Source organism: Psychrobacter sp. TB67, assembly GCF_000511065.1.
In the GTDB taxonomy this organism is placed as follows: Bacteria; Pseudomonadota; Gammaproteobacteria; order Pseudomonadales; family Moraxellaceae; genus Psychrobacter; species Psychrobacter okhotskensis.
Window position 1 is genome coordinate 1 of the sequence record NZ_AYYA01000060.1, and the last position, 40945, is coordinate 40945.

At 42.1% G+C, this 40945-nt stretch carries 38 protein-coding genes, 3 pseudogenes and 1 other annotated feature; of the genes and pseudogenes, 15 read left to right on the top strand and 26 right to left on the bottom strand.

Annotated features, from left to right (window positions below):
• Nucleotides 1–57: 57 nt before the first annotated feature.
• Both W293_RS0111815 and W293_RS0111820 read left to right on the top strand, forming a co-directional pair.
• Nucleotides 58–1050, top strand: coding sequence for an IS110 family transposase (locus tag W293_RS0111815; RefSeq protein ID WP_025651576.1), 993 nt, complete (start codon nucleotides 58–60; stop codon nucleotides 1048–1050).
• Nucleotides 1051–1057: 7 nt separating this feature from the next.
• A pseudogene (locus tag W293_RS0111820) lies at nucleotides 1058–1761 on the top strand (RNA-guided endonuclease InsQ/TnpB family protein); the annotation flags it as partial.
• A gap of 207 nt (nucleotides 1762–1968) precedes the next feature.
• Here W293_RS0111820 and W293_RS0111825 read toward each other — a convergent pair.
• The 6 genes from W293_RS0111825 to W293_RS0111850 all read right to left on the bottom strand — a co-directional run bounded on the left by W293_RS0111825 (nucleotide 1969) and on the right by W293_RS0111850 (nucleotide 4910).
• Complete coding sequence (locus W293_RS0111825; RefSeq protein ID WP_025652646.1) at nucleotides 1969–2223, bottom strand: Txe/YoeB family addiction module toxin; 255 nt, start codon at nucleotides 2221–2223, stop codon at nucleotides 1969–1971.
• Nucleotides 2220–2510, bottom strand: a complete 291-nt coding sequence (locus W293_RS0111830; protein WP_025652647.1) for a type II toxin-antitoxin system Phd/YefM family antitoxin — start codon at nucleotides 2508–2510, stop codon at nucleotides 2220–2222. Before W293_RS0111830 ends, W293_RS0111825 begins: the two co-directional genes overlap by 4 nt.
• Nucleotides 2511–2602: 92 nt before the next feature.
• Complete coding sequence (locus tag W293_RS0111835; protein WP_025652648.1) at nucleotides 2603–2836, bottom strand: type II toxin-antitoxin system RelB/DinJ family antitoxin; 234 nt, start codon at nucleotides 2834–2836, stop codon at nucleotides 2603–2605.
• A gap of 80 nt (nucleotides 2837–2916) precedes the next feature.
• Nucleotides 2917–3873 (bottom strand): replication initiation protein, encoded by a 957-nt coding sequence (locus W293_RS0111840; RefSeq protein ID WP_025652649.1) that lies wholly within the window; start codon nucleotides 3871–3873, stop codon nucleotides 2917–2919.
• Nucleotides 3874–4199: 326 nt separating this feature from the next.
• The gene (locus W293_RS17265; RefSeq protein WP_156410067.1) at nucleotides 4200–4370 is read right to left on the bottom strand and encodes a hypothetical protein; all 171 of its coding nucleotides are present in this window, start codon (nucleotides 4368–4370) and stop codon (nucleotides 4200–4202) included.
• A 198-nt stretch (nucleotides 4371–4568) separates the two neighbouring features.
• Nucleotides 4569–4910, bottom strand: a complete 342-nt coding sequence (locus W293_RS0111850; RefSeq protein WP_025652650.1) for a hypothetical protein — start codon at nucleotides 4908–4910, stop codon at nucleotides 4569–4571.
• 261 nt (nucleotides 4911–5171) lie between these two features.
• Here W293_RS0111850 and W293_RS0111855 point away from each other — a divergent pair, with 261 nt between their 5' ends.
• Entirely contained in the window at nucleotides 5172–7820 is a 2649-nt protein-coding gene (locus W293_RS0111855; protein ID WP_025652651.1) for a MobA/MobL family protein, read from the top strand.
• Nucleotides 7821–7845: 25 nt separating this feature from the next.
• Nucleotides 7846–8802, top strand: coding sequence for a hypothetical protein (locus W293_RS0111860; protein WP_025652652.1), 957 nt, complete (start codon nucleotides 7846–7848; stop codon nucleotides 8800–8802).
• Nucleotides 8803–8990: 188 nt separating this feature from the next.
• Here the strand turns inward: W293_RS0111860 and W293_RS0111865 are convergent, their stop codons facing one another.
• Nucleotides 8991–9266: a hypothetical protein gene (locus W293_RS0111865; RefSeq protein WP_025652653.1), complete on the bottom strand. Its 276-nt coding sequence runs from the start codon at nucleotides 9264–9266 to the stop codon at nucleotides 8991–8993.
• 156 nt (nucleotides 9267–9422) lie between these two features.
• Nucleotides 9423–9647, bottom strand: a complete 225-nt coding sequence (locus tag W293_RS0111870) for a helix-turn-helix domain-containing protein (RefSeq protein ID WP_025652654.1) — start codon at nucleotides 9645–9647, stop codon at nucleotides 9423–9425.
• 356 nt (nucleotides 9648–10003) lie between these two features.
• On the opposite strand from W293_RS0111870, the gene parA reads away from it, so the two are divergent.
• Together parA and W293_RS0111880 are read left to right on the top strand one after the other, a co-directional pair.
• Nucleotides 10004–10642, top strand: coding sequence for a ParA family partition ATPase (parA, locus tag W293_RS0111875; protein WP_025652655.1), 639 nt, complete (start codon nucleotides 10004–10006; stop codon nucleotides 10640–10642).
• A 3-nt stretch (nucleotides 10643–10645) separates the two neighbouring features.
• The gene (locus W293_RS0111880; RefSeq protein ID WP_025652656.1) at nucleotides 10646–10855 is read left to right on the top strand and encodes a plasmid partition protein ParG; all 210 of its coding nucleotides are present in this window, start codon (nucleotides 10646–10648) and stop codon (nucleotides 10853–10855) included.
• Between the two features lie 199 nt (nucleotides 10856–11054).
• Here the strand turns inward: W293_RS0111880 and W293_RS17380 are convergent.
• The 5 genes and pseudogenes from W293_RS17380 to W293_RS0111905 all read right to left on the bottom strand — a co-directional run.
• Nucleotides 11055–11177 (bottom strand): annotated as a pseudogene (locus W293_RS17380) (cation transporter); the annotation flags it as partial.
• Between the two features lie 86 nt (nucleotides 11178–11263).
• On the bottom strand, nucleotides 11264–14404 hold the full coding sequence (locus W293_RS0111890; protein ID WP_025652657.1) for an efflux RND transporter permease subunit: 3141 nt from the start codon (nucleotides 14402–14404) through the stop codon (nucleotides 11264–11266).
• The gene (locus tag W293_RS0111895) at nucleotides 14394–15623 is read right to left on the bottom strand and encodes an efflux RND transporter periplasmic adaptor subunit (RefSeq protein ID WP_025644120.1); all 1230 of its coding nucleotides are present in this window, start codon (nucleotides 15621–15623) and stop codon (nucleotides 14394–14396) included. Before W293_RS0111895 ends, W293_RS0111890 begins: the two co-directional genes overlap by 11 nt.
• Nucleotide 15624: 1 nt before the next feature.
• Nucleotides 15625–16950, bottom strand: a complete 1326-nt coding sequence (locus W293_RS0111900) for a TolC family protein (RefSeq protein ID WP_025652658.1) — start codon at nucleotides 16948–16950, stop codon at nucleotides 15625–15627.
• Nucleotides 16951–16998: 48 nt separating this feature from the next.
• The gene (locus tag W293_RS0111905; protein WP_227502390.1) at nucleotides 16999–17412 is read right to left on the bottom strand and encodes a cation efflux protein, CzcI-like; all 414 of its coding nucleotides are present in this window, start codon (nucleotides 17410–17412) and stop codon (nucleotides 16999–17001) included.
• A gap of 166 nt (nucleotides 17413–17578) precedes the next feature.
• On the opposite strand from W293_RS0111905, the gene W293_RS17530 reads away from it, so the two are divergent.
• Both W293_RS17530 and W293_RS17040 read left to right on the top strand, forming a co-directional pair.
• On the top strand, nucleotides 17579–17710 hold the full coding sequence (locus W293_RS17530) for a hypothetical protein (protein ID WP_264673014.1): 132 nt from the start codon (nucleotides 17579–17581) through the stop codon (nucleotides 17708–17710).
• 112 nt (nucleotides 17711–17822) lie between these two features.
• Nucleotides 17823–18152 (top strand): four-helix bundle copper-binding protein, encoded by a 330-nt coding sequence (locus tag W293_RS17040; protein ID WP_084212324.1) that lies wholly within the window; start codon nucleotides 17823–17825, stop codon nucleotides 18150–18152.
• Between the two features lie 335 nt (nucleotides 18153–18487).
• Here W293_RS17040 and W293_RS0111920 read toward each other — a convergent pair whose 3' ends face one another.
• On the bottom strand, nucleotides 18488–18952 hold the full coding sequence (locus tag W293_RS0111920) for an NUDIX hydrolase (RefSeq protein ID WP_007115209.1): 465 nt from the start codon (nucleotides 18950–18952) through the stop codon (nucleotides 18488–18490).
• Nucleotides 18953–19183: 231 nt separating this feature from the next.
• On the opposite strand from W293_RS0111920, the gene W293_RS0111925 reads away from it, so the two are divergent.
• Nucleotides 19184–19774 (top strand): recombinase family protein, encoded by a 591-nt coding sequence (locus W293_RS0111925; RefSeq protein WP_025652659.1) that lies wholly within the window; start codon nucleotides 19184–19186, stop codon nucleotides 19772–19774.
• Nucleotides 19775–20463: 689 nt separating this feature from the next.
• Here the strand turns inward: W293_RS0111925 and W293_RS0111930 are convergent.
• The gene (locus W293_RS0111930; protein WP_025652660.1) at nucleotides 20464–20826 is read right to left on the bottom strand and encodes a DUF3817 domain-containing protein; all 363 of its coding nucleotides are present in this window, start codon (nucleotides 20824–20826) and stop codon (nucleotides 20464–20466) included.
• Between the two features lie 349 nt (nucleotides 20827–21175).
• On the opposite strand from W293_RS0111930, the gene W293_RS0111940 reads away from it, so the two are divergent.
• Nucleotides 21176–22395 (top strand): IS3 family transposase gene (locus tag W293_RS0111940; RefSeq protein WP_407074183.1). Its coding sequence is split into 2 segments (ribosomal slippage): nucleotides 21176–21452 and nucleotides 21452–22395, totalling 1221 coding nucleotides; the frame shifts between segments, so codons are not numbered across the junction.
• Nucleotides 21451–21567: a sequence feature (AL1L pseudoknot), on the top strand. Its footprint overlaps the gene before it by 117 nt.
• 77 nt (nucleotides 22396–22472) lie before the next feature.
• Here W293_RS0111940 and lspA read toward each other — a convergent pair.
• The 6 genes from lspA to W293_RS0111970 all read right to left on the bottom strand — a co-directional run bounded on the left by lspA (nucleotide 22473) and on the right by W293_RS0111970 (nucleotide 30198).
• Nucleotides 22473–23180, bottom strand: a complete 708-nt coding sequence (gene lspA / locus W293_RS16395) for a signal peptidase II (protein ID WP_037026031.1) — start codon at nucleotides 23178–23180, stop codon at nucleotides 22473–22475.
• A gap of 141 nt (nucleotides 23181–23321) precedes the next feature.
• Entirely contained in the window at nucleotides 23322–24602 is a 1281-nt protein-coding gene (ccmI, locus tag W293_RS0111950; RefSeq protein ID WP_025652663.1) for a c-type cytochrome biogenesis protein CcmI, read from the bottom strand.
• Nucleotides 24599–25081, bottom strand: coding sequence for a cytochrome c-type biogenesis protein (locus W293_RS0111955; protein ID WP_020443538.1), 483 nt, complete (start codon nucleotides 25079–25081; stop codon nucleotides 24599–24601). The genes ccmI and W293_RS0111955 overlap by 4 nt, the downstream gene beginning before the upstream one ends.
• A gap of 83 nt (nucleotides 25082–25164) precedes the next feature.
• Nucleotides 25165–25827, bottom strand: a complete 663-nt coding sequence (locus tag W293_RS0111960; RefSeq protein ID WP_011513682.1) for a DsbE family thiol:disulfide interchange protein — start codon at nucleotides 25825–25827, stop codon at nucleotides 25165–25167.
• Nucleotides 25828–27876: a heme lyase CcmF/NrfE family subunit gene (locus W293_RS0111965; RefSeq protein WP_025652664.1), complete on the bottom strand. Its 2049-nt coding sequence runs from the start codon at nucleotides 27874–27876 to the stop codon at nucleotides 25828–25830. It lies immediately after the preceding gene.
• A gap of 120 nt (nucleotides 27877–27996) precedes the next feature.
• Nucleotides 27997–30198, bottom strand: coding sequence for a heavy metal translocating P-type ATPase (locus W293_RS0111970; protein WP_025652665.1), 2202 nt, complete (start codon nucleotides 30196–30198; stop codon nucleotides 27997–27999).
• Nucleotides 30199–30340: 142 nt separating this feature from the next.
• Here W293_RS0111970 and cadR point away from each other — a divergent pair, with 142 nt between their 5' ends.
• Nucleotides 30341–30751, top strand: coding sequence for a Cd(II)/Pb(II)-responsive transcriptional regulator (gene cadR, locus W293_RS0111975; protein ID WP_011513679.1), 411 nt, complete (start codon nucleotides 30341–30343; stop codon nucleotides 30749–30751).
• A 148-nt stretch (nucleotides 30752–30899) separates the two neighbouring features.
• Here the strand turns inward: cadR and W293_RS0111980 are convergent, their stop codons facing one another.
• Together W293_RS0111980 and W293_RS0111985 are read right to left on the bottom strand one after the other, a co-directional pair.
• Nucleotides 30900–31622, bottom strand: a complete 723-nt coding sequence (locus W293_RS0111980; RefSeq protein ID WP_011513678.1) for a CHAP domain-containing protein — start codon at nucleotides 31620–31622, stop codon at nucleotides 30900–30902.
• Nucleotides 31623–32421: 799 nt separating this feature from the next.
• Nucleotides 32422–33066 (bottom strand): DUF411 domain-containing protein, encoded by a 645-nt coding sequence (locus W293_RS0111985; RefSeq protein ID WP_025652666.1) that lies wholly within the window; start codon nucleotides 33064–33066, stop codon nucleotides 32422–32424.
• Nucleotides 33067–33305: 239 nt separating this feature from the next.
• On the opposite strand from W293_RS0111985, the gene lnt reads away from it, so the two are divergent.
• Nucleotides 33306–34874, top strand: coding sequence for an apolipoprotein N-acyltransferase (gene lnt, locus W293_RS0111990; RefSeq protein WP_025652667.1), 1569 nt, complete (start codon nucleotides 33306–33308; stop codon nucleotides 34872–34874).
• A gap of 186 nt (nucleotides 34875–35060) precedes the next feature.
• On the opposite strand, the gene W293_RS0111995 is transcribed toward lnt, so the two are convergent.
• Entirely contained in the window at nucleotides 35061–35987 is a 927-nt protein-coding gene (locus W293_RS0111995; protein ID WP_025652668.1) for a cation diffusion facilitator family transporter, read from the bottom strand.
• Between the two features lie 240 nt (nucleotides 35988–36227).
• On the opposite strand from W293_RS0111995, the gene W293_RS0112000 reads away from it, so the two are divergent.
• Nucleotides 36228–36617 carry a DUF6122 family protein gene (locus tag W293_RS0112000; protein WP_025652669.1) on the top strand — a complete coding sequence of 130 codons (390 nt, stop codon included), beginning with the start codon at nucleotides 36228–36230 and terminating at the stop codon, nucleotides 36615–36617.
• 1151 nt (nucleotides 36618–37768) lie between these two features.
• Here W293_RS0112000 and W293_RS16815 read toward each other — a convergent pair.
• Both W293_RS16815 and W293_RS17535 read right to left on the bottom strand, forming a co-directional pair.
• Nucleotides 37769–38737, bottom strand: a complete 969-nt coding sequence (locus W293_RS16815) for a DNA-binding protein (protein ID WP_025652670.1) — start codon at nucleotides 38735–38737, stop codon at nucleotides 37769–37771.
• A gap of 128 nt (nucleotides 38738–38865) precedes the next feature.
• Nucleotides 38866–38994 (bottom strand): BrnA antitoxin family protein, encoded by a 129-nt coding sequence (locus tag W293_RS17535; protein WP_143007432.1) that lies wholly within the window; start codon nucleotides 38992–38994, stop codon nucleotides 38866–38868.
• A 266-nt stretch (nucleotides 38995–39260) separates the two neighbouring features.
• On the opposite strand from W293_RS17535, the pseudogene W293_RS0112015 reads away from it, so the two are divergent.
• A pseudogene (locus tag W293_RS0112015) lies at nucleotides 39261–39704 on the top strand (RNA-guided endonuclease TnpB family protein); the annotation flags it as partial.
• A gap of 222 nt (nucleotides 39705–39926) precedes the next feature.
• The gene (locus tag W293_RS0112020) at nucleotides 39927–40919 is read left to right on the top strand and encodes an IS110 family transposase (protein WP_025651576.1); all 993 of its coding nucleotides are present in this window, start codon (nucleotides 39927–39929) and stop codon (nucleotides 40917–40919) included.
• The last annotated feature ends 26 nt before the right edge of the window (nucleotides 40920–40945 follow it).

A 40945-nucleotide genomic window follows, 5' to 3' on the forward strand; every position in this document is an offset into this window, starting at 1 on the left:
CTCGACATCTTATCAGATGCCATGAGTGACACTGCATAAACAAGGGAAGACAATAAGATGACACATTATATAGGCATAGACGTTAGTAAAAATAAGCTAGATATTGCATGGCTCAAAGACACTGACAAACTAAAATTCAAAACTAAAGTCTTTAAAAATGATCACAGTGACTATGCTGCTCTTATCAACTGGCTAATTGCTAACATTACTGATGACTTAAACAACATCCACATAACCCTTGAAGCTACAGGCGTCTATCACGAGAACATCGCCTACTACCTATTTGATAAAAAGCTTAACGTTAGCATCATCAATCCTGCTTACGTCAAAAGCTATGCTGCTAGTTTAGGAAGTCGCAACAAGACGGATAAGAAAGATAGTATGTTATTAGCCCGCTACACCTATAGTGCTAAGCCTAAATTGTGGACACCGCCGCCAGCAGAGGCGCGTCACCTCAAGTCTTTACTGTCGCGCTTAGACGCGCTACAAGAAGACTTACAACGTGAGCTGAATCGATTGGAAAAAACGGAGGCCACAGACACCGCTCCTATCGTTAAAGCGTCTATTGAGCAGATGATAGTCTCTTTGCAAGCCGCCATTGTTAAGCTCAATGGTGATATTGATGACCATATCGATGGTCATCCCAATTTAAAGCAAGACCAATATCTGCTACAAACTATTAAAGGCGTCGGCCCTGTTGTCTCAAAGCAGATGATGTCGCTGATGCATAATAAGCAGTTTAGTCAAGCGTCGCAAATGGCAGCCTTTTTAGGTCTAGTTCCCAAGCATAGTGAATCAGGGCTATTTAAGGGCAAGTCTCGCTTAGCAAAGAATGGCTCAAGTGCCGTAAGAGCTAAATTGTATATGCCGGCGCTAGTCGCCATTAAGCATAATCCCGACATTAAGGCGCAGTATGAGCGACTGCTTGCTAACGGTAAGTGCAAAATGCAGGCTGTCTGTGCGGCGATGCGTAAGCTTGTGCATATTTGTTTCGGCGTGGTTAAACATCAGCAACCTTACCAAGCAAGAGTTGAGCTAATTAGCACTTGATTTGGCTTTTTTAAGATGGTATCTCTCGCTCTATACCATCAATACTTGTGAGCTGGTACAAGATGCACGAGGTCACTGGTACGCCTGTATCACCGTCAAAGAATTTCCAAAAACAGTTTGTGGTACGGGCCAAGTCGGTATTGATTTAGGCTGTAAAGATGCCGCAGTCAGTAGTGAGGGTGATCAGCTACAAATCAAAGTCACCCATCAATACGCAGAAAAACTGGCCATCGCTCAACGTGCCAAAAACAAAAAACGGGTTAAGGTCATTCATGCCAAGATTAAAAACACCCGCCAAGATCTGATTCATAAATTCACATCAAAGCTTGTCAAAGCCAACAGCTTAATCGTTGTTGGTAAAATCAAATCAAACTCATTCACTTCATCCAAACTGGCCAAATCCGTCTATGATGCTGGTTGGTTTGAGATTAAGCGGCAACTGGATTATAAATGCGCGAACGCAGGTTGCCACTATATCGAAGTCAATGAAGCGTACACCACCCAAACCTGCTCGTGTTGCGGCTCTCGCCAAGACAGTCCGAAAGGTAGAGAAGGTCTTGGTATAAGAGCATGGTTTTGTCGTTCTTGTAAAACGACCCATAACAGAGATGTTAATGGAGCAAAAAACATTCTCGCGGTCGGGCTTGGCCGTCTTTAGTAGGAATCCCCGTTCCTTTAGGTCGGGGAGGAAGTCAATCTGTGGTAACGTGATCAGAGGTATAGTCATTATTAGCAATTATATGGCGTCGTATGACCACATAAGGTTTGTTATCGAATGTTTAGGTCGAAATACTAACCAATATATTTAGACGTCTCTACAGAGCTTTCTCGTTCGTTTTAGGACACATAGCCAGAATGGAAAATAAAAAAGTGCCTGATTCTTAGGATCAAGCACTTTTGTGAACTAACACTGTTTACTTAATAATGATATCGGCACTGAACGATGATAATGGCATCATCTTGAACCTCATAAACCAGTCTATGCTCTTGATCAATGCGACGCGACCAATAGCCTGCCAGATCGTGTTTGAGTGGTTCAGGTTTACCAATACCCTCAAATGGGTCACGTTTGATGGCTTTAATCAGCTTACTTATTTGCTTGACCTTCTCTTTGCTGGTTTTTTGCCAGTATTCGTAGTCCTCCCACGCATCCTGTGTCCAAGATAAGATCAAGCGTCCACCTCATCATCACAAGTCAATAATGCGTCATCCGTATTGATGTCATGCTCGATTAAACGACCCGCCTTAGCATCGGCTATAGAGCGTCTGAGGCGCTTGGCATTAGTGGGGCTTTTTAGCAGATGAAGCGTTTCCTCATATGAATTAAACTCTTCTAAACTCATGAGTACCGCAGGTTTGGCGTTTTGTCTAGTAATCACGATCGGCGATTTGTCGGTATCTACCTTATCGATATATTTGGCTAGGCCCTTTCTAAAATCAGTGTAGTTCACAACATCCATAACGATTACTCCGTGTTTGGTCATCTTTATTTGTATGACTGATATTATATACCATATCTGTACTTATATCTGTACAGATATTTTACACTGATTTATTTATGGCGCTGGCCGCTCAATCCGTAATCACCCGCAGAAGTTTGTGGCGGCGTATTAAGATTAGAGGGTTTTTGATAATCAAAGGATAACGGCACGGTATTGGTTTGCGCCACTTGAGTTAAGAACAATTTGATTGCTTGAGACGGCGTTAATCCATAGCTTTCAAACACGGCAAAGGCGCTATCCTTGAGCTCTTGATCGAGCCTGATATTATAATTGGTTGTCGTCATGGCATTACAAATGGCTTATATATGTACGTACAATATAAACCATTTGTAATGCCAAAACTACTAAGCATGCTTTTTTCATATTATGATTTCTGCTTAGGGAACGTATAGCCTATCGCCAGTAAGTGCTTTTTGTGGGTCTTTAAAAAAGCTTCATCTCTTAATTGAGTGTGTAACCAGCTGATCACTTCTTGGGTACTTTTTCCTGAAGGCGCATAGCTACCAAATGGGGCATAGTTAGCCAATAGAGGCGCAAAACGGTCGATCTGTTTGACGGTTAAGGATGGTATATCTCTATTCTCATTATTCTGATTTAAGTCCTCCAGACTTTTTTTCTTGGTGGGCTTAGCTTTGACATTAAATTTTAGTCCTGTGACGGTACGACCACGTTTAACGTTTTCATAGGTGATTTTAATATCTGACTTTTCTGTTATTTCTTCAACGCTTGGGTTGATGACTCGACTTTTTAGGTTGTTAATACGTTCGTAAGATTTAGAAAGAGCTAGCTCCTCTCTAATTTCTTCAAGTGACATTGTCCACGAGCTCATTGCCTCATGTTTTTTGGCCAGATGGTATATATCTATTGAATATTCACCCTTCAGTTTAAGTACATCTTCTTTTTTATATTTAGTGAATGGATTATTTTCATCAAAAACCTTCAACATCAGTAGCACTTCATCTGTAAAACATAGAGACACATAGCCATCTTCATATATTGATCTGATGACCCACTGTACATTGACACGGCTACCGCGTTCATTTCTATAGCTAAAAAATCGCCTCATCATCGTTTCACTAGCATCTTTTAATTGAGTATAAGCAGAATCCACTTGAATGTTGCAAGCCTCTGCAAATGCTTTCGCGGTTATCTCTATAGTGTCTTTTTCAGTGGCATCTATCAAACGCACTACTGAACTAGCAAGCAACAGCAACCGTTTTTCATCAAGTGTCATTTCATAAAACGCTTGTAGAATACGATTTTGCATAACAACCCAATTTGCAGGGTATTTCTTCTCATATAAACCAACTTGGTTAGTCATATCTACGCCTTAATGCTCAAATCTATCTAATTGTAGCATAATACCTGCTGATTGTAGCTTTTAACCTAGCTGATTGTAGCATTAACCTAGCTGATTGTAGCATTAACCTAGCTGATTGTAGCTTTATAGATCTTGAAGCCCTTAATTGGTAAGGTCTGAGAGCGTCCTAAAAGTCTTTAAAAGTCTTTAAAAGTAAAAAATATGTTTTTATATTAAATAATAGGAAAAAAACCAAAAAACCGACGGATTTAAGATGATAATTTGATCGACCAATCACTTATAAAACTTATCAGTAGCTCAGAATGCAATTGTCCATTTACTTGATGTTAATCCTCGTTCACATAGTTCGGATCAAGCTTGGATCTTTGAAAATCTTCAAAAGCATGGTCAAAGATATTTTGAATATCTTCATCTGTCATTCTGGACAACCCTGTTTTCACATTCTCAATATCAGTCTCATTTTTTGTAGATAGTTTGTCTTCATTTTCAGTAGCCATTATCGACACATCTGTAAACACTTATCAAACCGTTGCTAAAAAGCCTAGAAACCACTCTTATATACGTTTTACGCTCTGTCCGATACGATGGTAGCTAAAGCTATTCTAAAACGCTTAAAACAGCCGATAACCGTCTCCTAACCTTTCGCTAATTAGTAGACGATCCAGCTGTACCTTCAATTAGGCGATTTCGAGTAGCTACTGTGATGATGAATAAATATCAAGCAATGAACCGTGGTCACTGTCCTGACTGTTTTTAGGTGGTGTAAAGCTGCTTGGTACCACCTCAGCTTTACTTTGTATTTTATTGGCAATTGCTTTCAAAAATTCACGGTGCTTTTTCAAACGAGCATATTTTTCATTATCGTGTGCGTCTAAAAAAATAGCTTGCAGTTCATGATTATCATCATCGTCTAATGCGTTGGCCAACCACTCCCCCAATATTTTATGTGCTTCAAGCCTGTCCTGATCAATCTCTTTTTTAAGAGCCTGTAATTGCTTAATCTTATTTGCGAATAAATCATCTGATATTACTGACATTACCTCATCCTTTTTTTAGCCAACTATGATAGAGTTGATCCTAGCAGTACATACATAGGTATGCAAGGTAGTAAAATACACAAGACCACATCGTTTCGTGGGCGCAGTAGTATTTTAACCCTCTGTTAAGAGCGAACTTAGGAGTTTGTGTAAAAAAGACCCACAAGGGGTACTGCTTTTTTACATAAACTCCGTCGTCCGGCAGGGGGCGAACCCCCTACAACCCCCAAGAAAACATTTTTCAATTCCGGATTTTTTGCTATGAATAATAAAGGGTTTCACCTGTCGGTTAGCGCCGTTAGTAAGGCGAAAAATCATAGCGTGGTGGCAAAGTCGGCTTATAATTCTGGCTCAAAACTGGTTGATGAGCAGTCAGGAGTCGTCCACGATTACACCAGTAAAGCTAAAGACAAAATCTTAAATTTAGTGGACAGTGATGGTACTAAATACACGCAAGTTGTTGAGAAAAATGTGGTGCATACGGCGTTGATAACGCCAACTCTTGCTGGGGATCTAGCAGTGACACGTGAGGGTTTTTGGAATGATATCGAACGCATTGAGACTCGTAAAAACGCGCAATTGGGTACTGAGATTGATGTGATGTTTCCTGATGGGATCACCGCGGATCAGCGTATAGTTCTGGCCGAGCGCTACGCTCAAACCTTATCTGATCGCTATAACGTGCTTGTCGATGTGGCCATTCATCGGCCCCACAGTCACGAGAAACATGTGGGGGAGGTTGAAGTGGTTGAGCTGACCAGTCGTAACTTTCATGCCCATATTTTACTCTCAAGCCGTGAGATAGTAGCGGATGTTGAGGGTTATGCTTTATCAGCACGCAAGAATTGGTTGCAGTGGTCAACGGAGGAGCGGTTATCTAAGGGGTTAAACGGACGCGGCGATGAGCTTAAATATCAACGCACCCTTTGGGCGGATATGGCCAATGAGCTACTGCCTAAGAATAAAACCATTAGTGAGAAATCCTACCGTGAGCTGGGCATCAATCGTTTGCCAAAAATGAAACTGGGTAAATCACTATATAAGGATATTCTCAAAGGCAATCGTTCAGTGATTCACGAATACAACGAGACGATTGATGAGATCAATGCTTACATTGAAAAAAATGGTTTAGTAATTGAGTACGACGACAAGGGACGTATTGACCTAGAAAGCAATGAACAAGAGGTTAACGGCGTCACAATACATTATAAAAAGCGTAAACCCTTTGCGCGAATTGAGCTCAGTAATATCCGATTTGTAGATCCTGCCGTTGAACTTGAACCCGCTATCCCTAAAAGTAACAGTCAGACGCATAGTGATGCGGCCAATGATCACGCACTTGATGAGCTTTTAGCAATCTCAGCCGACTTTGTGAGTCAAAAAAAGATGGTACGCAGCGCCTTATTTTCAACCATTGATGCGCTGCATGAAGAGTTAGCGCACCAGTCTAAACAGATTATTACTATTGATAAAAACATTAAGAGTACCCAGCGGTTCACCGAGGAGGTGGGACAGGATTTTAGTGACCCCCGCCAAAAAATGATTGAGCTTGCCAGGCAGATAAGCACAAAAGAGCAAAGTGAGGCACTAAAGGCGGCTTTAGCGTTGGTTGAGGAGTTTAGACAAGATGATACCCTACAAACAGGCCGCGCTGTTAGCCGTCTTGAAGAGCAGCTGTCACAGATTGATAAAACGGTGCTGAACAATAAAACGGTTTTAAAAAAGCTGATCCCGCTTAATAATGAAGTCATTGCGGACTACAAAGGGTTGAAGGCCACGCTAAAACCCTTTGCCGCAAAGCTGAATAAACTGGCGACTGGCTTTAAAGCTCTTGATGAGATTGATATTGAAAAATCCGACTTATCCTTACAGTGGGATCAAGCGTTTGCGGATCTACAAGAGATAGACGTCACCAATAACATGGACACTTATCATAAGTTTGCCGCATTTGCAGATCTGGATGTTGAGCGCTTTAAATATCTTCAAAAAGAGCGTGAGGCGCTCAGTACGTTAAAAGCAGTAGAGGTAGACGCGGATGCTTACACTCGTTTAACGGCATTGACCGCTGATGTTAAAGCGTTTAAGACTGCCAATGATAACGACATCAAACAGTTAAAGCAGCAAATTAATACCAGTCAAAAAACCTATCAGCGCCTGTCGCCGTTTTATGAGCAGCGTATCGCCTTACTGGATCAAAGTGAAGCTGTGATTGTGCAAGATGATGACCTATACGATGAGATTACCCGTACCAAGACCACTCAATTGAACGCAGATCGGCTTGATGACTGGCGCAACCGTACGATGGTGCTTCACCACCAGCTCAATAAAGCACATGAGCAAGCAAAGCTTAAGGAAGAGGCTGAGCGCGCACGAGAGGAGGCTTTAACCAGGCGGCGAGTAGCTTTACAACAGAGACGGCAGCAGGCATCTCTTAAGCGTCAGCGAATCAATGAGACCAAAGCATATCGAGATCGATTTGACAATTTAGTGGTACGGGTGCGTGACCGCGTTGATGCCCTTGATTTTAAGGCCGTTGATGCACCGATCGAAGTGATCAACGCGGCTGAGGCGGTTGCCGCACAAGCATTTATATTCACTACTCTAAAACACACTGACAGCTTTACGACACTACAAAAAAGTTTACGAGACACCGATGCCAAAAAAATTGCAACGCAGGTGCAGAAGGCAGCAACGACGCTATGGCAACAGCTTGAGCGCTTGCCTGACAATCAAGATAAGGTCGAGGTATTAACCCAGATCAATGAGCGCTTTGAGCACGTTCCTGCTATCACCATAGATGGGGCAACGCTCACACAAACTGTGACAGATCACCTGCAAAAAACGAAGAACGCCATCCAAGCGCATGAACAAGCACAAAGACGCCGCTACTCCTCACCACGCCCATTTTAGGCGGCATTATAATAATGAGTACCCCATGAATAAAGACAATAGCAATGAGCAAGACATACACGATCAACTTGTTAACCTAGTGACTTCATTGACTCCGGTCATTGGGGCCTTGCGTGAGCTGATTAAGCGAGCCGATGATGCGGTAGCGAGGCGGCTTGAGCGTTCGCTTAGCGGTATTGATAGCAAGGTGAATGAGGTGTCTTCTGCCATTGAAGAATTAGGTAGTAGCGCAAGCACGACTTCGCAGGCATTGAGCCAGTATCAAGAACTCGTGTTAAAGCAGCTTCAAGCAGCAGTGACGGCTTTCACTGACAATGAGATGCCGCGTCGTTATGATGACAAAATAGCGGGCATCATCACCGATATGAAACAGCAGATTGATACGGCTGTAGAGTCGGTCGTCACTGCTAAAAACGATAGCATAGAGGTACAAATCAGTACCATGCAAGGAGTTGCTGATAAACTTAGCGCAAGCGCTGACAATCTAGCCCTATTCACCAATCAGTACCAAGCTGGTCATAAGCAGATTATTGAAGATATTGAGACCTTTGAGACCACCACCAAAACGCGGATTGAGCAGGTCGAGGGTAGAGCTAGTAAAGACTTGGACAAAATTCATAAGTCCATTGAGACTATGAGTATTAAAAGGATTGCAGCCGCTGTCGCAGCGGGTACGATGGCTGTGATAATAAGTTTGGTGGCTCTGGTATTTTGGTATGTGCCAAGCTTTGATGAGATTGCAGAGATGAAATACCAGCAAGCAGAGCTACAGCGCGGCATCGATGAGCTTGAAACGGGTTGGAAACAGGCCTTTAATAATGCTCAAAGTGCGCAGTTTATTTTGGCTTGTGATGTTAATAAAGAGCAGCCTGATGCAATCAGCTGGTGCGTTAGAGCAGACAGTAAGAGTGTTTTGAGAGATGAGAGAGGCTTTGTTTATTATAAAATAGCTGGGGTGCCGCGTGCAAAGCCGACTGAGTAAAGACGTATGGCAATAGTGAGCTATATTGCCCAAAAGTGCGTCTTCTGAAACATATAAGACTGAAAAAAGGCTTGTTTGATTGTCGTTATCTTTGTCTATATTAAAAAGCCAGATAATGACACTTTATCTGGCTTTAAGGGTTATTGTTTCTTGTTAAACAAGAAGTCTGTAAATATAAGCTAAAGTGACTAGGCTGCTTGGTCAGTGTAAGCTGTGACCAACTCTATAAAAGCAGTTTCAAGGATGCTTAAAGTGTAGTCGTCAACGATAAGACCATCATCCAGCTGTCGTTGCACCCAGACATAAATCGCTTCATCATTATAAAGAATAGCGTCAACACCAAGTAATGATGCCAGTTGTACGCCTTGCTGTACTTGTAAGCTGAATAACAGCTTAGAGGCTAAATTTTTAGTCTGTTCACTAAACCAAGCGCAGCTGTTGAGCCGCGATAGATTGTTATTCATTAGTATTCTCCTGCAGATTATTGTGTATAAATAATGGATAAAATGACTTACTACAGGTCAAATTATACCTATATTTTAATCTATCGCAAGAGAAAATAACCTTCTGTAGGTCTTTTTATACTTTTAAAGGTGATAATGTCTTATGAGCGAAGGTGTTCACTCAGGCGACTCACTGCTGTCCTCATTTATGATTTCATATAAATCACCAACATTGATTCTAAGATACGTGCATAAAGACTCGATGACATCTAGATCAACTCGGGTGGCTTCTTCATGATACATGCGAGTAATGGTGCCACGATTGATGCCAGTATCCCTTGCGACATCGGCAATTTTAAGGCGTCTTTCGCCCATGATGGTCGATAAGTGACACTTCACCATAGTGGTTTCCTCATTAACGATTGGTGGTTTTGATTGGTGAGCAGATTATAACGAATATGAGTGGCTAACGTATTCCTTTTAGTAGCTCAAATTGATATTCAACAGCGGTAATTTACCTGGTAGTAGGCAGTTCGTTATGCTGTCTTTGATACAGGACGTCTATCATGATGGATATACGCTAGTTAGAAAAGGTGATGCTATTTTTACTATGAAGTATTGCTATTAGTAGTAATGTGACGTACATTTTTAGTTATACTTATATACTTATATACTTATATACTTATATACTTATATACTTATATACTTATATACTTATATACTTATATACTCAATACATACTACAGGGATCTGTATTTATGAAGGTAATCGCGGTATTAAATCAAAAGGGTGGCAGCGGTAAGACTACCATCGCAACGCATTTGGCTCGTGGCTTACAGCTAAAAGGCCATAGTGTTTTGTTGGTGGATAGTGACCAGCAGGGCAGTGCGCGTGACTGGAGAGCAGTTGATGAAGACAATCCGGTACCGGTGATTGGGCTCGATAGACCAACACTTGATAAAGATTTAAAAAACGTCTCTGATAAAGATTATGTGGTGATCGATGGATCGCCGCAAGCTACTAGTCTGGCTATTTCTGCTATAAAAGCGGCTGATTTTATATTGATTCCGGTGCAGCCGAGCCCCTATGATATCTGGGCGACCAGCGATTTGGTTGATTTAGTGCAGCAGCGTATTGAGATGATGGATGGCCAACTAAAGGCAGCCTTTGTTGTCTCACGCGCCATTCAAAATACCAATATTGGTAAAGAGGTTGCAACCGCGCTGCTTGATTATAATATTCCGGTATTAGAGACCAGAGTGATGCAGCGAGTTGCTTATCCTAATAGTGCTGCCCTTGGTAAGACAGTATTTGATACCGAATCGCCTAGTAGCAATGCGATACAAGAGATAACCGCATTGGTCAGTGAGATTCAAATATTTTTTGGTGAGGAGTAAGTCATGAGTTTATCAGCAGGTCGTCCTAGTAAGAACGTTAAGGATCAATTGGCTTTATCGGATGTGACGGACAGTCCCAAAAAGACGGTACGCGTGAATTTTAATTTAGATGAAGATAAACACATTGCGCTCAAGCGGTACGCGCTTGAAAGCCGAAAAACGGTGACTGAGTTGTTGACTGAAATGATTGAGGAAAAGTTGGTTGAGCGATAGGTATAAAAAAGGGACTTTCCTAAACTTTGTGTAACTTCTTATACCCTATTAGCAAATAGAAGTTACACAAAATCCAAGATGGGCTCGTGGTCGATGCCAATCCGTAACTGGACGTCTGCTCTGAATCGTTTTATGATTATGTTTGATGACCGTATCAGCAAGCATTTAATCTAAACGGCAGTTACACAGAATTCGGGATGGTCTCAAAAGCAGCGACAACTTCTACTATTAAAAAAGTAGTCGTTAAACCTAAGGCAACCATTAACTTCTTACTATTTTCTTCAGTAACAACCGCATGGCTATGATCATGATGTTCTGACATAAAATATTTTCCTTATTCTATTTATGATGAGCAGAGATATTGGATAACAGCCAATATCTCTGCTGTAAATCGACTAATCTATTGGATTAAGAAACTTTTTTTTCATTTATCCAACGATAAAGCACGGGTAACAGCACCAAAGTTAGTAATGTTGAAGAGATAATCCCGCCAATCACTACGGTTGCCAGTGGCCGTTGAACCTCAGCCCCTGTTCCGGTTGACAGCGCCATTGGTACAAAACCCAGTGAAGCCACACAAGCTGTCATCAACACTGGTCTTAAGCGCAAAATAGCCCCTTGCCACACGGCTTTATGCACTGGATATTTGTCCCTTAATTCATTAATAAAGGTCAGCATTACCAGTCCATTGAGGACTGCAACACCAGATAAGGCAATAAAGCCAATTCCAGCTGACATCGATAATGGAATATCCCTTAGCCAAAGGAACAGCACACCACCGGTCAAGGCAAAGGGTATCCCGGTAAAGACCAATAGACTTTCTTTGACATTGTGAAAGACCGCCATCAGTAAAATAAAGATAGTGATTAAAGTCAGTGGAATCACGATTTGCATCCGTGCTTTGGCTGAAGCCAAATTTTCAAACTGACCGCCATATTCTATCCAATAACCACTTGGCAAAGTGTATGCTTTGAGCTGTGTCTGTACATCAGAAACAAAAGACCCTAAATCACGCCCTTCAACATTCGTTGTAACCACAACTCGGCGTTTACCATTTTCTCGACTGACTTGGTTGATTCCTTCAATGGTCGAGACTTGCGCGACATCCGACAATAAAATACTGCCACCATTTGGAAGCTGAATAGGTAACTGGGAAACAGATGCGACACTACGGTCTTGCTCTCCAAGACGGATAACAAAATCAAAACGACGATCGCCTTCTAAAATCTCTCCCACGCTTTGTCCACCAATACTGGTTGCCACAAGGTCTTGAATTGAACGCACACTCAAACCATATTGTGCAGCCAAAGTTTTATTTACCTCGACATTCAGTAATGGCAAACCTGAGGTCTGCTCAACTTTCACGGCACTGCTACCCGATATTTGCTGAATGATTTTGGAGATTTTAGTCGCCTCAGTATTGAGGACATTCATATCATCACCGAAGATTTTCACACCAACATCACTACGCACACCTGAGATCAATTCATTAAATCGGAGTTCAATCGGTTGTGAAAATTCACTATTATTGCCTGGAATCGTGGCTAAATACGTCACCATACGGCCACGTAATTCATCTAAACTTTCTTTAGGATTTGGCCATTCTGAACGAGGCTTTAACATGATATAGCCATCTGAAATATTGGGTGGCATGACATCTGTTGCAACCTCGGCTGTACCCGTTCTGGCAAATACTGCCTTAATTTCAGGGAAACTCTTTAAAAGAAGTTTTTCAGTATTCTCCTGAATACGTAAAGACTCTTCTAAGCCTGTACTTGGTGAACGTAACTGTTGTATCGCAAAGTCTCCTTCACTGAGCTGTGGTGCAAATTCACTGCCGAGTTTGGTACTGATAAATCCCGTAATCACTAATAAACACAGTGCAAAAGTCAGCACAACTGCTTTGTATTGATACGAAATATCAAGAGTTTGCTGATATTTAGCTTTTAGCCATAACATCCAACGACTTTCTTTTTCTTGAATATCGCCTTTGACCCACAATGCCACAGCAGCAGGCACAAAGGTGATCGATAAAATAATGGCTGCAACAAGGGCGAGTACCACTGCCAATGCCATCGGATGGAACATTTTTGCTTCCACACCACTTAAAGCAAAAATCGGCAAATACACCACCAAAATAATAAGCTGACCAAAAATAAGAGGACGACGTGCTTGGCGGGCAGCCAGAAAAACTTCCTTAAAGCGTTCACTTTGTGTGAGAGGTCGTTTTAACAGTTGCTGTGTATGGGCTAAACGCCGGATACAGTTTTCGACAATCACCACAGCACCATCGACAATGATGCCGAAATCGAGTGCACCTAAACTCATCAGATTGGCACTGATATTTTGCTGTGCCATCCCGGTTAAGGTAAACAGCATAGAGAGTGGAATGACACAGGCAGTAATCAAGGCAGCACGGATATTCCCTAAAAACAGGAACAGAATGATGATGACCAGGATTGCTCCCTCTACCAAGTTTTTCTGAACGGTTTTAATCGCCTTCTCAACCAAGGTAGTACGGTCGTACACCGTTTCAATCACTACCCCTTTAGGCAAACTATTCTGAATATCTTGAAGCTTGGCATCCACAGCTTTAGAAACAGTCTGGCTATTTCCACCCATCGCCATCATGACAATCCCTAAAACGGTTTCTTTGCCGTTATAGGTTGCCCCACCGGTTCTTAAATCATGCCCAATAGAGACTTGCGCAATATCACCAACCCGAATTGGGCTGCCATTTGGGCTACCCAGCATGGTGTTCTCAATATCAGAAAGCCCATTGAATGCACCCGGTACACGTACCGTCAGTTGCTGACCATTGTCTTCAATATAACCTGCACCTCGGTTCTCATTATTTTGCGCTAAAGCCTGTTGCAGTTGTTCTAATGAGATATTCAGTTGCTGCATCCGGTTTAAATCGGGAGAGACCACATAGGTTTTTTCAAAACCACCAATACTGTTGACCTCTGCAACTCCCTTAACACGTTGCAGTTGAGGACGCACAATCCAGTCCTGAATCTCACGCAAATCCATCGGCGTGTATGCAGTTCCATCCGGCTTTTTCGCATTCGGATCTGCCTTCAGTACCCATTGATAAATCTCACCGAGACCCGTAGAAACGGGGGACATCGTCGGTGCGATTTGTGCAGGCAACTCAGATTGCGCCTCCTGTGTCCGTTGGTTAATCTGCTGACGGGCCCAATAAATATCAGTCCCATCTTTAAAGATAATGGTGACTTGAGAGAGTCCATAACGGGATATGGAACGGGTAAGCTCCAGATCCGGAATGCCAGCCATGGCATTTTCAATGGGATAGGTAATCAGCTGTTCGACTTCAAGCGCAGTAAAACCCTTGGCTTGAGTATTAAGCTGGACTTGGGTATTGGTAATATCGGGTACAGCATCAATCGGGAGTTTCTGATAGCTATACACCCCGACCGCAATCCAGGTACAGACAAAGAGCAACACCCAAATCGCATTTTGTATGGAAAACTGAATGATTCGTTCGAATAAACCTTCTGGTTTTGGCAGATCAGAATTAATGTCCATGGCCTGCCTCGTCTTTTTCTAATTCAGATTTCAACAAGAAACTGCCTTGAGCGATATACTTCTGCCCTTCAGTCAGCCCAGAAATCACTTCAAGCCATTGTCCATCACTTGAAGCCTGCCCCAATTGCACTTTCTGTGCTTTTAAGTGGACTTGACCTTTTTGTTCTGAATCTACGATGAAAATACTGTCTTCACCTTCAATACTTTGCAGCGCAGACTTTTGAATCCGAAGGGCTGATTTTGCTGTAGCTTCCGGAATCAACACTCTCACTAACACATTAGAACGCAACTCAGTAGCTTGCGCATCGAGTTTTGCGCGCACCACCAGACGCCCTGTTTGTACATCTGCCTGAGAGGTTAAGCTTTGTACAGTAGCTTTATAGCTTTGATCTGAATCATTCACTTTAAAGTCAATTTTTTGCCCGGCTTGCAGTTGACCTGAGAATTGATTCGGCAAATTAAACTCAAGCCATAAATCTTTCAGCTGTTCAATGACAAAGAGCTGATTAGCCAGTTGCACATTTTCACCGACCACAATATCTTTTTGACTGATCACCCCAGAGATCGGTGCTTTAATCAGAAAACGCCCATTGTTATTGCCACTTGCACCTAATGCATTTAAACGTGCTTGTGAGGACTGGACAGTAATCTGCGCTTGACGGTAGGCATTTTCGGCACGCTGGTAATCCTGTTTGGCAGAAACCCCCTGTGACCAGAGTTGCTGTTCGCGCTGGTAATCTTTACGGGCCAAATCCAGATTCACCTGTGCCATACGCAGATTTGCCTGTTGGTCGATCAGTTCAGGCACGGTTAGTACAGCCAGCGTTTGTCCTTTTTGCACGCTCTGTCCTAAAGCCACATTGATCTGCTCGACATAACCACTAAAATTAGGCGATATATGCGCTTGTTGATCGGTATTCACCACCAATTTACCTGGCAGGGTTGTCAGCTTTTCAACCAATCCTGTGGATGCAACAGCAACTTTTAAACCTTGTTCAACCATTTGTTGGCTGGTCAGTTGTATTTCGCCTTCTTCAGCATGTCCTTCTTCAGAACTATCTTCATCAGAATATTCGGCATTTCCCTCATCATAACCCTGCCCCTCAGATTCAGTTTTTTTTGAACTTAACCAAATAGCCAGACTGACCAAGACCGTAATCAGAATCAAAACTACAATCATGAGAGACTGGGATATTTTTCCGTTTTGCTTGGCGTTCATTTTATCGTGCTCCCCCATTGATTAAATTTTGCGATGCTTCGACTGCCTTTTTATTCAGTTGTGTATAGGCATCCGAACGGCTAATTTCTTCATAACTTGTGCCAATACTGAGTGCCTCAGCTGCTAGGGCAGTTTGCCAAGCTTGACGTAGAGTTTGTAATTGACCCAATCGAAGATTCTGCAGTTGGGTGGTTGCTTGCTGAACGTCGGTAATGGACAGTTTCCCTGCCTGAAACCCTAGTAAAGTACGGCTCTGAACTTTGGTCGCCAAAGTAACTTGTGCTGTTGTGGCATCGAACTGGCTACGTAAACCTTTGAGCTGATGCATGCTGTTGGCAATATCGAGTATTTGTTGCTTCAGCTCACGCTGCTGCTGTTGGTTCAGCAATATTTGCTGTTGCTGGACCATCGGGATCGCATATTGCTGGCGATTGAAAATATTCAGTGGAATAGCCACGCCGATTGCTAAAGTCGTATCGTTGCTTCCATTAGGGGTTTTGCTACGTTTCATGCCTACATTTAAAGTCGGATTGGGACGTGCCTGAATTCTTAAATTTTCAATTTGATGATCCGATTGCTGAATGTTCAAGGCATAGAATTTTTCTAGCCACCCTTCAGCAATATACCGTTGCACAGTTTGGAGACTTTGCTCTGGCCAAGGGATAGCGGTTTTATTCAATTGAAGATGTGAAGATGTTTCTCCCCCCCACAAATTAGACAGCTGACGACCGGCAGCTTGTTTATTCAGCATCGCTTGCTCATAAAGTCGTTGGATTTCTAGCGCTTCAATTTGGGCACGCTCAAAATCAACCAGGGCAATACTGCCTGCCTGATAGCGTTTCTGGGCACTGTCCAGATTGACTTTACTTGTTTTTAACTGTACTGAATAAGCAGACTGCTCAACCTCAGCAAGTGCAAATTGCGACCATGCAAATTTAACAATCAGTTGGCTTTGTGCCTTCCATAATTGCTGTTGCAATTGGATTTGTTGATTCGAGGTATTGGCAATCACCCGGTTCAGCTTACGCTGACCAAATAGATCTAGAGGTTGACTAACGCCAACATTGAATTCCTGTTCTTGACCTGAGCCAAAGCCAGACTGTTCTAAACTTATACTTGGATTCTGCCATAACCGACTTTGCTGAATATTCAATTCAGATATTTGCTGAACTTGTTGCCACGGCTTGTCTTGAGTCTGGTAACTTTGTACTTTTGCTAAAGCGGATTCAAAGCTGGTAACGTTTTCAGCATAGCTATATTGCATAGCCGCTGCACATATACAAGCAACCAAGCTATGACGCAAGAGTATAATTGATTGTGAAGACATGATTTTTCCCACTTATTTAAATAATAAAAGTGGTGGGAATGTTTTAGGCTACCCCACCATGAGCGGGGAAAATTCGGGAGGTAGGCTTTGTTGAAACAGGTCAGGAGCCTGATAGCTGTTTTTCCAATGAAATTGTGGATTCACTTTAACTTCAGAGCTTGGATGAAACACATCTACTTTTTCATTTTGTACAATCAAATGCATCATCGATGGTAGATGATCTTGATGATCTTCACCGATTTCTAAATCGCTACTGAATGTTTTTATGTTTTCTGACTGTCCATTATGATCGTGTTGACGACTATCGCTGGCACACAAGGTATTTTGGTGATGACCAAAATGATAACTCTGCTGTGATTGAGGCTGTTGTTCATGGACACAAAAGGCCGCCGCCACATTCCAAAAGCTTTGGAACATGAACAATCCAACCAAGACTGTAATCCATGTAGTAGAACGCATCATCTGAACCGTACCGGGTTTGTCGGAGACTTTTTATTTAAGTTAGGCCACCTGACCTAACGGGTTAATCTTATCATTGTACATTGCTTCAAACTCAAAAGGCAATTTTCCATGAGAGTTTCCCAAACTTTGTGTAACTGCTTATAATCCACTAACAGGAGAATAAGCAATGACTAACCAATCTGACATCAAGAAACTGGCTGAGCAAATGGCCAGCAGCATGAAAAGCTTCGATGACATCAAAGACTTTCAAAAGCAGCTCATGCAGTCCTTCATCGACACTGCATTTACACTCTCCTAAAACCATTTAACAAAATCTATGACTATTTTACTTTCCCTTACATAATCGTCCTAGTGTATATCTTTTTTTTTGATTAGCATTTTCCTAAATCAATTGACTTTAGGTAAGTATGATGAACGATATCCAATTTTCAGATTGCGCAAAGGCATGTATGAGCTGTTACCTTACCTGTGCCAGTTGTGCAAATGCCTGTCTAAAAGAAGAAAATCTGGAGATGATGCGAGAATGTATTCAGCGTTGTCTAGATTGTGCAGATATTTGTCAGCTCTGTGCTCGTATGCAGCAAACAGAATCTCCTTTTATGAAAGAAATTTGTGAGCTTTGTGCCAAGGCTTGTGAATACTGTGCAGATGAATGTAGCCAACATGAGCATCAATACTGCCAGCAATGTGCTGATGCTTGCCGTGAATGTGCCGTCGAATGTCGAAAAATGGTTGCCTGATAAATAAAAGAATTAGTTGAGTTTAGGATTTACTCAATGAATAGCCAACGTGTTAGTTGTTAGTGGGTCAAACCACTAACAACTCGCAAAAAATGGCTGAATTTGTGGACGTTGTTTTTGCGATTCGATCCAAAGAGAGTACTTTGATTGAACGCGCATGAGTAAATCAGCACTAATACCTAAAGCATCGTGCAAACGTAAGGCTACATCGGCTGTTACTGGGAGGGTGTAAATAATTCTGTGTAAATACAGTTTTATTTACACTCTCAACTGTATTTACACAGAATTATTTACACCCTCCCCCTGGGGTATAGAATATCGAACTTTCTTACTTTTTAGAGTAACTCAGCTGCTTGTAATGCTATTTCTTTAACATCTAAGCTAAGGGCTAAATCTGCATTGATCAAATCTTCAATATCGAAAAATCTAGCTTCTAGGGCGTCATCACCTGCTAGAGGATCACCAGAAACCCAAATACAAAGTACGGCTACAAGAACAAAATGGTGACGCAGCTTACCACTACTATCAAAGTCAAACGCGTCTACAGCGTTAAATGTCTTAAAGGCTTTTGATACAATGCTTGTCTCTTCATAAAGTTCACGAACGGCAGCATCTTTAACAGTTTCCCCACGTTCAATTTTACCACCGGGAAAACCCCATCGACCTGCATCGGGTGGGTTAGCACGGCGTACTAAAAGCACCTTTCCATCTTTAAAAAGTACTCCAATAGTAGCTACTATTGGACGTAGGCTCTGTGGTTCGTATTGTATTATAGGTTCATTACTTAGTATATTAGACATAAAAACTCAATTGAGAATAGGACATAGAGGATAGCTTAATATTCAAGTCCTCACTAGGGTACCGAACCAGTGAAAGCGCCTGACAATCTACCATTAGACTATACCTAAAACATAAAACCTTTAAATGATAACCTATCTATCATTAGACTTTTTTATGTTATTAAATGATAGTAATATCTTGCTATTATCAATGAACATTAATTATTAAGTCTAAATAATAGAGGTGGCGTTATGACTGTTCGTATTTATGTGAGAGCCAGCACTAAGGATCAAGACGCGACCAGAGCATTGTCTGACTTGATTAGCTTTAGCCAAAGCTATGATGATAACCATGTTGAGTACGTAGAGCATTTCAGTGGTACAAAGTTAGATAGACCAGCACTCACTAAGTTACTCAATGATGCTGAGCAAGGCGATATATTGCTTGTTGAGAGTGTAGATAGATTAAGCAGGCTATCTCAAGATGATTTTGCAATCTTAAAGCAGCGCATCAAAGATAAAGGTTTGCGATTGGTGGTAGCTGATCTACCAACTACACATACGGTTAGCGAGGGTATGACAGGCGACATCCTTAGGGTAATTAACAATATGCTGATCGACTTATTAGCAACGATGGCAAAGCTTGATAACGATAAGCGTAGAGAACGTATCAAGCAGGGATTAGCAAACAGTGGATATAAACCTACTGGTAAGAAAGCAAATCTAGCAAAACACAATCGTATTAGAGAATTAGACAGTCAAAATAATATGACAAAAGAGGAAGTAGCTAAGGCAGTTGGTGTTGGGGTAGCTACGGTTTATCGTGTCTTAAAACAGGGTTAATAGCTGAAGTATTTTAAACATTAATTTACGTTTCTATAGACGCGATGCTATCAAATATATAATCATTAAGTTGATAGATTTTAATCATGTATCTTGATTCAAAAAAACCCTGTATTTGAGTATTTGAGTATTTGAGTATTTGAGTATCACTTTGCCTTTTTAGCTATGATAGTAATCAGCTGTATCAACTTTGTACGTACTAGCGTTGCAACTGATTTATTTTATATATCGAATGCAGCGACTTTATGCCCATGCTTTGAGCAAATGCTATAAGCTCATTTTTAGCACATATAAGTGGTTCCATTATAGCAGTCTGTTTTGAGTGGTCTGTTAATAGGGTTTTGGGGCTTTTAAGTCGGTTCCGCTAGGGTATACCCTAGGATAATAGGAAATCCATCGCGGATGACAAAACCTGTTTAGCTTTTAAACAATACGGGTTTGTCGATAGTATGTAAGATAAGTTGGAAAAGTGACTAGAGTGTTAGATTATTCATACTGGGTCTGAATTAAAATTTTATTGTGATTAATTTCTGCTCAATGTTATTCATTTGTCGCCATGATGAGTGATGGCGGCTTGTGATTTAGTTAGGAAAAATAATCTTGAGTAATAAGGTACGTTTGTAGCATTTGTATCATTTGTATCATTTGTATCATTTGTATCATTTGTATCATTTGTAGCAGAGCTTGTTCTAGGCTTCTTTACTTACACTTTTCTGTAAGTTATTTTTTAGTAAATGATCGAATATAAATGGGCCAAAAGGTAAGAGTGAGCCGAGTACGCCCGCAGGTATTGCCCAAAGAGGCATTTTCATTTTGATAGCTGAGCCTATAAGTATTATGATATAGGTAATAAACAATATACCGTGTGCCATACCGATGTATTTCACACCTTCTGGAATGTCCAGCATATATTTTAGTGGCATGGCGATACAGAGCAATAATAAGAAAGAGGTGCCTTCTAGGTAGCCTATAATGGTAAGGCTTTTTAATGCGGCACTTTGTTTTTTTCTAAGATTATGTATTTGTTTGATAGTTAGCTGAGCATGTGACACTATATTATCCTTTTGTTATTTCAATAAATAATTTAGGCGGTATTCAATGTCTTTATAATAATGGCCCTGTCCAGAGCTTTGAAGTACTGGTTTTTGTCATCTACCACTTAGCACGTCACGCCTTCGTCTAGCCACTTCAAAATCATCCTGCGTTCACTCGCATACAATTATGCATTGGGTTTTGGGATATAGAATGAGAGAGTATTTGTATTAATCATATATCACCTTCCAGTTCGCATTTTTATAAACACACTTGAGTATAAAAAGTATCTTTCCGTATAGAGCAGCTATGACGCTAGTGAACCGCCCCGGTATTGTCGGAGACTCAACATTCTGAGAGAATACGACAATGAAAAGACAAACCTACACTCCTGAGATTAAAGAACGCGCTGTTCGCATGCTCATTGAAGCAGCAAACGACTATCCCTCCACATGGTCAGCTATTCAAGCCATTGCCCCTAAGATTGGCTGCACGCCTGAAACCCTGCGCTCATGGCATAAAAAGCACATCGATCAAACCATTCCTGCCTCAGTGCAAGCTCAAAGCCAAGATCAACGTATTAAAGAGCTTGAACGTGAATGCAGAGAACTCAAACAGGCCAATGAGATCATACGTAAGGCAGCGGCTTTTTTCGCCCAGGCGGAGCTCGACCGTCCACCGAAATAATGGTCACATTTATCGATGATCACAAGCAGAAATACGGGATCGAGCCAATCTGTAGAGTACTACCGATTGCCCCATCAACCTACTACCGTACTAAAGACTTGGAGAGTTGCCCTGACAAGCGCTCGTTGCGTCAGCAGCATGACGACTATTATATCAGCGAGATTAAACGCATCTGGCGGGACAGCAAGTGCCGTTACGGTGCGCGCAAAGTCTGGCAGCAGATAAAAGCTGACGGGTTAAAGGTTGCTCGGTGTACCGTAGAGCGTTTAATGAAGCAGTATGGTATGCAAGGCATCTGGCGTGGCAAAAGCAAGATTACCACCAACAGCCGTGATGACCAGAAGCGCGCTGATGACCTAGTCAATCGTAACTTTAATGCCCATCGCCCTAACCAACTATGGGTTGCTGATTTTACCTATATAAAGACACTGAGTGGCTGGGTATATACCGCCTTTATCATTGATGTATTTGCTCGCGCTATCGTTGGCTGGAAAGTTTCTAATCGCATGAATACCGATATGGTAATGGCAGCGCTTAATCAAGCCATTGCAGACAGGAACAACCCCAAAGATGTGATTCATCACAGTGATCGCGGGGTTCAGTACTTATCCATTCGTTATGCTGATAAGATGAAGGACTCTAGCATCATTGCCTCGGTCGGCACGACTGGTGATTCATACGATAACGCACTGGCTGAAACGGTTAACGGGCTGTATAAATCTGAGGTAATTGACTATTTAAAGGAGAACTGGACTGGTATCAATGATGTTGAACTGGCAACCCTTGAATGGGTGGACTGGTTTAATAAAATACGACTGCATAGCACGATTGGTTATGTGTCACCCTTTGAGTTTGAAAAGCGGTATTACGATAATTTAACCCTGTCAGGCATCGCTGCCTGACTCAAGTAAATCACTCTCCGATATAGTCGGGGCGGTTCACTAGTTCTTTTTATTTGTACTGATCAATATTCACTTGTTTATTCATTACGCTTACTTTCCAAAAATATCATATCAATTATAATCAACGCTACACCGACACAGACACCTATATCTGCAACATTGAAAATAGGATAATTCCAGACATCAGCATAATGCACATGGATAAAGTCAACCACTTTGCCAATTCTTAAACGATCGATTAAGTTGCCAATCGCACCGCCAAGCACTAAGGCCAACCCCATAGACAATAGCTTGGCTGTACGTGGCGCTTTGATTAAATAAATCGTTAAAAAGATAGCCATTACAAAAGCTAAGCCTGAGAAAAACCATTTCTGCCAACCGCCAGCGTCGGCTAAAAAGCTAAATGCTGCCCCATAGTTATAAGCGAGTGTCCAGTTGAGAAATGGTTCAATGACCGGTACGGGGTCATTGAACGCTAATTTGGTTTGGGCCAACCACTTAGTCCATTGATCAAGTATTAACACCATTATCGCCAACAAATACCAGATAAAAGCGCGACTGCCATTGGCAACCATTTTTGGCATTTTATCCAACTTACCTTTAGGTGTTATCGAGTTGCCTGAAGTCACGTACATAGCTTTAGGCGTATGATTCATGGTTTTAGAGTCAATCGATTGATGAGTACTACTCACAGCTATAGGTACTTTATTGTCAGCAATATTAGTACTAGCCGATTCAACGCTATTCAATTTAGTACTATCTAATCTGTCGGTAGATTCAGTCATAGTTGTTTTCTTTATCTGTGTTTATACAATGAACAATGTTAAACGTATATGTTTTTGGTATACGACTATTAATCGCGCCACTTTTATAAACGGCTCCACTTACCGCTCTGGTGTTATGAAACTTACGGTAATAATTTTTTATTAGGGAATCTGTTGATTGATTTCAACATTGGCCTGATTTTGATCGGCACTAATGACCACAGGGTTGCCAGACAAGTCGCCTGACTCAGCCGCCGCGGTGCCGCTATGACTGATACGAGCGATCACTGCCAGCTGTACCTTGTCTGCACGCGCCGATTGTAAGGTGCGTTCAGGCATCATCGCATCGAGATCGCTTAGACTGATAGTGGCCTCGCCTTGTTTGATCACGCTGATCGGTAAGCGCTTGGCGGCAAATGGCGGTCCACCGTTGACATCACGTATCGCCACAAAAAGTACATCGTCTGCCTTGACAAGTGGCAACAGGCTGGCGCTGATTCTAATGCTTACCTCTACCCCTTCTGAGGCTTGCTGCTGCTGCGCGCTGACATTGGCGCTGAGCTCATCTAGGCTGGCTAAGGCTTTTGTATGGTCGCCAGGTTTGGCCGCGATACTGCTTCGCAGACGTTTAATCCAGCCTTGTGCCTCCTCAAAGTTATTACTACGCGCCTCGCCCATGGCCATCAGCATTTGCGCGCCTTCGTGGCGTGGGTTTTTGGCCAGCACGTCCTGCAAGACGCGGCGACTGGTGGCGTCTAGTTGGCCTTTATTGGCAAAGAAGCTGATCTGTGCATAGGTCGTCGCAATCTCCTCGTTATCAGGCGATAAGCGATAAGCACGTGACAATGCCTCTAGCGCCGAGTCTGTCGCTTCTAATGACAAAAACAGCTCAGATAAACGCATCCAGCGATTGGGGTCATCAGCATGACGATAGACATTGGTTTGCATGGCGCTAATCAGTTGACGACCATCTTCAAACGCCCATGATGGCGGCTTGTCAATTTTAGCTGTCAATAGGTCGTCAGCCACTTGTCCTACTTTGTCCTCAGCTGTCCACAAATCAAACACGGGCGTACGATTGCCTATTAGTAAATACGCCATTGCAGCCAATATTGGGATCCAAGCTGCGACAATTAAACGGCTTTTGACATCAGGGGTGACCATAGGTGTTATCTGACGCTGCGCATCTAATAGCTGACGCTCCAGTTCCAGCTTTTGATTTTGATAATGGCTATTATTAATAGTACCGCTGTCTTTATCTGTTTGTAGCTCAGCTAAACGTTCGCGAAATACTGCAACATTAATATCTAGCAGTTGATTGTCTATTGGTTTGGACTGCAAACGCGGTGCTCGTAGCCATGGCATAATAGCAATCAGCGCAAATATAAGGGCAATCAGCAAGCTTAGAGTTACAAATAAGCCAAAAGTAGAAAATAGAGTCATTTTTTGTCCTCTAGGCTAGTAATGTCGTGGTCGACACTCTCAGCTTGCGATAATAGACGATCAAGCTCAGCCTTTTCCGTAGAGGTCAAGGCAGCAGTACTGTTCACTGTGACGCCGCTTTGACCACGGGCAACAACTTGGCGACGCTTACTTTGCCAAAACCAACCAATAATTAAGACGAGCAATAATAGTGGTGGAAAAAACCATAGGATCCATGTTGATGGTCGCATAGGCGGCTTGTAGCTAATAAAGTCACCGTAGCGCTCTTGCATATAGACGCGTATTTCAGCATCACTACGTCTATCTTTAATTAAATCATAGACTTTTTGCTTTAGATCCTGTGCAATCGGTGCATCAGAGGCTGCAAGGTTTTGATTTTGGCATTTTGGGCAGCGAAACTCTTCTATTAATCCACGATACTGAGCTTCTTGCTGTGGTGAGTCAAAATCGTATACGTCAATAGCTGCGTTTGCCGTCATGTTAAGCAGACACGCTAGTATTAAGCTTGCTAGTTTTAAAACTATATTGGGTTTTAGTTGAGGAGCTCTTATTCGAGTAACGTTCATTTGCACATCTCCTCAACCTGAATGAGATCAGGACTATCGTTGTTCTTATTAGCCTTATTAAGTACGGTCAGGCACGGCTTAACACGCTGTTGCCAATTGGCTTCATTAATCTCACCAACAATATGCTGACGAATGATGCCATCTCCATCCACAACAAAGGTTTCGGGCGCACCAGTTATGCCTAAGTCTAGAGCAAACTGACCCAATGAATCCTGAATAGACATAGAAAATGGATCACCGCCTCGGTTTAAGTAACTGAGCGCATTACCAATCTCATCCTTATAATTCACACCAACGATATCAACGCCGCGCTCTTCTAGTTGCATTAAAAACGGATGCTCAATAACGCAAGTTGGGCACCATGAGCCCCAAACATTAAGTAAAAACGGCTTATCCGGCAAATTATCATTGGTGATAGTACGGGTAGTATCTGCTAATAACGGCAGCTCAAAGGTAGGAACCGGACGCTCAAGAGCGGTATTGGTCACAATGTCTGTTGGTTTACCTAAGCGCATGTACAATATAACTACCAAACCAAAAAAGAGGATAAGCGGAATTAAGAACCATAGCTTCGTCTGCTTTTTTTTCATTGTCTTTGGGTTACGCTGCTTACTGTTTTGGCTATCTTTTTGCTCAGGAGTATTATTCGACATAGTCATTTATTTCTCCTTTAGTGTCGACATCGTCGATGCTGAGATTGCCTGTTCAATAGCTACCTCATTGACTCCATCAGTAGCCAGATCACCAGTAACTAGCAATGGAGCTTTAACTTTTTTGATGCGGTATCGTTTATCAAGCATGCTAATTAATCCACCTAGAGCCATGATAATTGCCCCTAACCAAATCCAGCGAATTAATGGTTTTACATAAATCCTTAATGCCCATTGGTTACTACCATCGGCAATAGGTTCGCCCAGTGCGACATAAACATCGCGCATTAGGCTAGCATCAATGGCCGCCTCAGTGGTCGGCATAGTGCTAATGATATAAGTACGCTTTTCTGGATTCAGTTTCGCCGCTTCACGACCGTTTTTGGATACCACGACTTGCGCCTGCGTTGCATCAAAGTTACTACCCTTTATTTCAAAAAATTCAGTTACTTCAAAATCGTAACCTTGAACATTGACTGTATCGCCAATACCCATTGCTACGTCACGCTCAATACTCAAGCTACTAGTAAAGGCTATGCCAATGACAGCAACCAATACGCCAATATGAGCAGTCTGTTGACCCCAATAGCTCAGACGCAACTGCCGCAAACCGTTAAAAAAATTAGGCGCATTCTTAGTTTTATCTTTAAAATCAACTGCCATCCATAGCAGTACCCAAAAGCTAACGGCTAAAGTCACACCAATATTAAGCATAGACGATGGATTAACAAAGTAAGTAATAATGGCGGCTAATACTAAGCTACTAACGGCGATGACCATGCCTATACCCAGTAGTGGACGGGTGTCTTTTTTCCAGCGAATATTTGAGCCCATACCCATAGCTATTAATAACAGCCACGTTAAAGGTACAAATAATGCATTAAAATAAGGAGGGCCAACGGACACTTGTCCTAAACCAAAGGCATCAGCGATAATAGGATAGAGGGTGCCGAGCAGCACCACTAAGGTTGCAATCAAAATGATGGCGTTATTGATCACTAAAAAGGACTCACGTGAAATCAGCTGATATTGACTTTCAACGGTTAAACGCCAACCGCGAACGGCAAACATTAATAGACCACTACCGATGATAATGCCAAGAATAGCTAAGATGACCAAACCACGCGTCGGATCAGCGGCAAACGAATGCACTGAGGTAAGGACTCCAGAGCGTACCAGGAACGTGCCAAGCAAGCTTAAGGCAAAGGCGAAAATAGCCAGCATGATGGTCCATGCTTTAAACACCCCGCGCTTTTCAGTGACTGCTAATGAATGCAGCAATGCTAAGCCGACAAGCCAAGGCATAAACGAGGCGTTCTCTACCGGATCCCAAAACCACCAACCGCCCCAGCCAAGCTCGTAGTAGGCCCACCACGAGCCCAGTGCAATACCAATGGTCAAAAATCCCCAAGCCGCGAGCGCCCATGGACGTGACCAGCGTGTCCAAGCAGCATCTAAACGCCCTTCCCACAATGCCGCCATACAAAATGCAAAAGGTACTACCATACCCACATAGCCCATATATAACATGGGCGGATGAATAATCAGACCGAAATCTTGTAGGACAGGATTTAAATCAGCGCCATCGACCGCTAGATTGGGTAAGGTACGCTCAAACGGTGACGAGGTAAATATCAGCATCGTTAGCATCATTAACTGTACACCGGCCAAAATAACTAATACCCGCGCACGCATTGATAACGGCAAGCCGCGACTAAAGTATGATACCAGTGCACACCATGTGGCCATGATGGTCATCCATAGCAGCAAAGAGCCCTCGTGTCCGCCCCATGTCGCCGATAACTTATAGTACCAAGGCAACAGCGTATTAGAATGCTGCGCGACGTAACTGAGGCTAAAATCATTATAATAAAAACCTGCTATCAAAGCGCCAAATGACGTTATCATGGCGGCAAACTGTGCCCAAGCTAGGCTAGGGGCTAGTCGTTGCCAAGCAACTTGGTTACGAATAACACCAATAGTTGGCAGAATTACCTGCAATAACGCCAGTACAAAAGCGGTAAGCAAGGCAAAATAGCCCAATTCTGTAATCAACATACGGTCTAACCTTATTTACTCTAATGCGGTTGCAGTTTACTGTGGCGGTGGAATTTTTATTATTAGAACCCACCCCGAAATCTGCTGCTATCTCTAGTTTTTAATTGATTTCGAAGGGTTTTATTTAACTACTTTAGGCGGATTTACCAGTGGAGGCGCGCCTTTAAAGCGCAGTAAACGTAACGCATTAAGAGTAACGATCACTGTTGCTCCAGCATCAGCTAGAACCGCAATCCATAGTCCAGTAATGCCGAATATGGTCGTGATCAGAAAGACGCCTTTGAGACCTAAAGCGAAAATGACGTTCTGATGAATGTTGCGCATGGTGGCACGTGAAAGTGCGATGAGATGAGCCATGTCCGTAACACGACTTTTTAATAATGCGATATCGGCCGTCTCAATGGCCACATCGGTACCACCACCCATCGCGATGCCAACATCGGCAGTTGCTAGCGCTGGCGCATCGTTAATACCATCACCAACCATCGCTATTTTGCGGTTGTTCTTCATCTCGTTAAGCAGGCGCAGTTTGTCCTCAGGCAACAGCTCAGCTTCCCATTCCACGTCTAAATTACTGGCAAGTGCTTGAGCGGTTAAGCGGTTGTCGCCTGTTAGCATGACGGAGCGCACACCCATCGCTTTAAGTTGAGCCACACCTTCATGAGCGTCGTCTCGTAATTCGTCTCTTAGCGCGATTAATCCAAGCACTTCACGGTTTTGCTCATCGAAAAGAACAGAGACGGTCTTACCCTCATTTTGCAGCGCCTCAATTTGCGCCTGTTGTGTGGATGAAATCAATGCCTCATCGGCTGCGTAAACAGGCGAACCGATAGCTAGCGCGCGCTCCGCGACAGTTGCGTGTACCGCTTTACCGGCAGTTGCAGAAGCATTGAAGGCCACAGGTATGAACACTTTAGCAGCTTCAGCATGACTAACAATGGCTTCAGCAAGCGGGTGACTAGAACCAGTCTCCACACTGGCAAAAAGTGCCAATATCTCATCTTGACCTTGAGAATTCTGACCTTGAATACTTGAGTCCTCTTGTGTAAAGGCAACAACATCGGTCACGCGTGGTTTGCCTTCAGTTAAAGTGCCTGTCTTGTCAAAAGCGACCGTCTTCACTTGGCCGATAGTTTCTAAAGCACTACCGCCTTTGATCAGCAAGCCACGGCGCGCACCGACCGCTAGACCAGAGGCGATGGCAGCGGGTGTTGATAGTACAAGAGCACAGGGACAGGCAATCAGCAACAGTGCTAGACCGCGATACAACCAAGTCGACCAATCTCCACCCATGGCTAACGGTGGGACGATGATAATTAGGGCGGCAATAGCCATCACTGCCGGTGTGTAATAGCGACTGAATTTCTCAATAAAACGGGCAGTGGGTGCTTTGGAGGCTTGGGCTTGCTCTACCAGCTCAATAATGCGCGAAATAGTGTTATCGGCGGCTGTCTTTTCTACGCGCACTTGGAGCACACCATCGATGTTAATTGACCCTGCAAATACATTGTCACCCATCGTCTTGGCAACAGGAACAGACTCTCCCGTCACGGGCGAATCATCAAGGCTGGACGCACCTTGAACAATGGAACCATCAGCAGATACCCTATCTCCAGGACGCACCAGCACAAGGTCATTCACTTGTAGTGAAGTCGCTGGAACGTTACGCTGCCCACCTTGAGCATCAAGTAAAATCGCACTTTTCGGAACCAGCGATGATAAGGCTCTGATGCCAGCGCGAGCGCGATCAGCAGCGATACTCTCAAACAGTTCACCGATTGAGAACAAAAAGACAACCGCTGCGGCCTCTTCAGCTTCACCAATGATAAGTGCGCCAAGCACGGCGACGGACATCAGCGTTTCAATTGAAAAGAATGAACCTGTTTTAGCCAGTGCTAAGGCTTTGCGTGCAAATGGAAAAACGCCTACAATCACAGCGATGGCAAACACCCATATCCCATAAGCGGGGAACAGTAGTGACAGTGCATAAGCGCTGCCCATCAAAATACCGAGACCAACAACCTGTTTGCCTTTTTGAGTTTGCCACCACCGCTTATCCTGCGGAGCCATCTGATTGTCGCTGTCAATATCAATAGCCGATACAGTTTGTTGACCAGTATTGGCAGATATACCGAACCCTAGGCTTTTGATGGTTTTTTCAATATCACTAGCCTGAGTCGGCGCATCAGGGGCCAAGCTTAGCTCTAGCGTTTCTGTAGCAAAATTTAGCTCAACATCAGAAACCCCAGGCATACGTTTCAAAGCTGTTTCAATCTTGCCGATGCAACTGGCACAGTCCATACCTTCAATATGATATTTCATAATAATTTACCCTTTGAATAATGGTATTATGAACCCTCTAGTGGCTTTAGAGTCAAGGTTGTCTATCTACAGTTTTGTAAATTCAATTTCTCTAGCGCCAGTCTTTACAGCCACTTTAATTATTTAAATCATAGAGGTTATTATGACAATCAAAATTGGTGAGCTCGCTAAACGCACAGGTGCCACAGTGGAAACCATTCGCTATTACGAAAAGGAGCACTTATTACCTGAGCCTTCTCGCAGCGCAGGGAATTATCGTTTATATAATGAAGAGCACATTGAGCGTCTACAATTTATCCTACACTGCCGTACGCTTGACATGGCTCTAGACGAAGTACGAATCTTACTTGAGTTTTGGGAGGAACCTGATAAAGACTGTGGTGATGTGAGCTCCTTACTAGATAAGCAAATTTATGCTGTAGAAATACGAATGGAAGAACTGATGCACTTAAAGCAGCACTTGACTGTTTTGCGCCAGAAATGTGCAAGTAGTGCACCAGCGGTATCATGTGGGATATTAAAGGCTCTTGCCGATAATTCTTGTCATGAGTAATGATATTAGTAGTGTTCATTTCTGACTGATCAAATCATGAAAGGTTAAATACACCCTGATGTTAAGCACAAAAAAACCCAGCAATGATATTAAGATCACTACTGGGGTTGGAGGAAATAATAACTATGTTGTGCTGACTTATCAGGTCTTATTTATCATTCATAGCAAGGTAGATATTTCGATCTGATGCGGATGCGTCATCCACGTATTTTGAATCACGCCATGTGGTATAAGCATAGACACCACTGTATGGGCTGATGCTGTTCTGACGGAAATCAGAAATCCAGTTTTCGCCATCAAAGATTTGGATATGGCCATGTGGACGCTTTGATGAGCGATCATAGACAATAACATCACCTACTTGGGTTGGCATATCATTACTGATTTTGCTAAAACCTGCTTTATCAAGCGTGCCACGAGTGGCGTACTGATAGGCTGAAGGATTGGGGGTGAACTCATAACCTGCTGATTGTAGTGCTTTACGTACGTAACGGGCACAGTATCCAGAGCTACCAGATAGAGCCACTCGTGAAGCACGAGCAGCAGCGATAGCGGGGGCTGAATTGCTATCAGGAACTGTATTGACTTGCTGCTGTTGTTTTTCAGCGTATAAGCGGCTGTTTAATGATGAAAGCCGACTCTCTTTTTGCTTAGCCTGCGCACTTAGGTTGCTAATAGCTTGACTGATTTCGTCATTACTAGAAACATAAGCACCACTGCTAGTGCTATAGATGTTTTTTGATGAACCGTAGTTTGATGCCACAGAAGTATTGGTGATGGTATTATTTGTTTGAGAGATTGTGATAGCAGCACCACTCGTTTGTGCTATGCCCATACCCAGTACTGACAAAATCAATAAAGCCTGTTTCATAAATCTAATACCTACGGTTAATTCAAAATGGTCTGTTATCAACAACAGCGCAGTCAATTAAATTTCAACAACTCAAGTATATATACGTCATAGTGACTGATACTTCTGCTGCATATTATTCATATAAAAAATGATTATTGGCGATCACAGCACATCATTGAAGTCTTACGAAGCTGTTGCAAATCAAGCTGCTGGCCAAAACACAAAGCCGACTTTAGCATAGGCTGTTTAGCCTGTCATCACCCTTAAAAACCCCAAAAATACTTTTTTGATGTTGAAAAAATTGCTAATATTCCACATTTTACAATGTAAGTTTGTGTAACATATACAGAATATAGCTGACTAAATTGACAACAATTTCTACTGTTTTATAAGCAAAAAAACGTCTGAGGGTTAAATCTAAATTATAGATTTAACCCTCAGACGTTTTTTTATTGGATGAAGTAATTACCCTATATAGGGTCTAACTAATTATTAAGATAATATAATAATTTATAATATTAATATAGATGTTAATTCCCTACTGGCTTATGTAATATTACGTAATTGTTTCGATACATCCTGTATATTCTTGTATTAACCCTTAATTATTTATCTATTTTAAGGGTTAATAACCGATAAATCCGCTTACATTGTCATCAAAAGTTACAAATTCAAAGTTATTTTTGCTTTTAAAGTCGCAATAGCTAATGATTTTTTTGATGAAGAATCATTTTATAAGCAATAGAACAGTCTTATACCTGCCTCATTTACTTTTAACGCTAACACTATAATCAAAGTATTCTTAACTGCTAACACACTATAATTGCTGCTCTACCGATTCAATATCAGCATAAACTTGGGTCGTCCCGTCTTTATTGAGCTGCATAACCTGATAGGGCATGAATTTATTTTGATACTCCATACCTGGGCTACCAACAGGCATGCCAGGTACGGCAAGACCCATAGCTTGTACTGGCGGATTTTCTAAGAACTGCGCCATATACTTAGCAGGTACATGACCTTCAAAGACGTAATCATCAGTAGTGACTACAGTATGGCAAGAACGCATCTCAGTTGGAACGCTGTAGCGCTCTTTAAATACGGCTAAGTCCGCAACATCTTGCGCGGTTGCACTTAGACCATTATCTTCTGCATGACTTATCCATTCTTTACAGCAGCCGCAATTGGCATCTTTATAGACCGTAGCTGAGACGTTTTTTAGTAAGTCTGGTTTACTTACTGATGTCATCATAGAATTATTTATAACGTTTGGTTCAGCTGTCTTTGGAACAGCCAAAACATCTTCAGTTGATGCCGATGTTGTGCTTGCATCAGATACGCCACTACTCGGTTGGCTACAAGCAAATAGTGATGAGGCGGCAAGTAATACTAACGTACTACGCAACCCCTTAGACAGATAACGATTGAATATAAGACTGGATTTTATTTTTAAGGGGGTCATAGTGCTCTCTCATGTACTGTAGATATTGTGAGCTATAGAAGGTCAAGTAACACTTCATATCGTTTGGTAATGTAGCATAATAACCCATCAAACGGAGTACGTAAATTTATCCATTGAGCAGTGCGGACTGGTATCATAAGCAGTTTTCATTTTGAAATGCTGCCTGTAGTATTAACAGGTCTATCCGAGTTTTGGATTTTGACTAAAAATTCAAAACTCATAATTTTGGATAATTTGCGATGCGCCTGTCTACTATTAATCTACAAAAGCGTTTGAGTACTCACTTAAATCAATTACCGCTATGGCTTACGCTAGTAGCAGCATGGCTTGCAGGGGCTATTTTTTTATTTGCATTATCGCCTTATGGGTTCTGGCCGCTAGCAATAGTGTCACCAGCGATTTTATATGCGCTGTTGGTGCCAAATATGAGTGGTCGTCGCGCTTTTATTATCGGTGAAGCTTACGGTATGGGGCTATGGTGCGTCGGCGGCTTTTGGCTCTATACAGCTATCCATGATTATAGCGATACTCCAACGTGGCTCGCATTGATTATGATTGGATTGATGGGTCTCGGTATGGGACTGTTTCATGGATTTTTAGCACTAGCCTTTAACCGTATGGTAGGCAAACAACCCTTTTCATTTGCTGCTCTTTGGGTGCTACAAGAATGGTTAAAAACTTGGTTATTCACAGGCTTTCCGTGGCTGTTTGTTGGTTATGCGTTTACTGAAGAGTATTGGTTATCGTCCTTAGCACCCGTTGCTGGTGTTTTTGCCGTCTCTTTTGTTGCCATACTATTGGCTGCAAGTTTAGTAGAGCTACTGCTTCGGCGCAGTAGTTATGCCGTCGTTTCTGTACTGTTATTGGCCATTAGCACATCATTATGGCTGGTCAATCCGCAATGGACAAAACCTAAGGGCACACCTGATCTGTCAGTGTCATTGATTCAAGGTAATATTTCACAAGATATAAAGTGGCTGACGCAATATCAAGTAGAAACGCTAAAGATTTATGCGAAGTTAACGCGCACTGAGTGGGGACGTGATGTGGTGGTGTGGCCTGAATCATCTATTCCGATGTTTCAGGATGAGGCTGCGGGCTTTATTAGTGAAATGATAGAAATGGCCAATGCGACCAATACGACATGGATAACTGGTATCCCTTATAAGGATAAAGCGGCATTCAATGCCAGTACGGATAAGTATCCCCCATTTTACAATAGCGTGATTGCTCGAGGTGTAGAAGCGGAAGGCCTATACAAGAAGCAGCGTCTAGTGCCTTTTGGAGAGTATATTCCATTTGAAGGCGTGCTCGATATTTTCCCAAGTTTGGCCGGTAGTCAGGATATTAAGAGCTATAGTCGTGGTAGTGATCAGCAGTCACCGCTAAAGGTGCGTGAACACAATATAGGGACGGCTATCTGTTATGAGGTAGCTTATCCAGATACCACGCGTAAAAATGCCATCGATACTGACTTTTTGTTGACCGTCTCTAACGATGCCTGGTTTGGCACTTCAGCAGGACCATTGCAACATTTGCAAATGGTACAAATGCGCGCGCTTGAGAACGGGCGCTGGTTTATTCGAGCGACCAATACTGGTGTTACCGCTATCATTAACCATAAAGGTCGTATTGTAAAACGCGCACCGCAGTTTGAGCGTACTGTACTACGTGGTGAGATACAGGCACGGGTTGGTAACACGCCCTTTATGCTTATGGGAAATTATCCTATCTTGATAATAATAACCCTGTTATTACTAATAAGCTATTTTGGCAAAGGTCTAACCACACTTAGAAGACGAGGGTAATAGTAAACTTAATCATAATAATTTAATCAGCGTAAGTTTTTTATTTTTTCTAGGTAACGTCCTAACGCACGTAAATATAAAAGTTTTAAACTATTGATCACATAAGAACTGATTGAAAAAATTATGTTGACATAAGGCACGCGCCTCATACTTAAAAAGAGATAGCTATATACGGTCTATCATCTTTTAGTTGATACTTTCATTTAATGCACGCGATTTTTGATTGTCATCTGCCTTAGTACCAAATTCAATAGTTGCATGTTGTATATTCTGATGCGCCAAATCTTCCTTGATGTTTTCTTTCATAGTAATAGTCTCTTCAAACGTTATATCGGTCTTCGGTACAATATGAACTGTAAGAGCATTCTCAGTGGTACTCAAAGCCCAGATATGTAAATGATGAAAGTTTTGAATAAAATTATAGCTCTCTAAGATAGCAGTGATTTTACTGAGATCAACATTTTGAGGTACTCCGTCGATAGCAAGCTTGATACTCTCTTTTAGTAGACCCCAAGTCGATAACAGTATAACGACTGAAATAATCAAGCTAACTAGAGGATCAACGATATTCCAACTTGTATAGTAAATAATAATGCCCGAGATAACGACACCTACAGAGACCAATGCATCTACCATTAGATGCAAGAAAGCACCTTTGACATTAATATCGTCTTTTTGACCTTTGTAGAATGCAAAAGCAGAAACAGTATTTATAAATACACCTATTAGAGCTGTAATAATAATAACTTTTCCTGCAACTTCCGGTATCGTATCAAATCGACCCAAGGCCTCATACGCAATACCTATAACGATTGTAACTAACAATATGGCGTTAATAAGAGACGCCATTATAGAAGCTTTTTTGTAGCCATAGGTATAAAGCGTAGTAGATGCTTTCTGTGCTAATTTCATTCCAATTAACGAGATTATTAAACTGGCAACATCACTTAAGTTGTGGCTAGCGTCTGCGATTAAAGCTAATGAATTAGTTGAATAGCCCACTATGAACTCAATCAGCGTAAATGCAGAATTTAGACCAATTCCAATATAAAAAGCCTTATTCATATTTTTAGGGTTTGGAGCTTGATGACTGTGGTTATCTGGATTACTCATGATTCATCCGTATTTAGATTGCTGCATTTTAATTTGAAGAAAAATATATAAAGTCTATTAAATAGCTATTATGGTAATAAGTCTATATCTCATCTCAACCAGTGATTTTTTGGACAGGTATAATAATGAGAAGGTGAGTGTATGATGTATATATTTCACATGCAATCGAAAGACAAAAATATCTTATGTTTTATCTGAGATTGATGTGCCACTACAAACTATCTTGAATCGGAAAAATCGATGAGTCAAACCGTTATCCATTATTTTCTACATTTTGGCATGCCGTTGATTATCGCCTATATGTTTTTTCGTAGTGACTATAAGCGAGTTTATTTGATCCTAATAGCAACCATGCTAGTTGATTTAGATCATCTTCTAGCGACACCTATCTTTTCGCCCAATCGTTGTAGTATTAATTTCCATCCGCTACATACTTATTATGCGATGGCAGTATATGCGGGCATGTTGTTTTTACCAAAGCCCTATAAGATAATTGGTTTAGGGTTATTACTGCATATGTTGACTGATTTAAATGACTGTATAATGACCTATATTAATTGTCCACAGTGTTTGAGTCAGGCTCCTGCCCGTGAGTTGGTAGCGTGGTTAGGCAGAGCTATTAAGTTTTAATACGGTTGTGACTACATTCCTTTGTTCAGAGGATATAGTCTAAACAGAGTTTGTGGCACAGCCAGCTATCAGTACAGTGGATAGTGGAGGAATGGTAAAGATAATTTTCAAGTTATACTCCTACTTAAACCACCCTAGTATGGTTGGAAATTTAACGTCTTGTGAGTATGTACTAAATGCTAACTTCAAAATAATTGAAATACTTACGCTAAATGATGATAAAAAAAGCCTAAGCAATTTAATGCAGAACTAGATATTAAAAACCTAGTCTATATGTCAAACAAAAAAATGCCTCTGGGAGTTGACTCCTAGAGGCATTTAGTTTTTAATGTAATTAACGGTTACAGTGTGCGTCAACACGCTGTAACGAACAAATAAGCATGTGAAGTGCGTTATTTGAACAGCATTAAATGCCCGTATAAGTGCATTTTATCTTAAAGTCTGCTCAATATCAATATACCTACCGTATACTTATTCGCTCGTTACATCCTCGTGCAGCTCTCTCTGTAATTGTTACCCGTCAAATGGGTGGCAGGCCTCGGTGACGACTGCGTTTGACATAAGGGTGAGCTCCCTACAGGGGTGACTAGACAAAGGATCAGAGCAACGCAATGAGTGGTTACTTGTGCATATCGTAGCGGTATATTGGGCGAACGCCCTTGCTAGCGTATGACAGCACAGTAGCGGTTATGAGCGTGTCTAGGCGGTGCTATCAGCCGTAATCATAACAGCCGTAGCTTGATACAGTGATACGGTCTTGATGACGCGATGGGCGATGAAGTCGGCATGACTAATCACATCAAATCCAAGGAATGCACTAAAGTGTTTGTGAGTGTTTTTATTATACTCATAACTGCTTTAGGGTGAGTGTTCCTTGAAATCTGCTCAAGGCTCCAAAATCAGCATAAACTCACTTAGGCTAATTTAAGTAGTATATAGCCCACTAGGCTATATACTATAAGAGTCCAGAGAAAAATTTAGAATAGTTATTATACAGCAGTCACTTATTCAGTGAGTCGATATTGTCATGGTTGATTCATAAGCTTAGTGTGAATAGAACGAGATCTATGCCTTGGGTAAACTACCTCCCAAACTTATAACTGTTCTTTATCTTGAAATCCTAATTAAACTGAAACCTCGAATACTTTTATTTAGTCAGCATCCAAAGTATTATCTTTGTTTTGAATAAGTATTAGAGCATCTTGTGCTTTCTTAAGTTGATCTTGTAACAGAGTCACTTGTTCCTGCTTTGATAAATGACGGCTTGATAGCTCGCTATATTGTTTATTCAATACGCTATGCTCGGCTTCAAGCTTAGCCTGAGTTTGAGTCAGCTGATTATTAAGTCCTGATAGCTTGTCACGTTCAGCGGTGACTGCCTTTAACTCTCCTTTGATCTCTGCGGTAGCCGTTTGTATATCATTCCGCTCAGTGGTGACTGCCTTTAGCTCTGACTTAGTATTTTTAAGTTCAATCTTTAAACGTGCAATCTCTGCCTTATCACTATCAGCTGTGGCTTTAAGCGTGGCTACCTCACCAAGACTGCTAGTCAGCTCTATAGATTGCTTATCTAATGCATTACTCACCTCTGCAAGCTGTGATTGCGCGGTCTTAGCCTTAGTGCGTTCAAGCTCTAATTCATGCCTAGTATCTAATAGCGTCTGTTTGGTAGCGTCATGGTCAGCTGTGGCTTGCTGTGCGCTTTTAGTTGCTGTTTCCGCAGTGCCGGTCACCTCGTCCAGTTGCTGTAGTAAATCCGCTTGTTCCCCCTCCAAGGTCTTAACCGCTTCTTGCGCTTCGTCCATCTCTGCTTGTGCCTTGATCTTAACCACCTCTAAAGCTTCACGCTCTTTAGACAATCTATCATTAGCCATATCAATAGCCGTCTGCCACATATCAGCCCCAAGCGTGTGCAAGCGTTCTGTGATACCACTAGGTAAGTCTACTTGCTGTAGCTCTTGCTCTTCTTGCTGTTCTCGCTTCCAGCTTTGCATCGCATCACTGATAGTCGTGAATGATCCACCGCCTAGCGCCTTACGCACCTCTGCCAGTGTCGGCTTAACCCCTTGCTCTTGTAATTGGTCTGCTGCTGCATGAATATCTTGTATCGTGAGTGCCATGATTTTGTATCCCTTAATAGTATATTGTAGTATGTTGTATATAATATACTACAATATACAACATACTACAATATAGAATGTAAAAAAACCCCAAGTAATCTTGAGGTCATGTGCTTGTTATTTAATGCCTAGTGATCGGTTAGGTATTCTTCTAGGGCATCGTTGATCATGTCTTGATAGTTACCGCCTGTTTGCTTAGCTCTGTCCTTGAATTTGGCAAGGATACTTGGGCTAATGACACTGGTTTCCGTAGACAACGCTTGAAATTTGATACTGCCACGGATCGCGCCTGACCAGTCGGTGACTTCTGGAATGTCCGATAAATCAATGTCGTCATCGCTAAGCGTGGCTAGATGCTCTGAATCTGCTTGCTGCTTAGCAGTTAGTGGCGGTAATTCGTCTATTTTATCATCTAACGCCGTAAAACCACGTCCTTCTAGGGCGTGGATATCAGGCGTCAGTCGTTGTCGCCCAGTATGGCGAACCCCTTGATACCCAACTGCATTGAGATCATAATTACTCCATGAAAACGCTCAAACTACGCATCAAAGACAAACACGCCACTCAGCTCAATATCTTAGCTGGGGCAGTCAACTTTGTCTGGAACTACGTCAATGAGCTAAGTTTTAAACATTTACAGCGCACGGGCAAATTCTTTTCAGCCTATGACTTGGCCGCTTATACTAAAGGGGCGGGTGAATACCTGAATCTGCACAGTCAAACCTTGCAAGCGATCAGTGAGGTTCACGCTAAATCCCGTAAACAGTTTAAAAAAGCCAAACTCAACTGGCGTACCAATAACCCAAAAGCCAAGAGAAGAAGCTTGGGCTGGATTCCGTTTAAAAAGACCGCCATTAAGCACCTAACAACCCGTCAGTCAGGCAAGAAAAGCCTTAAATCTACTATTCAGCTAAGCCTCGCTAAAGGCAAAAAGCTGATCATTGATTTGTGGGATAGCTATAACCTTGTATCTTGAATAATCGCTTAATACTATCGATGAAAGTTGATAAAATAAAGCAGTTATTCATGAGCATTGAGAGTATGAGTATAACCTTAGTGCCTAGACACTGTGTAAGAGATTATGCCCAATGCTCATCCTATCATCTTAATATTCTGAATGGTATCCAAGTGCCTCGACATCTTATCAGATGCCATGAGTGACACTGCATAAACAAGGGAAGACAATAAGATGACACATTATATAGGCATAGACGTTAGTAAAAATAAGCTAGATATTGCATGGCTCAAAGACACTGACAAACTAAAATTCAAAACTAAAGTCTTTAAAAATGATCACAGTGACTATGCTGCTCTTATCAACTGGCTAATTGCTAACATTACTGATGACTTAAACAACATCCACATAACCCTTGAAGCTACAGGCGTCTATCACGAGAACATCGCCTACTACCTATTTGATAAAAAGCTTAACGTTAGCATCATCAATCCTGCTTACGTCAAAAGCTATGCTGCTAGTTTAGGAAGTCGCAACAAGACGGATAAGAAAGATAGTATGTTATTAGCCCGCTACACCTATAGTGCTAAGCCTAAATTGTGGACACCGCCGCCAGCAGAGGCGCGTCACCTCAAGTCTTTACTGTCGCGCTTAGACGCGCTACAAGAAGACTTACAACGTGAGCTGAATCGATTGGAAAAAACGGAGGCCACAGACACCGCTCCTATCGTTAAAGCGTCTATTGAGCAGATGATAGTCTCTTTGCAAGCCGCCATTGTTAAGCTCAATGGTGATATTGATGACCATATCGATGGTCATCCCAATTTAAAGCAAGACCAATATCTGCTACAAACTATTAAAGGCGTCGGCCCTGTTGTCTCAAAGCAGATGATGTCGCTGATGCATAATAAGCAGTTTAGTCAAGCGTCGCAAATGGCAGCCTTTTTAGGTCTAGTTCCCAAGCATAGTGAATCAGGGCTATTTAAGGGCAAGTCTCGCTTAGCAAAGAATGGCTCAAGTGCCGTAAGAGCTAAATTGTATATGCCGGCGCTAGTCGCCATTAAGCATAATCCCGACATTAAGGCGCAGTATGAGCGACTGCTTGCTAACGGTAAGTGCAAAATGCAGGCTGTCTGTGCGGCGATGCGTAAGCTTGTGCATATTTGTTTCGGCGTGGTTAAACATCAGCAACCTTACCAAGCAAGAGTTGAGCTAATTAGCACTTGATTTGGCTTTTTTAAGATGGTATCTCT

Bases quoted from the DNA above. Each gene is read 5' to 3' on its own strand.
- lspA (WP_037026031.1), bottom strand. From the start codon at position 23,180: ATGACTGAATCTACCGACAGATTAGATAGTACTAAATTGAATAGCGTT.
- W293_RS0111905 (WP_227502390.1), bottom strand. From the start codon at position 17,412: ATGATGCGTTCTACTACATGGATTACAGTCTTGGTTGGATTGTTCATG.
- W293_RS0111840 (WP_025652649.1), bottom strand. From the start codon at position 3,873: ATGACTAACCAAGTTGGTTTATATGAGAAGAAATACCCTGCAAATTGG.
- W293_RS0111860 (WP_025652652.1), top strand. From the start codon at position 7,846: ATGAATAAAGACAATAGCAATGAGCAAGACATACACGATCAACTTGTT.
- W293_RS0112000 (WP_025652669.1), top strand. From the start codon at position 36,228: ATGAGTCAAACCGTTATCCATTATTTTCTACATTTTGGCATGCCGTTG.
- lnt (WP_025652667.1), top strand. From the start codon at position 33,306: ATGCGCCTGTCTACTATTAATCTACAAAAGCGTTTGAGTACTCACTTA.
- W293_RS0111920 (WP_007115209.1), bottom strand. From the start codon at position 18,952: ATGTCTAATATACTAAGTAATGAACCTATAATACAATACGAACCACAG.
- W293_RS17265 (WP_156410067.1), bottom strand. From the start codon at position 4,370: ATGGCTACTGAAAATGAAGACAAACTATCTACAAAAAATGAGACTGAT.
- W293_RS0111970 (WP_025652665.1), bottom strand. From the start codon at position 30,198: ATGAAATATCATATTGAAGGTATGGACTGTGCCAGTTGCATCGGCAAG.
- W293_RS0111855 (WP_025652651.1), top strand. From the start codon at position 5,172: ATGAATAATAAAGGGTTTCACCTGTCGGTTAGCGCCGTTAGTAAGGCG.
- W293_RS0111895 (WP_025644120.1), bottom strand. From the start codon at position 15,623: ATGAACGCCAAGCAAAACGGAAAAATATCCCAGTCTCTCATGATTGTA.
- W293_RS0111865 (WP_025652653.1), bottom strand. From the start codon at position 9,266: ATGAATAACAATCTATCGCGGCTCAACAGCTGCGCTTGGTTTAGTGAA.
- W293_RS0111900 (WP_025652658.1), bottom strand. From the start codon at position 16,950: ATGTCTTCACAATCAATTATACTCTTGCGTCATAGCTTGGTTGCTTGT.
- W293_RS17530 (WP_264673014.1), top strand. From the start codon at position 17,579: ATGACTAACCAATCTGACATCAAGAAACTGGCTGAGCAAATGGCCAGC.
- parA (WP_025652655.1), top strand. From the start codon at position 10,004: ATGAAGGTAATCGCGGTATTAAATCAAAAGGGTGGCAGCGGTAAGACT.
- W293_RS0111955 (WP_020443538.1), bottom strand. From the start codon at position 25,081: ATGACGGCAAACGCAGCTATTGACGTATACGATTTTGACTCACCACAG.
- W293_RS0111880 (WP_025652656.1), top strand. From the start codon at position 10,646: ATGAGTTTATCAGCAGGTCGTCCTAGTAAGAACGTTAAGGATCAATTG.
- W293_RS0111890 (WP_025652657.1), bottom strand. From the start codon at position 14,404: ATGGACATTAATTCTGATCTGCCAAAACCAGAAGGTTTATTCGAACGA.
- W293_RS0111815 (WP_025651576.1), top strand. From the start codon at position 58: ATGACACATTATATAGGCATAGACGTTAGTAAAAATAAGCTAGATATT.
- W293_RS0111870 (WP_025652654.1), bottom strand. From the start codon at position 9,647: ATGGTGAAGTGTCACTTATCGACCATCATGGGCGAAAGACGCCTTAAA.
- W293_RS0111850 (WP_025652650.1), bottom strand. From the start codon at position 4,910: ATGTCAGTAATATCAGATGATTTATTCGCAAATAAGATTAAGCAATTA.
- cadR (WP_011513679.1), top strand. From the start codon at position 30,341: ATGACAATCAAAATTGGTGAGCTCGCTAAACGCACAGGTGCCACAGTG.
- W293_RS0111830 (WP_025652647.1), bottom strand. From the start codon at position 2,510: ATGGATGTTGTGAACTACACTGATTTTAGAAAGGGCCTAGCCAAATAT.
- W293_RS17040 (WP_084212324.1), top strand. From the start codon at position 17,823: ATGAACGATATCCAATTTTCAGATTGCGCAAAGGCATGTATGAGCTGT.
- W293_RS16815 (WP_025652670.1), bottom strand. From the start codon at position 38,737: ATGGCACTCACGATACAAGATATTCATGCAGCAGCAGACCAATTACAA.
- W293_RS0112020 (WP_025651576.1), top strand. From the start codon at position 39,927: ATGACACATTATATAGGCATAGACGTTAGTAAAAATAAGCTAGATATT.
- W293_RS0111925 (WP_025652659.1), top strand. From the start codon at position 19,184: ATGACTGTTCGTATTTATGTGAGAGCCAGCACTAAGGATCAAGACGCG.
- W293_RS0111835 (WP_025652648.1), bottom strand. From the start codon at position 2,836: ATGACGACAACCAATTATAATATCAGGCTCGATCAAGAGCTCAAGGAT.
- W293_RS0111995 (WP_025652668.1), bottom strand. From the start codon at position 35,987: ATGAGTAATCCAGATAACCACAGTCATCAAGCTCCAAACCCTAAAAAT.
- W293_RS0111985 (WP_025652666.1), bottom strand. From the start codon at position 33,066: ATGACCCCCTTAAAAATAAAATCCAGTCTTATATTCAATCGTTATCTG.
- W293_RS0111960 (WP_011513682.1), bottom strand. From the start codon at position 25,827: ATGACTATGTCGAATAATACTCCTGAGCAAAAAGATAGCCAAAACAGT.
- ccmI (WP_025652663.1), bottom strand. From the start codon at position 24,602: ATGACTCTATTTTCTACTTTTGGCTTATTTGTAACTCTAAGCTTGCTG.
- W293_RS0111965 (WP_025652664.1), bottom strand. From the start codon at position 27,876: ATGTTGATTACAGAATTGGGCTATTTTGCCTTGCTTACCGCTTTTGTA.
- W293_RS0111980 (WP_011513678.1), bottom strand. From the start codon at position 31,622: ATGAAACAGGCTTTATTGATTTTGTCAGTACTGGGTATGGGCATAGCA.